The following is a 47467-nucleotide window of genomic DNA, read 5'->3' as shown; positions in this document are numbered from 1 at the left end:
TCTTCCACCGAGATCTCGTCGAACGGGTTCATCGACATCTTCACGTTGGCAAGCTCGACACCCGAGCCGTCAGCCTTCACCCGGATCTTGACGTTGTAGTCAACCACCCGCTTGACCGTCACAAGTATTTTCATGGATTCTTCCCTCCAAGAGCTTTCGCAGGAAAATGCGCCTTAACGGAGCCGCCTGATTGTCGGTTGGCGACATCGATACGCGTTTTTTCTCCAATTACAATCACTGTGCATGACGCTAAATCGATATAATCCCGAGAATTGGAATAACGTTTACGTACACGTAAGAAAGTGAGCTGACAAGACCTCTTCGCAGATGCGGCATGACGGTTCTTTCGCGATCATGCGGCGACGATCAAGCCTTTGAAATGGTGACGAAACCGGGGCGCTGGAAATGCCAAGCCGGCGGTTTCAAACGGTTGGTCGACCCCAGGGTGTCGGCGGCTTCCGCGTTTCCGGCGTGGGTTGCGGCGTGACGACGACGGACTCCACCTTATGCTCGACGGCGCGCGGCGTGACGATCGTCCGGTCGAAGAGCGGCACGCCGCGGCGTCGCAAAATGACCACGAGGACAAGCCCGGCAACGATGCCGCCGACATGGGCGCTCCACGAGACGCCGCTGCCCGGATCGACCACCAGCATGAAGAATTGCTGCCCGATCCAGAAGGCGAGCGGAATGGCCGCCGGCAGGGGCAGGGGGATGCGGAAAAACACCAGCACCCAGACGCGCACCTTCGGATGCAACAGGAAATAGGCGGCGACCACGCCGGAGATCGCACCCGATGCGCCGATCAGAGGCGCTTCCGATGCCGGGTCGAACAGGCCATGGGCCAAGGCCCCGGCAGCGGCACAGGCAAGGTAGAACAGCAGAAAGCGAAAGTGCCCGAGCGCATCTTCGACATTGTCGCCGAACACCCAGAGAAACAGCATGTTCATCGCCAGATGCATGAAGCCGCCATGCAGGAAGGAATAGGTGATGAAGGTGAAACCGTCGGGCACGATGATCAGCGACGGATCGAGCTGGGCATAATCGAAGATGAGCGCCGGGATATAGCCGAAGCCCAGAAGCGTCGCGTTGGCGAACTCTTCCGTGGCGATCGGCCCGGTTATCAGCCAAACAACGATGTTGATGACAATCAGGCTGATCGTCACATACTGAACCTTGATGTGCTTCAGGGTGTTCTTATCGTGAAGCGGTATGAACATGCGGTCTCCCGAAGCGTGATTCTACGGCGCCGCGCCTGTCCAGACGCGCAATGGTCGCCGTAACACTTTGTTTTACTGCACAGTCTCACCTTTTAATCGAGCCCGACTTAAGGGTGAGATTGTGCAGTGGGGAAACGTTATCTGTTTTTGCCGGGAATCCAAAGGACGTCGGCATGGCCCTTGTCGTTTGCCCAACGGGCGGCGACGAACAGGAAATCCGACAGCCGGTTGATATATGCGATCGCCTCGCGGCTGACGATTTCGGCTTCGAGCTGGGCAAGTGCCACCATCTGCCGTTCGGCACGCCGGGCGACGGTTCGCGCCACATGCAGTGCGGCCGATGCGGCGCTGCCGGCCGGCAGAACGAAGGAGCGCAGGGGTTCGAGATCGGCGTTCAGCCGATCGATTTCGGTTTCGAGCCAGGTGACTTGGCTTGCGACGATGCGAAGCGGCTCGTATTCCGGCTTCTCGCCGGTGTCGGGTGTCGCGAGATCGGCGCCGAGATCGAAGAGATCGTTCTGGATCCGCATCAAGGTGGCATCGAGATCGGCGACATCGGCGGTGTGTTGCCGGGCAAGCCCGACAAAGGCGTTGGTCTCGTCGACTGCGCCATAGGCATCGACCCTGAGATCGCTCTTCAGGCGGCGCGGACCGGAGACGAGCCCGGTGGTGCCGTTGTCGCCCGTCCGGGTGTAGATCTTGTTGAGCTTGACCATGGTGTCGTCACGTTCCTTAGGCGGGGCGGCCGCCGCCGGTGATCCATAGCGTCAGCATGATCAATACGATCGCGACTGCCTGCAGCAGTACACGGGCCTGCATCAGCTTGTTGGATTTGCTGCTGCTGCCACCCCTCATCATGTTCAAGAGGCCGCGGATCAGAACGATGACGACCAGCCCCATGACGAACAGGGTCAGGCCGGTGACGAAACTGGACATCGAATGCTCCCTTGCGTTTTCACTCAGCCGAGTCGGCCGATAATGCGGTAAAACAATGCTGCCGGCAGGAGCTTCTTCAGGAACGCGCCCTGCTTGGCGGGCCTTGTTACAATATAGTGCGGTTTCGGTCTCTTTGCCGCCAGCGCGTGCTTTAGGACTGCATATACGGCATCCGGTCCAAGCTTGCCCGCGACCGGTTTGCTCTCGCCTTTCAGGCGACGCATCTGCCGCTCGTACTCGGCGCGGTGGACCGAATTCTTCAGGTCGATGAAGCGCTCGATATAGGTCACGGCATTGGCGGTGAATTTCGAGGCGATCGGCCCCGGCTCGATCAGGCTGACCTTGATGCCACTTCCGGCGAGTTCCATTCTCAGGGTCAGCGACAGCGCCTCGATCGCAAACTTCGATGCGTTATAGGCGCCGCGCCAGCGGTAGGGCACAATGCCGAGGATGGAGGAGCATTGCACGATGCGGCCGCTTCCGCGCGCCCGCATGGCGGGGATCACCCGGCGCGTCAGGTCGTGCCAGCCGATGACATTGGTTTCGAGCTGCAGCCGGAGCGCCTCGGTCGGCAGGTCCTCGACCGCGCCGGCTTGGCCGTAGGCGCCGTTGTTGAACAGCGCATCGATGCGCCCGCCCGAGCGCGCCATCACCGCTTCGACCAGGGCGGCGATCGTTTCCGGCTTGGTATAGTCCATCAGGAAGGTCTCGATGCCTTGGCTTTCAAGGGCGCCTCGATCTTCGTCACGGCGCACGGTCGCAAACACCCGCCAGCCGTCCGCATGCAGCGCGTGGGCGCAATGGGCGCCGATCCCGGATGAACAACCGGTGACAATGATTGTGGGACGATCGGACATCCTGTCGATTCCTGTAGCAATCCTGCCCCCGTTTCCCATATTCATCGGCGGGATACAATTGAATTGCGCGAGCCGAAACCCGTGTACGCTGTCGCGGTCGGACGAGCGTCAATGCCATGGAACGGCGCCGCAGGATCCGCATGCGAAGGCACGCGACGGCGGCGCCACTGGGCCGGAGTGGAAATGCCAGCGTTTATTCGCATCACCTGGAAAGTCGTGTTCGATGCGCTATGGCACTTCAGTCTGGACGACGGCTGGGCCATGGCGAGCCATGTGGCGCTTTCGTCCCTGCTTGCTGTCTTCCCCTTCCTGATTTTCGGCACGGCGCTCGGCAGCTTCCTTGGTGCCGATCAGTTTGCCGAGACTGCGGTCCATCTCATTTTCGACGCCTGGCCGGAATCGATCGCTACCCCGATCGCCAACGAGATCGTCCAGGTGTTGACCATTCCGCGTGGCGGCCTGTTGACCGTTTCGGTGCTCGCGGCCGCCTATTTCGCCTCGAATGGGGTCGAGGCCTTGCGGGTCTCGCTCAACCGCGCCTACCGGGTGACGGAAAGCCGCTACTGGTATGTGACGCGCCTTGCCAGCCTCGGGTTTGTGATTGCCGGGGTGCTGATCCTGGCGGCGCTGAGCATCCTGCTCGTCGCCGTGCCGCTGGCGCTTCGTTATGCCGGCGAATGGCTGCCCTGGCTCGACGGCGTGCTGGCAACCGTCGACAACTGGAGTCTGCCACTGGCCCTGGTCGTGGTGACGGGCGGGCTCCTGGTGTCGCATCTCTGGCTACCGGACGGTCACCGCAAAGTGATTGACGTGCTGCCCGGTATTTTCTTGACGCTGCTCTGCTGGACGATCGGCGGCTACACCTTCGCCTATTATCTTTCGACCTTTGCGACCTATGTCTCGACCTATGCCGGTCTCGCTTCGATCATGATCGTACTGGTGTTCCTCTATATGGTCGCGGCGATCTTCATCATCGGCGCAGAGATCAATGCGGCGATCCTCAAATACCGGGTCAAGCGCATGGTGCGGCGCAGCTTCCAGAGCCCCCGCACTACCGAGGACTGAATTCCATCAGAGGACCAAAGCACGGATGTCGGCCGGCGAGCGGCCGGCCTCGCGGAAGGCCGAGATGCCAGTGTCACGATTGCTCTTGGAAAGCTTGCGGCCGTCGGCGCCGAGCAGCAGGCGGTGATGGTGGTAGACCGGCTCCGGCAGGTCCAGCAGCCGCTGCAGCAGGCGGTGCACCGCGGTTGCATGATAAAGGTCGCGGCCGCGCACCACGTGCGTTATGCCTTGCAGTGCATCGTCGACGATAACAGACAGATGGTAGCTCGACGGCGCATCGGAGCGCGACAGGATGATGTCGCCCCAGGCCGCCGGATCCGCCGTTATGAGGCCCGTCTCTCCATCTGGCCCGCTGCCGGTTTCCTGCCAGGTCAGCGGCGGTGCGCCCGCCGCAAGCACCGCCTTTTTCATGTCCAGCCGCCAGGCATGGGGCTTGTCGCCGGCAACGATGGCATTGCGCGCATCGGCCCCCAGATCGCGCTCGCGCTCTGGGTAGAGCGGCGCGCCGTCCGGATCGCGCGGCCAGGCATTGCCGCGGGCTTCGGCATCGGCAACCGCCGCCTTGATCTCGCCGCGTGACAGGACCGAGGGATAGACGAGGCCCATGTCGTTCAGCCGCTGGAGTGCGGACGCATATAGGTCGAGGTGGTCCGATTGCCGGCGCACCGGCTGTTCCCATTCAAGCCCGAGCCAGGCGAGATCGCTAGAGATCGCGGCCTCGAATTGCGGATGGCAGCGCGTCCGGTCGATATCCTCGATGCGCAACAGGAACCGTCCGCCCGACGCTTTTGCCATATCGTGGTTGAGGATTGCCGACAGCGCGTGGCCCAGATGCAAAAGGCCGTTCGGGCTCGGTGCGAAACGGAAAACGGGTTGCGTGGATGACGTGTCTGCCATCGTTTCCCTTTGGCATGGAAGCGGTATAAAAATCATCCGCTTTTTGGAGGCGCCATGCGGATCATCCGAACACATGAGGACATCGAGGCGGGGCTTGCCGGCCTGATGATGCTCGACGCCCGTCTCGAACATGTCGTGGCCAGGGCCGGGCCGGTGCCGCTCAGGCGAACCGACCCAGGCTATCGTGGTATCGCCAGCATCATCGTGTCGCAGATGGTATCGAAGGCAAGCGCTGCGGCGATCTGGAAACGCATGGAAGCCTCGCTCGGCGAGATTACCGCACCTGCCGCCCTGACGCTCAGCGACGAGGATTGCCGGGCGATCGGGCTTTCCCGCGCCAAGGCCGATGCGCTGAGGCGGGTTGCGCAGGTGGTCGTTGCCGGCGAAATCGACCTCGACGCGATCTGCAATGTCGAAGCCCCGGAGGCGATCCGCGAGCTGACGACCATCAAGGGCGTCGGCCGCTGGACGGCGGAGGTCTATCTCTTGTTTTGTGCCGGGCATCCGGATGTCTTTCCATCCGGCGATGTCGCGCTTCAGAACGCGATCGGCCACGGGCTCGGTCTCGAACTGCGCCCGACCGCCCGCGAGATTGATTCGCTGGCCGCGTCCTGGGCGCCTTGGCGCAGCGTCGCGGCACGTCTGTTCTGGGCCTATTACGCCCAAGAAATGCGGCGGGATGCTGTTCCTGTGACACCTTGAAGGAAAAAGCGAATCCGTTGTTCGCTTTTTTCTTTCCGGCTTCACAATCCTGTTGCAACGGGCCTAATATAGAAGGTGCAGATGCCGAATCGATCAGGAGAATACGCTTGACGATTGCAGTCTCACCGCAGGCCTTACCAGCGCTCGTCTTGAACGCTGACTATCGGCCGCTGAGTTATTACCCCTTGTCGCTCTGGTCCTGGCAGGACGCGATCAAGGCCGTCTTCCTTGACCGTGTGATTATCCTTGCGGAATACGAGCATTCGGTCTCCTCGCCCAGCTTCTCGATGCGGTTGCCGAGCGTGGTTTGCCTCAAGAGCTACGTGCAGCCGTCGCGTCATCCGGCGTTCACCCGGTTCAACGTCTTCCTGCGCGACAAGTTCGAATGCCAGTATTGCGGCACGCCCGACGACCTGACCTTCGACCACGTGGTGCCCCGCGCCCATGGTGGCCAGACGACCTGGGAAAACGTCGTTGCGGCCTGCTCGCCCTGCAATTTGCGCAAGGGCAGCAAGCTGCCGAAGCAGGCCGGCATGTTCCCGCACCAGAGGCCCTACCAGCCAACGGTGCAGGACCTGCACAACAATGGCCGGCTTTTCCCGCCGAACCACCTGCATGAAAGCTGGATGGACTATCTCTACTGGGATGTCGAACTGCAGCCCTGAGGCATTTGGACCATTGCTTTCTGGACGAAGTCCGGCCCTGAGCTGGGGCATGGAGCACGCCGCGTGATCCTTCATCATGCGGCGTTACTTTTGGGTCGGCCGTTCCGGCCTCGCAGATCAGGCCTTTGCGGCGCCGCGCAAGGCGATCGCTGCAAAGATCAGGCTGGCAATCACGTTCCAACCGGCAAAGGACAAGCCGAGCACCCGAAGCGCCGCCTCGGTGCAGGACGGGCCGTGCTTGGAATCGAGGTCGCCCAGGAGATCGCCGACATTGGACGATACGCCCTGCGCTGTCGTGGCGCAGGTCGACGGACCTTCCCAGAAGCCCCATTCGGCGCCCGAGTGATAGACGCCCATGCCGGCGCCGACGAGCATCAGGATGCCGATCGCCAGAAGCAGGGTGCGCGTCGTCCAGGTCGGCAGCTTCAAGGCGCTGGTGATAACAGCCAGAATGCCGAGCGGAATGCCGTAGTAGTAGGGATCGCGCTGCAGCAGGCAGAGCGCACAGGGGATATATCCGCCGATATGCTCGAAACCGAGCGCACCGCCGACGGTCGCCGCCATGCCGAGCGTCAGGAGAACGGCGATGAACAGGTGGTGGCGGGTAGCGGTGGAAGCGTCGATCATGCGTACCTCATGCTGGAAAGCATAACGGATCAGTATCCGGCATATGCTGCATTGCAACTGAATAAGGCCTTCTTAGGTGCGACGGCGCGTGCTGTAAATCGCGTCCTCTGCGTCATGTTTGCACGCTTTCGTGATTGTCGCTCCGCCAAGCCGTGTCGCGATCTCTTGGGATCGCTTGCCGCACGTTTGCGTTCCTGCTTTTGTGCATGCCGTAGTCGCAAAACCGGTGCACACTTTTGGGCGACGTGCTTTCGTTGAAATTGATGGTTGACCACGGCAAAAACCTTCGTGTAAATCCCAGCCGCTGATATCTTATATCCCTGAGCCCCATTGGCGGAATTGGTAGACGCGCTCGACTCAAAATCGAGTTCCGAAAGGAGTGCTGGTTCGACCCCGGCATGGGGCACCATCACTCAGTTTTTCCCGCACCGGTCGATCCCGCATCCCATCTTTGACGTCCGTGAGTGGCGAATCTGTCTACTGCCCGCTTGATGCGAGCCACTGCAACAGGGGCGCCATCGGCAACATCCTGCTGACCATCCTCGGGCCTGCAATCGTGGCGCTGACATAGACAGTGAGGTCGCCCTCGTCATGCCGGGTCATTGAACAGAGGCGGGCGAAGATGTTAGGTGCAGTGCAGCAGAAGTCTGTTGCGGCGGGGCCATGTTACCGACAATCGAGAATTACGACGAACTCTACGGCGCTTTCCAGTGGCAGATCCCCGAGAAGTTCAACATCGGCGTCGCGGTGAGCGATGCCTGGGCGGCAAAAGAGCCGGAGCGCATCTGCCTTCAGCATTTCAACCCGGATGGCGGCCATCGAACGCTGACTTACGGCGCCTTCTCCCAGCAATCCTCGGCCTTCGCGCGCGGGCTTGAACGCCAGGGGATCAGGCCGGGGGACCGGGTGGCGATATTGTTGCCACAAGGGTTCGAGGCTGCCATCGCGCACGCCGCCATCTACAAGCTCGGCGCGATCGCCCTGCCGCTGGCCCTGCTGTTTGGAGTAGAGGCGTTGGAGTACCGCCTGCTGGACGCAGGTGCTGCGGCAATCGTCACCAATGCTTTCGGTCATGAGCGGGTCGCGGCCATCCGTGACCGGCTGCCGGATCTACGGCTGGTCGTGCTGGCCGGCGCCGAACGCGTTCCCGGCACGCTCGACTTCACCGACCTTGCCTCAGGCGATGCCGATGGTTTTGTTGCCGCCGATACCACGCCCGACGATGCGGCATTGATGATCTACACCTCAGGGACGACAGGGCCGCCCAAGGGCGCGCTGCATGGCCACCGGGTGCTGCTCGGCCATCTGCCGGGGTTTCAGTTTCACCATCATTTCCTGCCGCAACCGGGTGATCGGATGTGGACGCCTGCGGACTGGGCCTGGGCGGGCGGATTGCTGAACGCGCTCTTGCCTTCGCTGCTGCTCGGCGTCCCCGTCGTCTCGTCACCGGCGCAGAAGTTCGATCCGGACACCGCCTTTCGCATTCTGGAAGAGATGGATGTCCGCAACGCCTTCATTCCGCCGACGGCGCTGCGGCTGATGAAGGCGATCGAAATGCCACGCGAGCGATATCGTCTCAACCTCAGAACCATCGGCTCGGCCGGCGAGGCGCTCGGGCGCGAAACCTTCGAATGGGCCAGGGCCGCGCTCGGCCTCGATGTCAGCGAGTTCTATGGCCAGACGGAGTGCAACATCGTCATTTCGTCCGCCGCTGATCTCGGTGTGGTAAAGCCTGGCTCGATGGGCAAGGCGGCGCCGGGGCATCGCGTGGCGATCATCGATGCCGACGGCCGGGAGTTGCCGGCGGGAGCCGTCGGCCAGGTGGCGATCCGACGGCCGGATCCGGTGATGTTTCTCGGCTACTGGAAGAACGACAAGGCCACCGAAGCAAAGTTCATCGGCGACTGGATGACAACCGGCGACCAGGGCGTGATGGACGGCGAAGGTTATTTCACCTTCTTCGGGCGCGATGACGACGTGATCACCTCTTCGGGCTATCGCATCGGTCCTGGAGAGATCGAGGACTGCCTTGCCGGCCATCCGGATGTGCAGCTGGCCGCGGCCGTCGGAAAGCCCGACGCGCTGCGCACGGAAATCGTCAAGGCCTATGTCGTTCTGAGACCGGGTGTGGCTGGCGACGAAAAGACGGCCCAGTCCGTCCGCGACTGGGTGAAGACGCGGCTGTCGATGCACGAATATCCGCGCGAGATCGCCTTCGTAGACAGCCTGCCGCTGACGACATCGGGCAAGGTCATTCGCCGGTTCCTGCGCGAGCGGGCAGCGGCGGAGCCGCCGCACTCACCCTCGGCCTGAACGAGGTCACCGCCCGGCGAGCGCCTTGATCTTTTCGCGCAGCATCCGCGCCATGTTGCGGGTGTTGCGGTAGAGGTGCAGCTGGGCAGCGACCTGGCGGACGTCGCGGTCGCGCGTCTGCTGCAGGCCGATGACGAGTGTTCCCATCTCTTCGCGTTCCTGCCAGAAGCGGCTCATGATCGGGTGGTCGGGAACGGCGCAGGAATCCGAGCGGGCGATGTTGGCGTCATCGAGGTGCCATTCGGTCAGCTCCGCCAGCAGCAGCTTGCCGGGCGAAAACTTCGCGTAACGTTCGTCGTAGGCCGTCTTCCATGTATAGGCCTCGCCCGACATCAGGAACACCACCATCGAGGCGATCGCCTTGCCGTCGAGATCGAGCGTGTGGATGCGGACGCTGTCTGCTTCGGCGAGGTTGGTGATTGCCTCGCGGGCAAAGGCTGCGCGGAACCGGTCCAGCACCATGGCGCTCCGCTCGCGACCCTTCCAGCCGGACGCTTCCAGCGCAAGGAACTCCTCCATGCGAATGCGGATCTCGCTCGGCTGGCGCGCGACCGAATAGGCAAGCTGCCCGCGTTTTTCCAGCTGATTCCATTGGCGTCGCAATTCGCGGAAATGTGCCGGGCTGATCGATTTCTTCAGATAAGTCGGACCGTCGAGCAGGCTTTCGAGCATCGGCCGGCTGAACGTGTCGGTTACCGTCAGCGGCAGGTTCCGGCCGATGGCGACGGCGCGCGCCAGCTGCGCGAACTTGCCCTTGAGGCGTAGATCCGGCAGCACGAGAACCGGGGGGAGGCTTGCCGACGGATTGGTCAGGGCCTCGAACAGGTTGTCGATGGTTTCGGCGGCGTCTTCGGCATCGAGCAGCGGCACGCCAAGCGGACCGAAGGGATTGGACCAGGCGCGGATGATCGAGGCGCCAATCGAAAAACCGGGCTTCTCGATCGAATACGGCATCAGGAAGCGCATGCGGCTGCGGCGCTCGTCATTGTCCCTTATGATGGCCAGCCGGATCACGCGTTCCTCGAGCCTGGGCATCGCCGGCGCCAGGAAATGGCCGGTGAAGAACACGTTCGGCTCAAGCGCCCGGTTCGACAGGAAGTCGAGCTCACGCTGCAATTCGTAGCCGGCCTTGGCCGGGTAGATCGAAAGATGCCGTCCGGGGCGCCCGACCTCGAGCATGTGCTCGGCCTGCGGATGGGAGTGGCCCATCGGTGCCAGCCCGCCAAGAATGCGAGCAGCCCTATCGTCTGCGTCAGCGGGAAGATTGGTATTGCCGATCATGGATGGATCGCCCCGTTGTTGTCATGGCTCGAACGCCCGCTTGCGAAAGCGAAGAGTGCGAAGCCAAAGGTGCGCCTTACGGCGAAATGAAGCAGCATAGCCTCGACGAACATAGCACCGGCGGTTGCAAATGCAGCACCGGTTAGTCCGAAAAGTGGAATGAGGCACAAGTTTAGCGTGATGTTGGCCACCAGTGCGCCGGCGTAAAGGATCACGCAGAGCATCTGCTGGCCGGCCATCGTCAGCAGGATTTCGGCAGGTCCGATGAAGGCCTTGGCCATGATGCCGGCAAAGAGGATGGCCATCAGCGGCAGCCCGCCGAGGAAAGCGGGACCGAAGAGCGAGAGCAGGAAGGGGCCGGCAAGCAGGACCGCTGCGCCGACCATGAGCGACGGCCAGAATGCCCAGCGCGCGCTTTCGACGGCGATGCCTGCCAATTGCCTGCGGTCGCGTGCGGCCATGGCGCCTGCAATCCGTGGGCCGGCGGCCGCCTTGACTGCGAACATGACGAAGTGCACCAGCGCCATCGTCTTGGCGGCGGCGAAATAGACCGCGACATCGTCGGGCTTGAGATAGACGCCGACGATGACGACGTCGGAATTGGTGAGCAGGAAGCCAAAGCCGTCGATCAGGAAGATCGGCACCGCGACCTTGAGCCATCGTCCCATTTCGATGCGAAGCGGGCCGCTGACATAGCGCGAACGCAGGCGCCAGGTGAGGGCGAGGAATTGGCTGACGGTCGTGACATAGGCGGCGGCCATGGCTGCCGCGATGGCGGTCGGCGCCGTATGCGGCTCGCCCATCGTTGTTGCCAGCACCATGAAACCGAGCACAAGCAGCGGGCGAATGATGAATGTCGGGCTCATTGCCGAAAGCGGCCAGCCATGGGCGCGGGCGGTGCCGTCCATCACATCGCCAAGCGCGATCATCGGCAATGTGAACAGGCCGAGATAGAGCGGAACGAGATAGTAGTCCTCGATCCGGTCGGCGAAGAGCCACAACCCCAGGAAGCCGACGATGGCCAGTGTGCTTGCCGACATCAGCGCAAAGATCCGGGCGGTGGTCGTCAGCCCGCGAATTTCAGCGAGCGCGGAGGTTGCCTGATACTCAGGCAGGAAGCGGATGACGGCGGAATGGAAGCCGACGCAGGACAGGTTGCCGAACAGGATCACCAACACCCAGACGAAGACGAAGATGCCGTATTCGAACTCGCCCATCAGGCGTGCAAGAATGATCTGGGAGAGGAATGCGATTGCGGCGCTGAGGATGCGGATGACGAAGGCGACAAGCGCCATACGTCGCGCCGTATTCTTCGGGTCCTGTTCGGTCAGGGCGGCGACCAGCACGCCGATGAGCGGAGACAGGCGGTGTCGCAGCGCCGACGGCAGCATTCGTCCGGCTGTTTGACATACCGCCATGAACACGAGAACACCCTGAGATTACGCAATACAGGGTTTGGTTGTGCCAGATCAGCGTTAACAAACGGTTCAGTCGGGGTCCTTGCCTCAGGGAAAGGGGCCGATCGGATGCTGCTGGATCGCCGGCCGTGAGCACGATGGTCGAACGGCAAAGCGGGCAACTCTGTGCCTGGCGACAGGGCGGTCTGCGCGCTTTGCGGCCCCACAAACAAAAATGCCGCCCGGAGGCGGCATCTTCAGATCAGGCTTCGTAAATTCCGTGGCAATGCTTGTACTTCTTGCCGGAACCGCACGGGCAGGCTTCGTTGCGCGAGACCTTGCCCCAGGTCGACGGATCGGCCGGGTTGCGGTTTGCCGGTGCGACCGCCAGCAGCGAGTCGGAGCCGCGACCGAAATCGTCTTCGCCGGTCAGAGGGTCGATATGGTGACCTTCCATCAGCGGCGGCGCCGGCTGCGGCGCCTCGGCCGCTTCGCGGACCAATTCGACGCGCATGAGCTGGGCCGTCACGGCCTGGCGCAGGTTGCCGAGCAGGGCCTGGAACAGTTCGAAGGCCTCGGACTTGTATTCCTGCAGCGGGTCGCGCTGGGCATAGCCGCGGAAACCGATGACCGAACGCAGATGGTCGAGATTGACGATGTGTTCGCGCCAGAGGTGGTCGAGTGTCTGCAGGATGACCGAGCGCTCGACATATTGCATGATCTCGGGACCGAAACGCTCGGCACGGTCGGCAACCGCCTTGTCGGTGGCCGCCGTCACACGCTCGAGGATGTCCGCCTCGTCGATGCCTTCTTCGGCTGCCCATTCGGCGATCGGCAGGTCGAGGTTGAGGTACTGCTGCACGTCGGCCTTGAGGCCTTCGACGTCCCACTGCTCGGCATAGGCCCGCTCGGGGATGCGCTTGGAAACGATGTCCTCAATGACTTCGGTGCGCATGTCGGTGACGGTTTCGGTGACGCTCTCGGCATCCATCAGCTCGATGCGCTGCTCGAAGATCACCTTGCGCTGGTCGTTGAGCACGTCGTCGTACTTCAGAAGGTTTTTGCGGATGTCGAAGTTGCGGGCTTCGACCTTCTTCTGCGCACGCTCGAGCGCCTTGTTGATCCAGGGGTGGACGATCGACTCGCCTTCCTTGAGGCCGAGCTTCTGTAGCATGCCGTCCATGCGGTCGGAGCCGAAGATGCGCATCAGGTCGTCCTGAAGCGACAGGTAGAACTTGGACCGGCCGGGGTCGCCCTGACGGCCGGAACGGCCGCGCAGCTGATTGTCGATACGGCGGCTTTCGTGGCGTTCGGTGGCGAGAACATAAAGTCCGCCGGCTGCCAGCGCCTTTTCCTTCAGCTGCTGCACCTCGGCGCGGATCGCCTGTTCGCGGTCGTTGCGCTCGGGGCCGGGCTCGACCTCTGCGAGTTCCTGCTGGATGCGCATGTCGACGTTGCCGCCGAGCTGGATGTCGGTACCGCGACCGGCCATGTTGGTGGCGATCGTCACCGCACCCGGTACACCGGCCTGGGCCACGATGAAGGCTTCCTGCTCGTGATAGCGCGCGTTCAGCACCTGGAAGTTGTCGAACCCGGACTTCTTGAGCAGATCGGCAAGCTGTTCGGACTTCTCGATCGACGTGGTGCCGACCAGCATCGGCTGGCCGCGCTCGTGCGCCGACTTGATCTCGTCGATGATCGCCTTGAGCTTCTCGCCCTGCGTACGATAGACTTCGTCGTCCTCGTCGATACGCTTGATCGGCAGGTTGGTCGGAACTTCAATGACTTCCAGGCCGTAGATGTTGCCGAATTCTTCTGCTTCGGTGGAGGCCGTACCGGTCATGCCGCCGAGCTTGGAATACATGCGGAAATAGTTCTGGAAGGTGATCGAGGCGAGCGTCTGGTTCTCGGGCTGGATCTGCACCTTTTCCTTGGCTTCGAGCGCCTGGTGCTGGCCTTCGGAATAGCGGCGGCCCGGCATCATGCGGCCGGTGAACTCGTCGATGATGACGATCTCGTCGTTGCGTACGATGTAGTCCTTGTCGCGCTGGAACAGCTTGTGGGCCTTGAGCGCGTTGTTGACGTGGTGGACGATCGCAACGTTTTCGATGTCGTAGAGCGATTCACCCTTGAGCAGGCCGGCCTGCTTCAAGAGGTTTTCAAGCTTCTCGGTGCCTTCTTCGGAGAAGTTGGCTGAGCGCTGCTTCTCGTCGATCTCGTAGTCTTCCGGCGAGAGCATCGGAATGAACTCGTTGATCGTGTTGTAGAGATCGGAGCGGTCGTCGAGCGGGCCGGAAATGATCAGCGGCGTGCGCGCTTCGTCGACGAGAATCGAGTCCACTTCGTCGACGATGGCGAAGAAGTGGCCGCGCTGGACCATCTGCGCGCGCTCATACTTCATGTTGTCGCGCAGATAGTCGAAGCCGAGCTCGTTATTGGTTGCGTAGGTGATGTCGCAGGCGTAGGCCGCGTGGCGCTGGTCGTCGGTGAGGCCGTGGACGATCACGCCGGTCGACAGGCCGAGGAAGCTGTAGACGCGGCCCATGGTGGCGGCGTCGCGCTGGGCCAGGTAGTCGTTGACGGTGACAACGTGCACGCCCTTGCTGGCAAGCGCGTTGAGATAGACGGGCAGGGTCGCGACGAGTGTCTTGCCTTCGCCGGTCTTCATTTCGGCAATGGCGCGCTCATGCAGGATCATGCCGCCGACCAGCTGCACATCGAAGGGGCGCAGGCCGAGGACGCGGCGGGCCGCCTCGCGGGCAACGGCAAAAGCCGGTACCAGCAGATCGTCGAGCGTCTTGCCGTCTGCGAACTCTTGGCGGAACTCCACGGTCTTGGCGGCGAGTGCCTCATCCGACAAAGCCTTCATATCGGCTTCAAGAGCGTTGATGGCATCCACTCTGGCCTTGTAGCCACGCACACGGCGTTCGTTGGAGGAGCCAAACAACTTGCGGGCTAGGCCGCCGAGACTGACCATATGAATGGTCCTTTCTTTTTTGTTGCCTTGGGTTCCACTGGCCGCACCGTCAAAACCGCGCAATGCCGTGAAACGCCCGGAAACTGTTCTGGACGCGAGGTTGCGTGACAGATAAGAGGGGGGTCGAATTATGTCAACGCACTTGCGTGGCTGGACGGCTACAGAACCGCCACATTCTGGTGGTGTTCAGCCGCTACGAGCCCAATGCAATCGCGTTGACGGCCAAAGGTGAAAGGTTACGAGCATGTCGAAGTTTAAGACCCTGGCCGCTGCGGCACTGGTTGCGGCGATCGCCGTTCATGGTGTCGCGCGCGCCGAAGATGCGGACCCTGTCATCGCCACGGTCGGTGGCGAAGAAGTGCGCCAGTCCGAGCTCAACCTCGCCCTTGGTGGTCTCGACCCGCAGCTGCAGCAGATGCCGGAAGAGCAGAAGCGCGCCGCAGCACTTTCGGCTGTCATCGACGTCAAGCTTCTGTCGAAGACGGCCGAGAAGGAAGGCCTTCAGGACGACGCGGCCTTCAAGCAGCGTCTGGCCTACCTGACCGAGCGCGAACTGCACAACGCCTTCTTCAAGAAGCACGTCGTCGACGCGATCACCAAGGAAGAGGTGAAGGCACGCTACGACAAGGAAATCGCCGCGGTTCCGGTGCAGGAAGAAATCAAGGCACGTCATATCCTCGTCAAGACCGAGGAAGAGGCCAAGGAAATCATCAAGGAACTCGACGCCGGCAAGAGCTTCGTCGAGCTGGCCAAGGCCAAGTCCTCCGATCCGAACAAGGATGACGGCGGTGACCTCGGCTACTTCACCAAGGGCCGCATGGTTCCTGAATTCGACGCCGTCGTGTTCACGCTCGATAAGGGCGCCTACACCAAGACGCCGGTGAAGACGCAATTCGGCTTCCATGTCATCCTGGTCGAGGACAAGCGTCCGCAGGCCCCGCCGGCGCTGGAGCAGGTCGAGCCGCAGGTTCGTCAGCTTGTCATGCGCGACAAATACGTTGAGCTTCTTACTGCTGCCAAGAAGGACGCCGGTGTCGAGATTTCCGATCCGGCTCTGAAGAAGGCCTACGACGAGGCCAACAAGGCGCAGGAAGCCAAGTAATTTCGACCGGCGGGTTGTGCTTTAGGCAAGGCTCGCCGATCTACGTTTCTTGTCGATGCCCGACGGCCCGAAAGCCGCTCGGGCATTTGTCGCAACGCCACCTTGACCCCACGTTCTTCACGCAGGTTTCCCATGTCCGGTTCCGTCTCTCCGCTCGCTCCGAAAACCTTTGCCGAAATGCCCGCCTTGCGCGGTGTTCGCATGGCAACTGCCGCCGCCGGCATCAAGTACAAGAACCGTACCGACGTGCTGATGATGGTTTTCGACAAGCCTGCGGCTGTTGCCGGCGTGTTCACCCGCTCCAAGTGCCCGTCAGCGCCTGTCGACTTCTGCCGCCAGAGCCTTGGCGGCGGCGTTGCGCGTGCGGTTGTCGTCAATTCCGGCAATGCCAATGCCTTCACCGGCAAGAAGGGCCGCGACGCGACGGAACTGACCGCGAAATCGGCGGCGAAGGCTGCCGGTTGCGCCGAGAGTGAGGTGTTTCTGGCCTCGACCGGCGTCATCGGCGAACCGCTGGACGCGACGAAGTTCGCAGGCGTGCTCGACGATCTCGCCGCTGCCGGCCGCGAAGACTTCTGGTTCGAGGCCGCCAAGGCGATCATGACCACGGACACCTATCCGAAGGTCGCCACCCGCAGCGCAGAGATCGACGGCGTGAAGGTGACGATCAATGGCATCGCCAAGGGTGCTGGCATGATTGCGCCTGACATGGCGACGATGCTCTCCTTCGTCGTTACCGACGCCGACATCGCGCCAGCGGCGCTGCAGGCGCTGCTTTCGGCCGGAGTCGGCCCGACGTTCAATTCGGTTACCGTTGATAGCGACACGTCGACGTCCGACACCCTGATGCTGTTTGCGACCGGTGCTGCTGCCGGCGATGGCCAGCGGAAAGTGACGGATGCTTCCGATGCGAAGCTCGACGCCTTCCGGGCGGCCCTCAACGATCTGTTGCGCGATCTGGCTCTCCAGGTCGTTCGCGACGGCGAAGGTGCGCGCAAGATGGTTGCCGTTACGGTGGAGGGTGCCGAGAACGACGCGGCCGCGAAGCGCATCGCGCTTTCGATCGCCAATTCGCCGCTGGTCAAGACCGCGGTTGCGGGTGAGGACGCCAATTGGGGACGCGTTGTCATGGCCGTCGGCAAGTCCGGCGAGATGGCCGAGCGCGACCGGCTGGCCATCTGGTTCGGCGATGTGCGGGTCGCCGTCGAGGGCGAGCGCGATCCTACCTATTCGGAAGCCGCCGCCACGGCGGTCATGAAGGCGCAGGATATCCCGATCCGCGTCGATATCGGGCTTGGTGCCGGACGTGCGACGGTCTTTACCTGCGACCTCACCAAGGAATATGTCGAGATCAACGGCGACTACAGAAGCTGACGTCTTCGCGCGCAGTCTTTTCCCCGGGGCTTGCAGCTCCCCCGGGGCTTGCAGCTCCCAAAGCTGCTCGCATTGTCGGTAATTGGTTTGGCCTGTTGGGGGTAAGCAGATGACATCGATCGAGACCCAGCCGTCCGCAGGCGATGCCGCGGCTGAAGGCAAGGACAAGCGGATGGTTGATCTTCCGAGCGTACGGCGGCTTGAGGCCGTCGGCTTTCGCGCCTGGCCGGCGGCGTCGGTCCATTATGACGGCAGCTGGCTGATCCGGCTGAATGCTGGCCACGATTCCAAGCGTCTCAATTCGGTCAACCCGCTCGATCCCTCCGATTACCGCGACATCCCTGTTCGATTGGAAAAGGCTGCCAGGCGCTTTGCCGACTACGACCGGCCTCTGACCGTGCGACAGACGCCGCTGACGCCGCCGCAACTGATCGCCCACATGGATGCCGAAGGCTGGACCGCCTTCTCCCATAGCACCGTGATGATGGCTGATATCGCCGAGCGCGACTTTGGTGATGGCATTGACCATCTGCCGATCAAGGACGTCGGCCGCTTCGTCAACGCACGCATCCGCATCGGCAAGGAAGACCCCAAGACCAAGGCGGCACTGGCCGAGATCATCAATTCGATCAAGCCGGAGAGCGGGCTGTTCCTGTTCGAGGACGTGGAAAGCGGGCCGACGGCGGTATCGCTCGTCGTTCAGGACAACGATCTCGCGGGCATCATGCTGTTTGCCGTTGATGAGCATTTCCGTCGACAGGGGCTGGGCAAAGCCATGCTCGACGTTTCGTTGCGCTGGGCGCGCCTGCGCGGCGCCAAGAAGGCATGGCTACAGGTCGAGGCAACCAGCGAGGCGGCGTTGGCGCTTTATCGCAGCGCCGGTTTCCGCGATGTCTACAGCTATCTCTACCGCACGCCGAAAGCTTGAATGATGGACGCTATCGGAAAGAAGATCGTTCTCGTCGCGGCTTGCGCCTTGGTGGATTCTGATGGCCGCATCCTGCTGGCGCAGCGTCCTGAGGGCAAATCGCTTGCCGGCCTCTGGGAATTTCCCGGCGGCAAGGTGGAGCCCGGCGAGACGCCGGAGGAAACGCTGATCCGCGAACTGGACGAAGAACTCGGCATCCAGACCAAGGTTGCCTGCCTGGCGCCGCTGACCTTTGCCAGCCATACCTACGACGATTTTCACCTGCTGATGCCGCTCTATGTCTGCCGTCGCTATGAAGGCGTGGCGATTGGGCGGGAGGGCCAGGCGATCAAATGGGTGCGCTCCAAGGCACTGCGCGACTACCCGATGCCTCCTGCCGATGAGCCGCTCATCCCATTTCTTATGGATTTGCTCTGAACCTACCCAAAAACCGACCGATTATTAATCGATCGTTTATCTCCCTCCCGCAAAGATAACTTCAATTCAGTTTCGGTGCGTAACGTTCAGCGAGCGGCGTATCGGTTTCGGACAATGTGGCAAACGAAGCTTGGGAAGGATGCTCCCGTTCGCCGCACCTTCTGCGTTTGTGAGGCTTGGATGGTAGACGACGATTTCTGGAGGACGGTTCAGGAGAAGGACATGGCGACGAGCCAGTCCCGCCGGACAGGCGTGCTCAATCTGTCGCTGCTGTTTGGAACAGCGGTGATTGCACTGACGTTGATCCTGACACCGATGCTGTCCTCGAAGACGGACAAGCGCATGCTGGCGAACACGCCGGTGGACTACGACAATATTTCGACCGGCTCTATCCCCTCGAACGGCACCACCAAGCGCTATACCGTGCGCCGCAGCGTGCTTCAGGAAATGCCGGGTGCGGTCTGCATCATCGATGCCGACGGCAGCAAGAGTGGCTGCTGATCCGGGCGGCGCGTCGGACTGGTTCCTTGCGTGTCTGCCGGTCGGGAAGTGAGTTCCAACCGGGCTGGGGACCTATGGACACGTTGAAGCGCCTTATTCGCGATAGAAGCGCGGCCACAGCGATCGAGTACGGTCTCATCGCAGCGATCATTTCTGTCAGCCTGCTTCTCGGAATGGAGCAGATACAGGCAGCGCTTACGGCCATCTTCGAGCTGTTGACAACGACATTCCAGAACGCAATGAGTTGACGTTGATCGGACCGGACGCTTAGCGCGTTTCCGCTTTGGACGAGGTCGCAGAGCGCGCCACCTCTTTGTTTTTACGCATTTCCTGGCGGAAAACCGCTGGCACTTTTCCTGGAAATGCTCCTAGACCGGTCTTTCCTTCGTCCCAAGAGCCTCCGACAGCCGCTGTTTGGCAGAGCCCGGCTTCAGCGGTTTCTGCTGGCTTTCGTGCGGTGCCCAGCCTGAGAGGTAGACGACGGAGAAGGTCGCGCGGATGCGGCCGTCCGGGTCGGAGAAGCGCTCGGCATAGATTTCCGCAGCCCTCAGGAAAAAGCGCCGGGACACGGGTGTCCGGCTGCGCGCTGTAAGCGGGCTGGTCATGCCCATCGCCCGCAAATCCCGGATCAGCGCGAAGAGCGAATCGTAGCGCACCGTATAGGTCTCTGCGTCCGCCACCGGCAGGGCAAAGCCCGCCCGCTGCAGCAATGCGCCCATGTCGCGAACGTCGGCGAAGGGAACGACGCGCGGGCTTGCGCCCCCGGTCAGCTCGGCCTCGGCGGCAAGCAACGCCTCGCGCAACTCGTTCAGCGTTCCATTGCCGGGAATAGCTGCCAGGAACAACCCGTCCGGCTTCAGCGATCGGCGCGCCTGGATGAAGGCGCCGGGCGTGTCGTTGGTGAGATGCAGCGACAGCGGGGAGACGAGAAGATTGAGTGTCTCGGGCTCGGCCGGGATGCGCTCGAGTGGCGCAATCGCGACCGGCATGGCGGTCGTGCCGAAGCCTGGATCCGTTTCCACCCGCTCGACCGTTCCGACCTTGCCGGTTTCCAGAAGCCGAAGGGCTGTTGCGCCAGTGTAGCCGTGCAATTCCATAGCCCTGTCGAACTGTCGCTCGACGACGCTGACACGGTCGGCCAGCTCCTGTGCGACGATATCGAGGAGGAAGGCTGCCTTGGGGTCGGCATTGCGCAGCGCCCGGCGACGGTGGGCCTCGACAAGGCTCTGGTCAAAGATGATTTCCACGGTACTCTGCTCCGGCAGCATGATTGCTTCCCCGGATCGAAACCGATTAAGGGAGTAAACATGCAGAATTTCAAAGTGCTACAGCGTCCTGCAAAGAAACCCACACGACGGCAAAGTCAACCTCATGAACTGGGAAGAGCGGCAATTTGGCCTGGCGGATTGCCTGGCCTTTCTGCGGCGGATCGGCGTTGATCTCATCGACGTCGTATACCCGCCCGTCTGCTGCGGTTGTGGACGCCTGATGGGTCGTCACCGGGCCGTCTGTGCGCCCTGCTGGTCGACGCTTCAACTGCTCGAGCGGCCCTACTGCGAAATCCTCGGCCTGCCGTTTGCCCATGATCACGGCGAGGGAACGGTGTCGCCCGAGGCGATCGCCGATCCGCCGGTGTTCGACCGCCTGCGCTCCGTTGCGATCCACGAAGGCATCGCGCGTGAACTCGTGCATGGGCTGAAATATCGGGACCGCACCGATCTTGCTCCGATGATGGCGGAATGGATGGTCCGGGCGAGCGATGGTGCCGTCGCCTCCGCGGATGCGATCATCCCGGTGCCGCTGCATGCCTTCAGGCTCTGGGGGCGCAAATACAACCAGGCGGCAGAGCTTGCCCGTTCCGTCGCCGCACTGTCCGGGCGGCCCTACCTGCCGACAACGCTTCGCCGGATCAGGCGCACGACCAAGCAGGTCGGGCTCGGCGCCAAGGCGCGTGAAGACAATGTTCGCGGCGCCTTTGCCGTCACCGAAAGCGGCAAGCAAGGTCTCGTCGGAAAACGCATCGTTCTCGTCGATGATGTCTATACCACCGGCGCCACCGTTTCGGCCGCGACCCGCGCGCTGAAGCGGGCGGGGGCCGGCCACGTCACGGTTTTAACCTTTGCAAGAGCCATGTCCGGTCTTATATGACAAATGGAAGTCCGGCATCGTTGCCGGTGAAGGAGCGGTTAGGAAACATGGCTTCGGTCGTTATTTATACGCGTCAGTTCTGCGGCTATTGCTCGGCTGCCAAAAAGCTTCTGGAAACCAAGGGCGTCTCGTTCCTCGAGCATGATGCAACCTACGATCCGCAGGTGCGCCAGAAGATGATCGAGAAATCGCATGGCGGAACCACATTTCCGCAGATCTTCATCAACGATATCCATGTCGGCGGCTGCGACGATCTGCACGCGCTCGAGCGCGCCGGAAAGCTCGACGAAATGCTCGTCGCCTAGACCGTTGCCGCTTTGGATGGAGTGGCGAAGCGCTCCATCTCATAAGCTTTGCGCATTTCCGACGGAGAGCTGCTTCGTGCCTTTCCGGGAAATGCCCTGAGGAGCCAGACTGCGATGACATTCAAGGCTGCCGCCATCCAGATGTGTTCTGGCGTCGATCCGGCACGAAACGCCGAGACGATGGCACGGCTGGTGCGCGAGGCGGCTGGTCACGGGGCGATCTATGTCCAGACGCCGGAGATGACGGGTGCGCTCCAGCGCGATCGTGCCGGCTTGCGGGCCGTACTCAAGGACGAGGCAAACGATATTATCGTTCGCGAAGCGGCAGCGCTTGCTGGCGAACTCGGCATTCATCTGCATGTGGGCTCGACCGCCATTGCCCTTGCCGACGGCAAGATCGCCAATCGCGGTTTCCTCTTCGGTCCGGATGGGGTGAAAATCTGTGACTACGACAAGATCCACATGTTCGACGTCGATCTCGACAATGGCGAAAGCTGGCGCGAGAGCGCTGCTTACACCCCGGGCAGCACGGCACGCCTTGCCGACCTCGATTTCGGCAAATTGGGCTTTGCCATCTGCTACGATGTTCGCTTCCCCGAGCTGTTCCGCCAGCAGGCGGTTGCAGGCGCAGAGGTGATGTCGGTACCGGCCGCCTTCACCCGGCAGACGGGCGAAGCGCATTGGGAAATCCTGCTGCGCGCCCGTGCCATCGAAAACGGCTTCTTCGTCATCGCCGCTGCACAGGGCGGCGTGCATGAGGACGGGCGTGAGACCTTTGGCCATTCGATGATCGTCGACCCCTGGGGCAAGGTGCTCGCCGCAGCGGGTGCTGCCGGCGAGGGGATCGTGCTGGCTGAAATAGACGTGGCCGCCGTGCATGTGGCCCGCGCCAAGATCCCGAACCTCAGGAATGCCCGCAGCTTTGGGCTGGATCATGTCCTGCCGACCGGAAAAGGAGGCGTTGCCGCTTGATTCGCTACACGCTTTCCTGCGATCAGGGCCACGCTTTCGAGGGCTGGTTCTCGTCGAGTGACGATTTCGACCGCCAGATGGAGCGCAAGCTCGTCTCCTGTCCCACCTGCAATTCCACGTCGGTTGCCAAGCAACTGATGGCACCGTCGGTCGCGACCGCCCGCAAGAAGGAAGCGACGCGGGCATTGGTCATGGACCAGGCGCAGAAGGAAACCGTCGCGAAAATCCGCGAACTCGTCAAGGCGGTGCGCGACAATGCCGAGGATGTCGGTGACCGCTTTCCCGAAGAGGCCCGCAAGATCCACTATGGCGAGACGGATGGACGCGGCCTGATCGGCAAGGCGACCGTGGAAGAGGCTGTCGCGCTTCTCGAAGAGGGCATCGCGATCGCGCCACTGCCGGTGTTGCCCGACGAGGTCAACTGACCTGCAGAGCGCAATGCCTGCTCGCGCCACCGACTTTCAGCGCTCTCAGGCGAAATCTAGCAAACACCCTTTAAAAACAGATCGTTGGTTCCCATTTCCGGATCTTTGTAATCCGGGATTTTGAGCGCTATGGATCTTTCCGACCTTCGCATTTCCACCGACCGCCTGACGATCAGGCATTTTGCGCCTGAGGATTTCGACGGGTTCCATGCCTATCACCGGCTGCCGGAGGTTTACCGCTATCTCTATGCCAATCCGCTTGACGAGGACGGCGCGCGCGCAAAATTCGCCAAGGCGAGCGACCCGCGTCTCGATGCGGATGGCGATGTCGCGGTTTTTGCGGTCGAACGGAGGCAGGATGGCGCGCTTGTCGGCGAGGTGCTGTTGAAGCTCGCCAGCAAGGCGGCGCGGCAGGCTGAAGCCGGCTACATCTTCAATCCGGCATTTTCGGGCAAGGGCTATGCCACCGAAGCGATGCGGGCAGTGCTCGACCTGGGTTTCTTCCAATTGAACTTCCACCGGATCTTTGCCCGTCTCGACCCGCTCAACGCCGGTTCCGTCGGGGTCGTCGAGCGGCTCGGCATGCGCCGTGAGGCGCATCTGATCCAGAACGACCTGTTCAACGGCCAATGGGGGGACGAGTTCATCTACGCGCTGCTTCAGCATGAGTGGCAGGCGCGGCCGAAGGTGGCTTGAGGCGCTACAGCGCCGTGCGTCAAATATGACGCACAAAGGACGCTGTAGCGTTTTAAACTTGCTGCATAATTTTGTCCTTAAAATCGGATCCGATTTAAGGAACTATGCAGTAGCGCTAAAAGCAAAGCCCCCCGGCGAACGGCGTCGGCGGAGGGCTTTGCATAGGATTTGATGCGGATGCGAAGGGCCGGCTGCGTTAGAGCGGGCGCTTGGCGACAATCATGTAATTGACGTCCATGTCCTTCGACAGGTTCCACTGGTTGGACAGCGGATTGAAGAATACGCCGGTGCGTTCGGTCAGTTCCAGGCCGCTTGCCACCAGCGGTTTTTCCAATTCCTCGGGGCGCACGAGCTTTTCATATTGATGCGTGCCGCGCGGCAGCCAGCGCAGAACGTTTTCGGCGGCGAAGATGGCCAATGCCGCCGCCTTCATCGTGCGGTTGATGGTGGCGACGAACATCAGGCCGCCGGGGCGAACCATATGGGCGCAGGTGGTCATGAAGAAATCGACATCGGCGACGTGCTCGACCACTTCCATGTTGAGAACGATGTCGAAGCTTTCGCCCGCTTCCGTGAGGGCTTCGGCCGTCACGGCCCGATAATCGACGTTAACGCCGCTGCCGGCCGCATGGGTCTTGGCAATGCCGATATTCTTTTCCGAAGCGTCCGCGCCGACGACGTCAGCGCCCATGCGGGCCATCGGCTCCGACAGCAGCCCGCCACCGCAACCGATATCGAGCAGGCGCAGGCCCTTCAGCGGCTGCGGGCTCTTCGGATCGCGGCCGAAATGCTCGGCAACCCTGTCGCGGATATAGGCAAGGCGCACCGGATTGAACTTGTGCAGCGGCCGGAACTTTCCCGTCGGATCCCACCACTCGGCGGCCATGGCCGAAAAGCGGTCTACTTCGCTCTGGTCGATCGTCGTGCGCGCTGTCTCGCTCATGCTGCCGTCTCCTTCATTCTGCCTGATGAAGTCGGACGATCGGGCAGGGATGTCAAGAGGCGGACCCTGGCCGCAACAGCGCATCGGGAGCGGCCGCGGGGCGAGCGCCCCGATCAGACATCCGGCTGCGGCTGGTAATGCAGGATGACGACGCCGGACTTGAGCGGTCGCGTGTGGGTGAGCTTGAGGGTGGTGCGCGTCGGCAACGATTTGAACAGAGGCACGCCGCCGCCGAGCAGTACCGGATTGATGCCAAGCCGGTATTCGTCGACAAGGCCCTTTTCCACCAGGCCTGCGGCAAAATCGGCGCTGCCGAAAATGAAGATGGTACCACCCCCAAGCGCCTTCAGGTGTTCGACTTCGGCGACCGCGTCGCCGGTAACGAGCGTGGTGTTGTGCCAGTCGGTGCTTTTGAGGGAGCGGGAGAAGACGTATTTCTCGACGCCGTTCATGAAGGTGGCGATATCGCCTTCGGCTTCGGGCCAGTAAGACGCCATCATCTCATAGGTCACCCGGCCGAAGAGCAGCGTATCGGCCTCAAGCTGGGTCTCGCCGATATAGGCTGCGAGTTCGTCCTCGAAGACGAACCAGCTGATGTCATGGCCTGGTGCTTCGAAGAAGCCGTCGACACTGACCATGTCCCACATGATGACCTTGCGCATAGTCGTTCCTCCCATTCTCCCTTGCCGCTATTTGCGGCACGGTTCGTTGATGAGCGGATCATCGCAAAACTGATTTTATATTGCAAGTGGTTTTATTTTGATATCGGAAAGTCCCGGACGACCATCAAGCCGATCATGGTATCGTCCCGCACTCGACGGCGGGCTTGCGTGAGGAGGGGACATGCACGCGGAAGGCAGAATCGGTTGGGCAGTAGAAATGATCGCACCGCAACCATCGGACTGGCTGCTTGAGATCGGCTGCGGTCACGGTGTCGCAGTTACGGGCGTTTGCGAGAAACTGGCCGATGGGCGGATCGTTGCGATCGATCGCTCTGCGAAGATGATCGCGGCGGCGAAACAACGAAACGCCAGCTATGTCGCGGTCGGCAGGGCAGACTTTGAGGCTATTGAGCTGGCGCGAGCGGATTTTGGCGACGCGCGTTTCGATGCTGCTTTCGCCATCCGTGTCTGTGTCTTTGCAAGGGGCGATCCATCGCGCGAACTGGCGGTACTTGCGCAGGTTCTCAAGCCGGACGGGCGGTTGCTGATCTTTGACGACGAGCCGTCGGGCAGTGCCGAAGACATTTCCAGCCGGATCGAAGCCCGCCTTGCCGATAGCCGATGGAGCGTGGCAAACGTCAGGACCCATCGGGTCGACCGCAGCGACGTCGTTTGCGTGATCGCACGACCGGGTCAATCCGAAAACGGTCGCCTCGGATGAAAGTACTGGACGGCATGGGCAAAGCCCGGGTGCGGTTCCGGCCCGGGCTTCTGTCTGCCCTACCGCTGGGCGTCGACGATCAAAATCATCGGCCGTTCCATCTCTTCGGCGAGATCCGGATTGGCGTCGATCTGCGCCGGCGTCGGGCGCCACTCCTCGACGTGACGGATGGCGAAACCGCCGCGCATCAAGGCGTTGAGCGTGGTGCCGATCGTGCGGTGGTACTTGACCACGCCCTTGGCCAGCCAATCCGTCGTGCGCTGGCCCTCGATGGAATAGTGATCGACCGGCCAGCGCTTCTGCCCGTTTTCCCCGACCTGCCAGCCAGGGTTCAGCGAGGCCATGTAGATCGGGTGCTCGATGGTGAACACCAGGTGCGCGCCCGGCACCAGCGCATCGTAGATTGCCTGGACCAGGCGGTCGAAATTCTCGACATAGTGAAACGCGAGCGAGCTGTAGGCGACGTCAAAGGTGCCGGTTTCGAGCGCAAGATGATCGAGATCGGCGATGCCGTATTCGATCGCCGGATCGGGCGTGTCGCGCCGGGCGCGGGCGATCATGTTTTCCGACAGGTCGAGCCCGAGCACGCGGGCCGCACCCTGCTCGCGCGCGAAACGCGAGAACCAGCCGAAGCCGCAGCCGAGATCGACCACGCGCTTGCCCTGCAAATCCGGCAAGGCGGCGCGGATTGCCGGCCATTCGGCGGCGCCGTCGAGGCCATGGACCGATCGTCCGAGCTGGCTGTAGCCTTCGAAAAATTCCGGTTTGTCGTAGATGTTCTGTGCCATTTCATTCTCCATCAAAAATGCCGATGGACGGCGCACCCGTCAAAAGAAGAACCCCGTCCGTTTCCGGCGAGGCTGCAGGTGCGCGAACGCTCTTTCGTTAGCGTGCTTTATCACCCTGCATCCCGCCTATTGGGATGCCGGCCGAACGCGCAACGATATGGACGTCATGTTCGCACATGGGTCCGATATCGCCCGATCGGGCCGCCTAGTCAAGGTTCTCAAGCAATGCAAAGACCTTAGCGCTGGAGACGGGTTATCAATCGAGATATTCCAACGGATATAACGCTGTGCCATAGTCGCGCCGAACCATCGTCCGCACCTCCATCCCGAGGCTTCACCATGATCAGATCTATCGCCGGTGCCTTCGGCGCCCTTCTTACCCTGATGCCGCTTGCGGTTCAGGCGAAACCCTTCACGGATGCGGCCGGTCGCACGGTCGAGCTTCCCGACCATATTGGCAAGGTGCTGGCGGCCGGTCCGCCGGCCTCGGTGCTGGTCTATGCCATCGCGCCGGAGAAGCTGGCCGGCTGGGTGCGCGAGCCGAAGGAAGACGAAAAGCCCTACCTAATGGAGGCCGTACGCGGTTTACCGACCTATGGCCGCCTGACCGGCAAGGGCGGGACGGCGAATATCGAGGCGGTGCTTGCGGCCAAGCCTGACGTCATCATCGATGTCGGCACGGTGGACGCGACCTATGCCTCGCTTGCCGACAAGGTGCAGAGCCAGACCGGCATTCCCTATGTGCTGATCGACGGTTCGTTCGGCAAAAGTGCCGAGACCTTGCGCAGCCTCGGCGCGATGCTCGGAGCCGAAGAGCGTGCCGGCAAACTTGCCGACTATGCCGACGAAACGCTGAAGGAACTCGGCGAGACGATAGCGGCAGTACCGGCCGACGAGCGGCCCAGGGTCTATTACGGACGTGGCCCCGATGGTCTGGAGACGGGCCTGGCAGGCTCGATCAATCTTGAGATCCTCGAAGCCGCAGGTGCAGTCAATGTCGCGGCCGTTGCCGGCAAGAGCAGTCTCACTCAGGTTTCGCCGGAGCAGCTGCTCGCCTGGAACCCGGAGATGATCATCGCCGCGAGCCCGAAGTTCGCCTCAGCGGTCGCGACAGATCCGGCGTGGAGCAGGGTGCAGGCGGTCGAGAAGGGACAGGTGTTCATCGCGCCGTCGATGCCATTCGGCTGGTTCGATTCGCCGCCCGGCATCAACCGCCTGATCGGGGTCCGCTGGCTTGAGGCACTGCTTTATGGCGGCTTCTACGAGGGTGACCTGAAAGCCGAGACGCGGGAATTCTACAAACTCTTCTACCAAGTGGATCTTGATGACGCGCAGCTCACGAGGCTTGTCAAAGGTGCCCTGCCGGAAACGCAATGACAAAGCAGATCGTTCTGAGGCGAGGGTGGGTCGGTGCACGGTCGCTGGTTGCGATCGCAGGCCTCCTGTCGCTTTCCGCCCTGTCGATGACTGTCGGCAAATTCGACGCGGGCCTGTCCGATCTGATCGGTCAAATCTGGGCAATGGTCGGCGGTACCCCCAGTGATGAGACGGTGGCCACGGTCTTCTGGAACATCCGCTTGCCGCGTGTGCTGGCCGGTCTTGCCGTCGGCGCGGCGCTTGCGGCAGCCGGCGCCACCTACCAAGGCCTGTTCCGCAACCCGCTGGTTTCGCCCGATATTCTCGGGGTTTCCGCCGGCGCCAGCTTCGGCGCCGTTGTCGGCATCTTCCTGTCGTTGCCGGTCGGCGTCATCCAGCTGATGAGTTTTGTCGGCGGGCTGATCGCCGTGCTGTCTGTCTATGCGGTTGCAACAGTGATCCGCAACCGGGATCCGGTGCTCGTTCTCGTTCTGGCAGGCATCGCGGTCGGTGCGCACGTGGGTGCCGGCATCTCGCTGATCAAGATCCTTGCCGATCCCTATGATCAGTTGCCGGCGATCACCTATTGGCTGCTCGGCAGCCTAGCCTCGGTGACATCAGGCGACGTCGTCTCCATTCTTCCCGCGCTTGTCGTCGGCATCATCCCGCTCTTTCTCCTGCGCTGGCGCATGAACGTCATGACGCTTGGCGAGGAAGAAGCGCGTGCGCTCGGCATCGACACCGGCCGGCTGCGCGTCGTGCTGGTGCTGGCGGCAACGCTGATCACCTCGGCTTCCGTCTCGGTCACCGGCATCATCGGCTGGATTGGGCTTGTCATCCCGCATGTGGCGCGCCTCCTCGTCGGACCGGATTTCGTCCGGTTGCTGCCGGTGTCGATGGCGCTCGGCGCCGCCTATCTGCTCGTCGCCGATATGCTGGCGCGCAGCATTGCGATGATCGAGGTACCGCTCGGCATCCTGACGGCGACCGTCGGCGCGCCGTTCTTTCTCTGGCTGCTCGCATCAGGGCGAAAGGGCTGGCAATGAGGCTCGAGGTCGACCAGATCGCCTTTGGCTACGGCAGCCGCCTTGTCGGCCAGGACATCAGCTTCACGCTTGATGAAAACGAGGTACTCGTGCTGTTCGGGCCGAATGGCGCCGGCAAGACGACGCTGTTCAAGACGTTGCTCGGGCTCGTTCCGCTGAGGGCAGGCACGATCCGGCTGGATGGCCAGCCGATCGGCTCCTGGTCCGGCCGCGACCGTGCCTCGCGCATCGCTTATGTGCCGCAGGCGCATGCCGCGCTCTTCCCATTCACGGTCGAGGAACTGGTGCTGATGGGCCGTGCGCCGCATGTGGGCCTGTTTGCAACGCCCGGCCGCCATGACCGCGAGGTGGCCGCCGCCACGCTGGAGCGGCTCGGCATCGACCATCTGGCGAACCGTGCCTATACCGAGATCAGCGGCGGTGAGCGCCAGATCGCCCTGATCGCGCGCGCGCTCGCGCAGGAGCCTTCGATCCTGGTGATGGACGAACCGACGGCAAGCCTCGACTACGGTCATCAGATGCGGGTGCTCGATCGGGTGCGGGAGCTTGCCGGCGAAGGCGTTTCGATCGTTCTGTCTACCCACAATCCCGACCACGCGTTTCGGGTGGCTGACCGCGTGGCGTTGGTGTTCCAATCGCGGATCGTCGCGCTTGGAACACCCGATGCGGTGCTGACCGTGACCGCGCTCAAGCAGCTCTACGACATCGATGTGGTGATCGGCACGCTTGCGGGCAGCGACGCCCGCCTCTGCGCACCACGAAACAACGCCTGAGGAAGGAATACGAGATGGTTCGCGAAAACGAAATCCGGGAAAACGAAGTCTCGATCACGCCGCCGGAGGCAACCGATGCAGGGCTGACCTTCATCGGGCGCATTTCGACGCCCTGGGCGTCAAGGCTCGGCTGCCCGCGACAGGGGCGCCATGACGGGCCGATCTGCCGGATCGAGATCTTTTCGCCCTGGGTCGAGGCGCTGAAGGGCATCGAGCGGTTCGAGCGACTGGAGATCCTCTATTGGCTCGATCGATCGCGCCGCGACCTCGTGTTGCAGAGCCCCGCCAACAATGGCGAGACGCATGGCACCTTCGCCTTGCGCTCGCCAGTGCGGCCGAACCCGATCGGCACATCGATCGTGGCGCTCGAGGCGGTCGAAGACAATGTGCTTCTGGTGCGCGGCCTCGATTGCCTCGACGGCACGCCGCTCATCGACCTGAAGCCCGATCGCACGCTGTTCAAGCCGATTGCACCGCCGCAGCCTGGTGATTTTGAAACCGGCGATGCCGGCACGACCCATTACTGCAAGAAGGCGTGATTGCTCAGTCGATCGCAACCATCACGTCGGAAGCCTTGATGACCCCGTAGGCGTCGCCGCCGACCTTGAGGCCGAGTTCGTCGACGGCTTCGTTGGTGATCGATGCCGTCAGATGGCTCCGCCGCCGAGATCGATGCGCACATGCGCGGTCGTCGCCCCTTTGACGACATCGACGATCTTGCCCTTGAAGCGGTTGCGTGCGCTGATTTTCATGGGTGGCTCCTCCGGTTCGACACGGAGATTAAGGGGGTAAGCACGCCCGTCAAACGGCGACGCGCCACAGCAGTCGCGCGTCGCCTGTCGATCAGGCCACATCGCCTTGTGCGGCCGCGGCGAAGAACGCCTCGGGATCTTCCACTTCGACGAGCCGCCGCTTCTCGATCAACCAGAAACGATTGCCGATGTTGCGCACGAAGCTGCGGTCGTGGGACACCAGCAGGCAGCTGACCTCGTTTTTCATCAACTCGTCTTCCAGCGCTTCCTGGCCCTCGATATCGAGATGGTTCGTCGGCTCGTCGAGCAGGTAGAAGTTGGGCTCGCGCAGGCGGAGCAGCAGCATCGCCAGACGCGCCTTCTGGCCGCCGGAGAGCCGGCCGACCGGTTTGTCCTGCATGTCGATGCCGACACCGGCGCCCGCCAGCAGCGAACGCACCTTCTGATCGCCGAGCGAGAACCGGCGGGAGAGGGCGACAAGCGGCGTTTCCTTGTCCGAAAGACCCGCGAGCGCCTGATCGCTGTAGCCGAGCACCAGGGAAGGCGTGGCTTTCAGCGTTTCGGGTCCGCGCTCCGGCTCCTCGATCGCAGTGCGGATGAGGTTGACCAGCCTTGTCTTGCCGGCGCCGTTTTCGCCGAGCAGGACAATACGGTCGCCCTGGCAGATCCAGCGTTTTCCCGTGCGAAACAGCGGAGTGCCATCGGGCGTTTCCACCTGGATATCATCGAGCGTCACCAGGATTTTTGCGTGGGTGCCGCGATTGGCGAGCCGGATTACACCGGCCGAACGCTCCTGGTGGGCGGGCTTGGCCGCATCCTCCAGCCGGTCGGCGCGCTGACGCAGCTGTTTGGTCTTTATCGTCAGCAGGTCGCTACCGGAGTTGATGCCGATGTTGTTGAGCTTGGCCGCCTGGCGACGCAATTGCTGCGCCACCTTCATGTCGCGCTGGTAGCGCCGCTCTTCCGAGGCGTCGAATTCATCGACGGCCGCACGCGCCTGCGAATAGGGGAGTGTAAAGACGGGCGATTGGTCTGGACGCAGAAACAGCGTGCGGTTGGTGGTAGCGTCGAGAAAGGCGCGGTCGTGGCCGGCGATCAGCACCGGCACGTCGCGCGGAAGCGCGTTCAACCAGGATTCGAGCCGGGCGATCTTGGCAAGGTCGAGATGGTTGGTCGGCTCGTCGAGGAGCAGCGCGTCGGGATCCGTGACCCAGACGCGGGCAAGGAGGGCCAGCCGCTGCCAGCCGCCGCTCAAGTCCGCGACGGCGCGCTCACGAAGGGCTTCGGGCACCTCGAGCGAATCGAGCACGATATCGACGCGCCAGCTTTCGCTGTCCGCCTGCTCGCTCGACAATGCCGAAAGAACCGCCGCATGGAACGACAACGGCAGCAGCTGCGCCGGCACGTTCTGCTCGACATGGCCGATGGTCAGGCCGCGTGAGCGGGTGATCTCGCCAGCCGTCGGCTCGAAGCTGCCGCCGATCGATCGGAGCAGAGTGGACTTGCCGCGCCCGTTGGCGGCGACGATGCCGAGGCGATCGCCGGCCGCGATCGAAAGGTTGAGATTGGAAAACAGCGACGTGCTGAGGGTGACGGCGAGGTTGCGGATATTGATCAAGGCCATGTTCGTTCGTTCTCTGGACTGCGCGAGCGACGGCAAACATCCGCGGGCGGCAATACATCTGCCGGGTTGGGCGGAGTGTCGGACCCGATGCACGATCGTGCAGTGTTCGGGCCGCTTCGGCTCGGTATGGAAAACGGCGCGGGCGTTCAAACCGAAACGGTTTTCAGCCGCACCACACTGGGGCAGACCAGGAGTAAGATTCGCGAGGACGCGAAGCGATTGTACCGGTCAGCCCTGCAAACGCATCTGCAGGGCGTTGACGGGGCCACGCTGGCGGTGGTGCCGGAAAAAAGTCATCACAACGCAGCCCTCCTTTCACAATCGAGTTGCGCGGAGTGTTTACCATCGACGCGAGCAGTTTTCAACGGGGTGACGGCGGCGGAGTGCGATCCAACACGGCTGTCCGCCCTAGATGCAAAGCTGCAACGCTTTTGGTGGGGCCTTCGTTGCGCCAGGCGACGTCGTTCAGCAATATTGTTGCCAGGCGTGCGGTCAGCTCGCTGGAACGGAGGCCTTATTCCTACCTTCTTGCCATTGCGCCTCGCCCCCCGATCCGCTAAGAGACGCCGCGACTTTCCGCTCCCCGAAGCGGTGATTGGCCGATGTCCGAGAAGTCTCCCAAGCTTTTTGATCGTCGGGCGCCGACGGGAGCGCTTTCCTGTCACGCGCGCTCGCGCGCAAACATCGGTACCGGTAGAGGCGAAATGGCACGCATCGTGATGAAATTCGGCGGAACTTCCGTCGCTGATTTGGACCGCATTCACAACGTTGCCCGCCATGTGAAACGTGAAGTCGACGCCGGCCACGAGGTCGCGGTCGTCGTTTCCGCCATGTCCGGCAAGACCAACGAACTGGTCGGCTGGGTACAGAACATGCCCAAGGTCGCCGGCAGCAATGCGCCGTTCTACGACGCGCGCGAATATGACGCCATCGTAGCGTCCGGCGAGCAGGTGACCTCGGGCCTGTTGGCGATCGCGCTGCAGTCGATGGGCATCAATGCGCGCTCCTGGCAGGGCTGGCAGATCCCGATCCGCACCGACAACGCCCATGGCGCCGCCCGCATCCTCGACATCGAGGGCGCCGACATCATCCGCCGCATGGGTGAGGGGCAGGTGGCCGTGGTCGCCGGTTTCCAGGGCCTTGGCCCGGACAACCGCCTGGCGACACTCGGTCGCGGCGGCTCCGACACGTCGGCCGTTGCGATTGCCGCCGCCGTCAAGGCCGACCGTTGCGATATCTATACCGACGTCGATGGCGTCTACACCACCGACCCGCGCATCGAGCCGAAGGCGCGGCGTCTGAAAAAGATCGCGTTCGAGGAAATGCTGGAAATGGCATCGCTCGGCGCCAAGGTGCTGCAGGTGCGCTCCGTCGAGCTCGCCATGGTGCACAAGGTCCGTACCTTCGTGCGCTCGTCTTTCGAGGATCCCGATGCGCCGGGCATGGGTGACCTTCTCAATCCGCCCGGCACGCTGATTTGTGATGAGGAAGAAATCGTGGAACAGGAAGTCGTAACCGGCATTGCCTATGCCAAGGATGAAGCCCAGATTTCGCTGCGCCGTCTTGCCGACCGGCCGGGCGTTTCCGCCGCGATCTTCGGGCCATTGGCCGAAGCCCATATCAATGTCGACATGATCGTCCAGAACATCTCGGAAGATGGTTCGAAGACCGACATGACCTTCACCGTTCCGTCCGGCGATGTCGACAAGGCGCTGAGGGTGCTCGGCGACAACAAGGAAAAGATCGGCTACGACGTGATCCAGTCGGAAGCTGGCCTGGTCAAGGTCTCTGTCATCGGCATCGGCATGCGCAGCCACGCCGGCGTTGCCGCATCGGCATTCCGTGCGCTCGCCGACAAGGGCATCAACATCAAGGCGATCACCACCTCCGAAATCAAGATCTCGATCCTGATCGACGGACCCTATGCCGAATTGGCAGTTCGCACTTTGCATTCCGCCTACGGTCTCGATAAGAGTTAACCCACAGGTGACTGATTTGGGATTCGCGGCCGTTTCGGCTGCGAATTCGTCCGCCGCCGTCGTCTACTCTTTTTCGGGGGACCCCACGCGATGAGAGACCTTTCCGCAGGTCCGCGCGTTCTCCTCAAGCGGTTGCGCGAACTGATGGCGGAACCGCTCGAGCCACAGGAGCGCCTTGACCGGATCGTGCGCCAGATCGCACAGAACATGGTCGCGGAAGTGTGTTCGGTCTATGTGCTGCGTTCCGACGGCGTGCTCGAACTCTACGCGACCGAAGGTCTGAACAAGACCGCCGTCCACCTGGCGCAGTTGAAGATGGGGCAGGGCCTCGTCGGCACGATTGCCGCGTCCGCACGTCCGCTCAACCTGTCCGACGCCCAGGCGCATCCGGCCTTTACCTACCTGCCGGAAACCGGCGAAGAGATCTATCACTCGTTCCTCGGCGTGCCGATCCTGCGCACGGGTCGGGCGCTCGGCGTTCTCGTCGTGCAGAACAAGGCGATGCGCAACTACCGCGAAGACGAGGTCGAGGCGCTGGAAACCACCGCCATGGTTCTCGCCGAGATGGTGGCGACCGGCGAGTTGAAGAAAATCACCAAGCCCGGCCTCGAACTCGATCTGTCCCGGCCGGTCTCGATCGACGGCAACAGCTATGGCGAAGGCATCGGCCTCGGTTATGTCGTGCTGCACGAGCCGAGGATCGTCGTCACCAATCTTCTGAACGAGGATACTGACCAGGAATTGCAGCGGCTTGCCGAGGCTCTGGGGTCATTGCGTATCTCGATCGACGACATGCTATCGCGTCGCGAAGTGTCGATGGAGGGCGAGCACCGAGCGGTGCTTGAGACCTATCGCATGTTTGCCCATGACCGCGGCTGGGTGCGGAAGCTGGAAGAGGCGATCCGCAACGGCCTGACGGCGGAAGCTGCCGTCGAACGGGTGCAGAGCGAGACCAAGGCGCGGATGATCCGGCTGACCGATCCCTATTTGCGCGAGCGCATGCATGATTTCGACGATCTCGCCAACCGGCTGCTGCGCCAGCTTTCGGGCTATGGCGCCAAGCTTTCGGCGAGCGACTTCCCGACCGATGCGGTGATCGTTGCCCGGGCCATGGGTGCCGCCGAACTTCTCGACTATCCGCGCGAAAACGTCCGCGGCCTGGTCCTTGAGGAAGGGGCCGTCACCAGCCACGTGGTCATCGTCGCCCGCGCCATGGGCATTCCGGTCGTCGGACAGGCGGCGGGTGCTGTCGCGCTTGCGGAAAACCGCGATGCCGTCATCATCGATGGCGACGATGCCAAGGTGCATCTGCGGCCGTTGGCCGACCTGCAGCGCGCCTACGAGGAAAAGGTACGGTTCCGCGCCCGCCGGCAGGCTCAGTTCCGCGCGCTCAAGGATGTCGAACCGCTGACCAAGGACGGCAAGCGCATCACCTTGCAGATGAACGCTGGCCTTTTGGTCGACCTGCCGCATCTGAACGAAGCGGGTGCCGAGGGCATCGGCCTTTTCCGCACCGAACTGCAGTTCATGATCGCCTCGACGATGCCGAAGGCGGAAGAGCAGGAAGCCTTCTACCGCAGCGTTCTGAAGCAGACCGGCGGCAAGCCGGTGACTTTCCGCACGCTCGATATTGGCGGCGACAAGGTGGTTCCCTATTTCCGCGCGGCGGAAGAGGAAAATCCGGCACTCGGATGGCGGGCGATCCGCCTTTCGCTGGATCGGCCCGGCCTGCTGCGCACTCAGCTGCGCGCCATGCTGCGTGCGGCTGCCGGTCTCGAGCTGAAATTGATGCTGCCGATGGTGACCGAGGTCTCGGAGCTGAAGGAAGCGCGCGAGCTTTTGCAAAAGGAAATCGAGCGTCAGTCGAAGCTCGGCGAACAGCTGCCGCGCAAGCTGCAGTTCGGCGCCATGCTGGAAGTGCCGGCGCTGCTGTGGCAGCTGGACGAACTGATGAGCGAGGTGGACTTCGTCTCGGTCGGCTCGAACGATCTGTTCCAGTTCGCCATGGCAGTCGATCGCGGCAACGCCCGCGTTTCCGATCGCTTCGACGTGCTTGGCCGGCCCTTCCTCAGGATCCTGCGCGATATCGTGCGCGGCGGCGAGCGACATCAGACGCCGGTGACGCTGTGCGGTGAGATGGCGAGCAAGCCACTGTCCGCCATGGCGCTGCTCGGTCTCGGCTACCGCTCGGTGTCGATGTCGCCGACGGCGGTCGGTCCGATCAAGGCGATGCTCCTGGCCCTCGATGCCGACAAGCTCGGCGAGGTACTGAACGCGGCGCTCGACGACACCCGCGACCCGACGCCTGTTCGCCAGATCCTCATCGACTTCGCCGCGGCAAACGGCATCCCGGTTTAGATAGATTTGAAGCGCTTTTGTCCTCGTCCGGGCTATGATCCGGGCGAGGCGTAGCGCATTTGGAGTGACACTTGGCAAAGCTTCCCATTGAGAAAATGCGCGAACTGGAACGGCGGTTCGGCGAGATCGAGGCCCGCATGTCGGCGGGGCCAGCGGCCGACGTCTATGTGAAGCTGGCGTCGGAATATTCCGAACTGCAGCCGGTGGTGACCAAGATCCGCGCCTATGAGAAGGCGACGGCCGAGCTTGCCGATATCAATGCCATGTTGGCCGACAGGACGACTGACAAGGACATGCGCGACCTGGCCGAGATGGAAAAGCCTGAGGTCGTCGAGGCAATCGAGCAGCTGGAGCAGGAAATCCAGATCCTGCTCTTGCCGAAGGATGCAGCCGACGAAAAGAGCGCTATCCTCGAAATCCGCGCCGGAACCGGCGGTTCGGAGGCAGCGCTGTTTGCCGGCGATCTTTTCCGGATGTACGAGCGTTACGCTGCGGCCAAGGGCTGGCGGGTCGAAGTGCTTTCGGCGAGCGAGGGTGAAGCCGGCGGATTCAAGGAAATCATCGCCACCGTCTCCGGCCGCGGCGTGTTTGCGCGGCTGAAGTTCGAGTCGGGTGTGCACCGCGTTCAGCGCGTGCCGGATACCGAGGCGAGCGGACGCATCCACACCTCGGCGGCAACCGTCGCCGTACTGCCGGAAGCCGAGGAAATCGACATCGAGGTTCGGCCCGAGGACATCCGCATCGACACCATGCGCTCGTCAGGTGCTGGCGGACAGCACGTCAACACGACGGACTCCGCCGTGCGCATCACCCACCTTCCGACCGGCCTCGTCGTCACAAGTTCGGAAAAGTCGCAGCACCAGAACCGCGCCAAGGCGATGCAGGTGCTGCGTTCGCGGCTCTATGACATGGAACGCCAGCGCGCCGACAGCGAGCGTTCGGCCGATCGCAAGAGCCAGGTCGGCTCCGGCGACCGCTCTGAGCGCATTCGCACCTACAATTTTCCGCAGGGGCGCATTACGGATCACCGCATCAACCTGACGCTCTATAAGCTCGACCGGATGATGATGGGCGAAATCGACGAAGTGGTCGATGCGCTGCTGGCCGATTACCAGGCGAGCCAGTTGGCTCTTCTGGGCGAGCAGCGGGGCTGATGGCGATGACGGCCACGCTCGCGCGCCTCGTGGTGGAAAGCCGGGATCGCCTGACGGCCGCCGGCATCGAACACGCTGCGCTCGACGCGCGTCATCTGGTTTCGGGCGTGCTCGGGCTTTCGTTGACCGATGTCGTGACGCGCGGCAGGGACCTGGTCACGGAGGCCGACGTTGCCAGGGTGAGGGCTGCCGTCGAGCGGCGGAGCGCGCGCGAACCCGTCTACCGCATTCTCGGCGAGCGGGAGTTCTTTGGCCTGCCGCTCAAGCTGTCGCGTGAAACGCTGGAGCCGAGGCCGGATACGGAAACGCTCGTCGATCGCATGATCCCGTATCTGCGCCGCACCGTTGCAACGAAGGGCAGCTGCCGGCTCGTCGATCTCGGCACGGGCACCGGGGCGATCTGCCTGGCGTTGCTTGCCACGGTTCTTGAAGCGCGCGGAACGGCTACCGATATATCTGAGGACGCGTTGGCGACGGCGAGCGCAAATGCCGAGGCGCTTGGCCTTTCGGGTCGTTTCGAGGCTGTGCGCAGCAACTGGTTCGACAAGGTGGAGGGTCGCTTCGACGCCATCGTCTCAAATCCGCCTTATATACCGTCCAATGTCGTCGCAGAGCTTGAGCCGGAGGTGCGATTGCACGATCCTGCCGCAGCGCTCGATGGCGGAGACGACGGCCTTGATGCCTATCGTGCCATCGCCCTTCAGGCCGGTCATCATCTTGAGACAAACGGCGTGATAGGCTTGGAAATCGGTTTCGATCAGAAAGAGGCGGTTGCGGCATTGTTTAGTGCCGAGAACTTCCGTTTGCGCGAAGAAGCCAAGGATTTGGGCGGCAACGACCGGGTTCTGATCTTTGAGCGTAGCTTCGACCGTTGAAAAAATGCTGCACTGGCGCATCTTCTTTCTTGCTGACGCAAAGAAAGGGCTTGGAATCCCAGAGGAAGCGGGCTAGTTTGCCCGCGCACTGGGCAGATGGTCATGGACCTAAGATTCGTTCCGGTATGACCTGGCCACGGGGATTGCTCTCAAGAAAGAGTTGCTAGGGTTCAACAGTGCCTTGTGCAGGTACCTGTTAATTTGACGCCAGTCGGCGCCGAAGCCGCCAATGTGCGGGCTCACCGGCGCACGCTCTGTCGGGCGCGGACAGATCCGGCCGGAAGACGAAACCACATGATCATCATTATCAAGAGAATTCGGGTGAATGTACTATGAGGCCAGGACAGCAAAACAAGCGCGGCCGCGGGCGGAATAACAACAATAACAACAACAATAACAACAGTGGAAATAACAACAATCATAACCGCAAGGGATCAAATCCCCTGACGCGGACCTATGATAGTTCTGGTCCGGACGTGAAGATTCGCGGTACCGCGCAGCATATCGCCGAGAAATACTCGGCACTTGCTCGTGATGCGCAGAGCTCCGGCGACCGTGTCATCGCTGAAAACTACCTTCAGCATGCCGAGCATTACAACCGCATCATTGCAGCCGCACAGGCGCAGATGCAGGATCGCTTCCAGCGCGAAGAACGCCAGGATTTCCGCGGGCAGGACGCCAACGACCAGGATCAGGATCAGGATCAGGACGATCTGGATCAGGGCTACGCCGACGAAGCGCCGGTCCACGTTGTAGCCGCTCCCGCTCCTGTCGTTATCGAGCAGCAGCCGGTGATCGACGGTTCGGGCCCGCAGCCCGTCATCGAAGGCACGCCGGCCGAAGTGGCTATGGAAGAAGAAACGCCAGCGGCTTCCGGCCGTGCGGCCTCGCGTCGCCGCAGCGCGCCGCGCCCGCGCCGTCCGCGCCGCACTGCAGCCGATGAAGGCGAAGCGTCAGGCGACGCGCCTCCGGAAGCGCCGGCACTGGCTGAGTCCGAGTAAGTCTTCCTACAGCGCCGCGCGTCTTATTGGATGCGCAAAGGTCGCTGTAGCACTTTGAATGGCTGCATGTTTTGATCGTTAAATCGAATAGGATTTAAGGAAACATGCAGTTGGGCGGCGTATGCGGCGCGGCAGAAGCGAACATCAAAAGCCCGGTCCGCTCTGCGGCCGGGTTGCCGGAATTTTGCTCGGAAGACTGCGGACGCTGAAGCGCACCATAATCGCTAGGGCTGGCGATCGTCCCGTGCCGCACGCTCCATTGATCGCCGGCTTCTGGCGTTGTCCATCAGCCGACAGCTTTGACAATCAAGGCTGCGAGATTGGTGGCCGCATCGTCCTCGGTCGTTCGCCCCCGGACGAACTCCCGGGCAATCGCCTCCGCAGCACCGGCAATGCCCGCGCAACGCAGGCGCAGATCATCTTCGGTGAGGGTGGAGAAAGGTGCGATGGCTGCGCCGATGAGCGCGACATAGTCATCGGCGAGTTCCTGCTGCACGCGGTCCATCTCGGCATTGCCACGCAGGGCGCCTGACATCGCCTGCCATTCCGAACCGCTTTCGACGGCACATCCGATGTAGACGGCGCTGATGATGCCGGCGACGGATGCAAGATCGGCCGGGGCGTCCAGCAGCGCTTTCTTCAGCTTATCGGTATGGCGCTCCTCGATCTCGCGCGAAAGCGCGATCAGCAGCCCCTCGCGGGTTCCGAAGTGCTCATAGGCGATCGGCTTGCTGACGCCGGCGCGCTCGGCCAGGTGGCCGAGGGTGAGGGCGTCCGCGCCGCATTCCCGCAAAATTTCCTTGGAGGTTTCGATGAGCTGGGCACGCCGTTCGGGCTTGGCTAGTTTCCTGATCGCCGTTTTCTCCATCGGCTGCTCTCCTCGGGTCGTCCACACTGCCGCATGTTTCCTTAAATCCTATTCGATTTAAGGATCAAAGCATGCAGCCATTCAAAGTGCTACAGCGACCTTTGCGCGTCTAATAAGACGCGCGGCGCTCTAGGCGATAAAATATCCCAATCCCTTGACGGGGCGCGTTTGCTACTTATCTACCGATGGTAACTTACTAATCGTAGGTTGGCAAAATGCCACCTTCTTTCCGTCTAGGAGATATGAACATGTCGAGCAAGTTCTCACCCGTGCTGATCATCGGCGGCTCGGGCGTCGTCGGGTCGCAGGCGGCGAAGGCGATCCGCAGGCTGCATCCCGATCTGCCGCTGGCAATCGGCGGTCGTGATCTTTCCCGGGCGCAGGCCGTCGCGAGCGAGGTCGGTGGAGCGACCGGTGTGCGTGTTGATCTCGACCGCGCCGATCTCGGTCTTGACGACAAGGACGCCTTCAGCGCCGTGGTGATCTTCGTCAAGGACGAAAGGCTGACCTCAATGCGATATGCGCAGGGCAGGGGAATACCGTATATCAGCCTCTCCAGCGGAACGTTCGAGATCGGGCCCGAGGTTGCCCAGTATATCCATGCACCGGACAAGGCGCCGATCCTGCTCGCCAGCCATTGGCTTGCCGGGGCTGCGATCTTCCCGGTGCTCGAAGCGCTTTCGTCCTACGAGACCGTTGACGCGATCCGTATCGGCGTCCTGCTCGATGAGGAGGACATGGGCGGGCCAGCGGCACTTGCCGATTACAACCGCATCACCGGCAACGCGCCGGCATCGCTGACGGTCAAGGACGGCAAGCTGCATTGGGCGAGCGGGCAGGAAGCAAGCGCGCGCTACAAAAGTGTCGATGGTGTCGAGCTTGATGCTGCCGCCTATTCGCCCTTCGACGTCATGGCGCTGGCCACACGTACCGGCGCCAGGGAGATCCGGCTGGATCTTGCCTACAGCGTCTCTGCCAGTCGGCGGCGCGGCGAGCCATTTTCGACGGAGATCACGCTCGAGATCGAGGGGCAGTCGAAAGACGGAGAGTGGGTCTCGCGCCGGCATGAGATCGTGCATCCGCAGGGCCAGGCCCCGCTGACAGCGCTCGGCGTCGCGCTTGCGGTCGAGCGCATGCTCGGTCTGTCCGGGGGCGAAGCGCCAAAGGCCGGTCTCTACCTGCCGGAAGTTTTGATCGAGCCCGCTTACTACGTCTCCCGCATGAAGGAGTTCGGCACGTCGTTTGCCGATCGCTGATCTCAGGGCCGCAGCCGCAGCGCGTTCGCCCGACGCGGCACGGCAATGCCCTGCATCCAAAAGCCGACGGCCGCGCATCGTAAAGACGCGTGGCCGTTTTCGTCCTTCGCAAGATTTCCTAATTGCGACATGCAATCAGCCCTTTAATTTCGAAATTCGCTGCCCCATATTCGCTTCGGACGTGTTGATCCCGCGCAAGGTGTGGATCGACGCCCGATGACAGGTTCGCCGAATGCGGGAACCTGATCCTGAAACACCAGCGGGTGCCGCGTGACGGGCCTGGTGGGCTATGGAGGTAAAGTATGAATATCGAGAAATATTCCGAACGCGTGCGCGGTTTCCTGCAATCGGCGCAGACCTATGCGCTGGCGCAGGGACATCAGCAGTTCACGCCCGAGCATGTGCTGAAAGTGCTGCTCGACGACGACCAGGGCATGGCCGCTTCGCTGATCGAGCGGGCTGGCGGCGACGCGCGCGAAGCGCGCGCCGGCAATGATGCTGCACTCGCCAAACTGCCGAAGGTTTCCGGCGGCAACGGTTCCGTCTATCTGTCGCAGCCGCTCGCTCGCGTCTTTTCGAGTGCGGAAGAAGCGGCCAAGAAAGCCGGCGACAGCTTCGTCACCGTTGAACGCCTGCTGGTGGCCTTGGCGATCGAAAGCTCTGCTGCCACGGCCGACGTCCTGAAGAAGGCCGGCGTGACGCCGACCAAGCTCAACCAAGTCATCAACGATATTCGCAAGGGCCGCACCGCCGACAGTTCCAATGCCGAGCAGGGGTTCGACAGCCTGAAGAAATATGCCCGTGACCTGACGGCCGATGCGCGCGAAGGCAAGCTCGACCCGGTGATCGGCCGTGACGACGAAATCCGTCGCACGATTCAGGTGCTGTCGCGCCGGACCAAGAACAATCCGGTCCTGATCGGTGAGCCCGGCGTCGGCAAGACGGCGATTGCCGAGGGCCTCGCCCTGCGCATCGTCAATGGCGACGTCCCGGAGAGCCTGAAGGACAAGCGGCTGATGGCGCTCGACATGGGCGCGTTGATCGCAGGCGCGAAGTTCCGCGGCGAGTTCGAAGAGCGGCTGAAGGCCGTGCTCAACGAAGTGCAGGCGGAAAACGGCGAGATCATCCTGTTCATCGACGAAATGCACACGCTGGTCGGTGCCGGCAAGGCGGAAGGGGCGATGGATGCCTCCAACTTGCTGAAGCCTGCGCTTGCGCGCGGCGAGCTGCATTGCGTCGGCGCGACCACGCTCGACGAATACCGCAAGCACGTCGAGAAGGACGCAGCCCTTGCCCGCCGCTTCCAGCCAGTGATGGTCGAGGAGCCGACAGTCGAGGACACGATCTCGATCCTGCGTGGCCTGAAGGAAAAATACGAGCAGCACCACAAGGTGCGGATTTCCGATTCCGCGCTGGTTGCCGCCGCTACGCTGTCCAACCGCTACATCACCGACCGGTTTCTGCCGGACAAGGCGATCGACCTGATGGACGAGGCGGCCTCGCGTCTGCGCATGCAGGTGGATTCCAAGCCTGAAGAGCTCGACGAACTCGATCGCCGCATCATGCAGCTGAAGATCGAGCGCGAAGCGCTGAAGAAGGAAACCGACACCTCGTCGAAGGACCGGCTGGAAAAGCTCGAGCTCGATCTGGTCTCGCTCGAAGAGCAGGCATCGGCGCTGACGGCCCGTTGGCAGGCGGAAAAGCAGAAGCTTGGCCGCGCCGCCGACCTTAAGAAGCAGCTCGATGAAGCCCGTAACGAACTGGCGATCGTCCAGCGCAAGGGTGAGTTCCAGCGCGCCGGAGAGCTGACCTATGGCGTCATCCCCAAGCTCGAGAAAGAGCTTTCCGACGCCGAAAGCCAGGAGAACGCCAACGCCAATCCGATGGTGCAGGAGGTCGTCACCCCCGACAACATCGCCCATGTGGTTTCGCGTTGGACCGGTATCCCGGTTGACAAGATGCTGGAAGGCGAACGCGACAAGCTGCTGCGGATGGAAGACGAACTGGCGAAATGGGTCGTCGGCCAGGGCGATGCCGTCCAGGCGGTATCGCGTGCCGTTCGCCGTGCCCGTGCCGGCCTGCAGGATCCGAACCGGCCGATCGGCTCGTTCATCTTCCTCGGCCCGACCGGGGTGGGCAAGACCGAGCTGACCAAGGCGCTCGCCCGCTTTCTGTTCGACGACGAGAGCGCGCTGCTGCGTGTCGACATGTCGGAATACATGGAGAAGCACTCCGTTGCCCGGCTGATCGGCGCACCTCCCGGCTATGTCGGTTACGAGGAAGGCGGAGCGCTGACCGAATCCGTCCGCCGCCGGCCCTATCAGGTCGTGCTGTTCGACGAAATTGAGAAGGCGCATCCGGATGTCTTCAACGTGCTGCTGCAGGTGCTCGACGACGGCCGCCTGACCGATGGTCAGGGTCGCACCGTCGACTTCCGCAACACGATGATCATCATGACCTCGAACCTGGGTGCGGAATATCTGACCGGCCTTGGCGAAGACGAGGACAGCGATGTCGTTCGCGACCAGGTGATGGACGTCGTCAAGTCGGCCTTCCGGCCGGAGTTCCTGAACCGCGTCGACGAGATCATCCTGTTCCACAGGCTGCGTCGCTCGGAAATGGGCGCGATCGTCGATATCCAGCTCGCACGGCTGCTCAAGCTGCTTGCCGAGCGCAAGATCACGCTGGAACTGGAAGATGACGCCCGGACGTTCCTGGCCGAAAAGGGCTACGATCCCGCCTATGGCGCTCGGCCCCTGAAGCGGACGATCCAGAGGTATCTTCAGGATCCGCTGGCCGAGAAGATCCTTCAGGGCGAGTTCCCGGATGGATCCACTATCAAGGTTCTTGCCGGCTCCGACCGCCTGAACTTCAAGCGTGGCGCCGGCTCGGAAAGAGAAGCCGCCTAAACCGCAGAAACTTGAAAAGGCCGCCCTTCGGGGCGGCCTTTTTCGTTCATGCCTAGGAATTCTGTTGCTGTGGGGATCGCGGTGACCGCCTCTCGAAGCGTTAGCCGTCGACGAAGGGGGGATCTCACTGGCTACTTGCTGGCCACTTCGCTGCCGTTGCCGTCCTTGTTCAGCAACTCGTCGATGCGGTCGCGTTCCTTCTCGAACTTCGCAAGCGCGTCACCACCCAGTGATTTGCCGCCCGGCAGGCGGATGCGCAGCGGATCGACCTTGTTGCCGTTGACGATCAGCTCGTAGTGCAGATGCGGACCGGTCGAAAGACCTGTCGTGCCGACCCAGCCGATCACCTGGCCCTGAACCACTTTCGCCCCGGCCTTGACGGTCTTGGCGATCGCGCTCTGGTGATTGTAGGAGGAGACGTAACCGTTGGCGTGGCGGATCAGCGTTTGGTTGCCGTATCCGCCGGAATCCCAGCCAGCCTTCTCCACCGTGCCGTTGCCGGCGGCGATGATCGGCGTGCCGCGGGGGGCCGCCCAATCGACGCCGGTGTGCATACGCGAGAAGCCGAGGATCGGGTGGCGGCGCATGCCGAAGCCGGAGCGGAAGTGGCCGTTCGGCACGGGGTTGCGCAGCAGGAACTGGCGGATGCTCTTGCCTTCGCCGTTGAAGTAGTCGATCGAATTGTCGTCCGGATCCTGGAAACGGTAGAAGGTCGTCTCGGCATCGCCGAACTTCGCCTTGACGTAAAGCAGTTCGGAATCCGCCGTCGCCAAGCCGCGATCGTCGGTGACCGAGAAGAAGGCTTCGAGCGAATCCGTCGGCTTCAGCTGCGCCTGGAAGTCGACATTGCTGGCGAGCAGCTTGACGACGAGCCCGACCATGTCGGCGTTCATGCCGTAGGAGAGCGCGGCGCGATAGATACCGTCATAGACGCGCGGCAAATCGTGGGTGCTGGTGATCGTCGGCGTGCCGTTGTCGTCGAAGGCGGTCGCGACCGCGTCGAGCTTGGGCGGTTCGGCGCCGGGAACGAAGCGGCCGTTGTCGTCGACGGCCATCGTCAGCACATGGCGGTTGCGCGAATAGATGGTGGCGCGGACGATGCGGGCTTCTTCGCCCTTCTGGATGATGCCGATGCGCAGGACGTCGCCGTCGTTGAGTTCCTTGGCGCCGAGCGCTTCGCCGATATAGCCGGCAGCATCTTCGGCCTGCGCCTTGGCGTAGCCGGCATTGACCATGGCGGTCGCGATGTCGGTCTTGCGGCGCACCGGAATGATGTCGTCGGCATACTCAGTGCTTTGTTCGTTGATGCTCTCGTAAGCCGCATCGCTCTTGTTTTGCTCGACGATGCGTGCGGTCAGGCCCTGGAGAAGATCGAGACCGTCGCTATCGGAGGCGAAACGCTGCGGGTCAACATAGAAGAGCGAAGCGACCTGGGTGCTGCCCTCGGTCAGGACCGAACCGTTGGTGCGAACATTCTCCTCGACCTCGTCGAGAGACATCGAGTTGTCGAAGGTCAGGCTGGAGCCTTTGATCGGAAAATCGACCGTTTTCAGCGCCACTTCGGAATCGACGTTGGAGCCGTAGAGCGTGCCGGTACGCGCGACCTGCGGTTCGGCATCGGCGTCGTCGGTGGAGAAGATCGCCAGCGGATCGAAGTCCGGATAGCTGTCGGAAACCTGGTGGTTGGCGGCAAGCGCCATCTTGACGTGAACGAAGGGCTGTTTGCGCACCACTTCCTTCTCGCCGTCATGGATCATCGTCGAGACTTCCATGACGGTCTTGTCAGCCGGCTTGGCAACGATGTTGGGCGAAAGGATGCGGCTGCCGCGCTTGGCATTGACTGGGGCGTTGCCGCCGTTCGATGCGTCGAGTGCTGCGTAGGCTTCGGCCGGGATTGCCAGCTGCTGGCGACCGTCAAGCGCTGCAAAAAGCGCGACGCCCATAAGAAGGCTGGAGGTGATGCCGGTCAGGAAGGTGCCGGAAAGCCAGCGCAACGAAATCTCGCGTCTGTCCGGTGCGCGCCGGCCGTCCGCAAGGATCGGCGGTTGGTCGCCGAGCGACCGGACCATTTTCTTGTCGGTGATCATTCCGAGCTGGGGGCCCCTGATTTGTCTTGCCGTATTCTTGCAGGCGATACGTTGCGCGAAGATGTGCATCTTTCGCACACGGGAGTCAAATCCATGAGGGGAGGACAGGTGAGGGGGTGCACACCCTATAATATGTGCATCCGCGTTCCCCAGGCGCCCCCGCGTGACGCACCGATAATTTCGCTTAGATCGGTGGATTGTGAAGAAGTAAGGGCCAAAATGTGTCTCCACAGGCCGTTCGGAGGCGTCCGAAAGTTTTTTCGGAGTGAAAAGCCCGCATTTCCGGGCTTTGTCAGAAAACTGTCATTTATTTTGAAATTGCCTGTTGACGTGTTCGATGTGTGGGGTCTATAAGCCCGATCACTGAACGAGGGCGGCGGCGCTGCTGGCGACGATGTCCTTCGTTTTAAGGTTTCCTTGATTGGCGGATGCTGATTGGTCGGGACGCGAGTTTCGGCGGGAAGTTTTGACGGTTTGATGTCGCGACGCAGGTGGTGACGAGGGCGCTTTAGG

At 62.2% G+C, this 47467-nt stretch carries 43 protein-coding genes, 1 tRNA gene and 1 pseudogene; 28 read left to right on the top strand and 17 right to left on the bottom strand.

The annotated features are described in order from the left end of the window. Positions 1–422: 422 nt before the first annotated feature. From ASD52_RS23255 to ASD52_RS23240, 4 genes are all read right to left on the bottom strand, one after another. The gene (locus ASD52_RS23255) at positions 423–1217 is read right to left on the bottom strand and encodes a rhomboid family intramembrane serine protease (RefSeq protein WP_025424628.1); all 795 of its coding nucleotides are present in this window, start codon (positions 1215–1217) and stop codon (positions 423–425) included. A gap of 137 nt (positions 1218–1354) precedes the next feature. Further along, a complete protein-coding gene (locus ASD52_RS23250) occupies positions 1355–1933 on the bottom strand; it encodes a cob(I)yrinic acid a,c-diamide adenosyltransferase (protein ID WP_025424627.1) in 579 nt (192 codons plus the stop codon). Positions 1934–1949: 16 nt separating this feature from the next. After that, positions 1950–2153, bottom strand: a complete 204-nt coding sequence (locus tag ASD52_RS23245) for a twin transmembrane helix small protein (RefSeq protein WP_025424626.1) — start codon at positions 2151–2153, stop codon at positions 1950–1952. Positions 2154–2176: 23 nt separating this feature from the next. Continuing rightward, on the bottom strand, positions 2177–3010 hold the full coding sequence (locus ASD52_RS23240) for an SDR family oxidoreductase (protein WP_025424625.1): 834 nt from the start codon (positions 3008–3010) through the stop codon (positions 2177–2179). Positions 3011–3193: 183 nt separating this feature from the next. Here ASD52_RS23240 and ASD52_RS23235 point away from each other — a divergent pair, with 183 nt between their 5' ends. Next, complete coding sequence (locus tag ASD52_RS23235) at positions 3194–4075, top strand: YihY/virulence factor BrkB family protein (protein WP_025424624.1); 882 nt, start codon at positions 3194–3196, stop codon at positions 4073–4075. 6 nt (positions 4076–4081) lie between these two features. Here ASD52_RS23235 and gluQRS read toward each other — a convergent pair whose 3' ends face one another. After that, positions 4082–4972: a tRNA glutamyl-Q(34) synthetase GluQRS gene (gene gluQRS, locus ASD52_RS23230; RefSeq protein WP_025424623.1), complete on the bottom strand. Its 891-nt coding sequence runs from the start codon at positions 4970–4972 to the stop codon at positions 4082–4084. A gap of 54 nt (positions 4973–5026) precedes the next feature. On the opposite strand from gluQRS, the gene ASD52_RS23225 reads away from it, so the two are divergent. Then, positions 5027–5674 (top strand): DNA-3-methyladenine glycosylase, encoded by a 648-nt coding sequence (locus ASD52_RS23225; protein ID WP_025424622.1) that lies wholly within the window; start codon positions 5027–5029, stop codon positions 5672–5674. Positions 5675–5781: 107 nt separating this feature from the next. Further along, positions 5782–6339: an HNH endonuclease gene (locus tag ASD52_RS23220; protein WP_025424621.1), complete on the top strand. Its 558-nt coding sequence runs from the start codon at positions 5782–5784 to the stop codon at positions 6337–6339. Between the two features lie 117 nt (positions 6340–6456). Here the strand turns inward: ASD52_RS23220 and ASD52_RS23215 are convergent, their stop codons facing one another. Continuing rightward, entirely contained in the window at positions 6457–6966 is a 510-nt protein-coding gene (locus ASD52_RS23215) for a disulfide bond formation protein B (RefSeq protein ID WP_025424620.1), read from the bottom strand. A gap of 324 nt (positions 6967–7290) precedes the next feature. Between ASD52_RS23215 and ASD52_RS23210 the strand changes: the two genes are divergently transcribed. Together ASD52_RS23210 and ASD52_RS23205 are read left to right on the top strand one after the other, a co-directional pair. After that, positions 7291–7375, top strand: a tRNA-Leu gene (locus ASD52_RS23210). Positions 7376–7629: 254 nt separating this feature from the next. Further along, a complete protein-coding gene (locus ASD52_RS23205) occupies positions 7630–9279 on the top strand; it encodes an AMP-binding protein (RefSeq protein WP_057210239.1) in 1650 nt (549 codons plus the stop codon). A gap of 6 nt (positions 9280–9285) precedes the next feature. Here the strand turns inward: ASD52_RS23205 and ASD52_RS23200 are convergent, their stop codons facing one another. From ASD52_RS23200 to secA, 3 genes are all read right to left on the bottom strand, one after another. After that, positions 9286–10560, bottom strand: coding sequence for a GNAT family N-acetyltransferase (locus tag ASD52_RS23200; protein ID WP_025424563.1), 1275 nt, complete (start codon positions 10558–10560; stop codon positions 9286–9288). Continuing rightward, positions 10557–11978, bottom strand: coding sequence for a lipopolysaccharide biosynthesis protein (locus tag ASD52_RS23195; RefSeq protein ID WP_038575631.1), 1422 nt, complete (start codon positions 11976–11978; stop codon positions 10557–10559). The genes ASD52_RS23200 and ASD52_RS23195 overlap by 4 nt, the downstream gene beginning before the upstream one ends. Before the next feature lie 241 nt (positions 11979–12219). Next, positions 12220–14934: a preprotein translocase subunit SecA gene (gene secA / locus ASD52_RS23190; RefSeq protein ID WP_025424561.1), complete on the bottom strand. Its 2715-nt coding sequence runs from the start codon at positions 14932–14934 to the stop codon at positions 12220–12222. Between the two features lie 244 nt (positions 14935–15178). On the opposite strand from secA, the gene ASD52_RS23185 reads away from it, so the two are divergent. The 6 genes from ASD52_RS23185 to ASD52_RS36640 all read left to right on the top strand — a co-directional run bounded on the left by ASD52_RS23185 (position 15179) and on the right by ASD52_RS36640 (position 19504). Further along, the gene (locus tag ASD52_RS23185; RefSeq protein ID WP_025424560.1) at positions 15179–16036 is read left to right on the top strand and encodes a peptidylprolyl isomerase; all 858 of its coding nucleotides are present in this window, start codon (positions 15179–15181) and stop codon (positions 16034–16036) included. A 132-nt stretch (positions 16037–16168) separates the two neighbouring features. Further along, positions 16169–17410, top strand: a complete 1242-nt coding sequence (argJ, locus tag ASD52_RS23180; protein WP_025424559.1) for a bifunctional glutamate N-acetyltransferase/amino-acid acetyltransferase ArgJ — start codon at positions 16169–16171, stop codon at positions 17408–17410. 172 nt (positions 17411–17582) lie between these two features. Next, a complete protein-coding gene (locus tag ASD52_RS23175; protein WP_156613015.1) occupies positions 17583–18338 on the top strand; it encodes a GNAT family N-acetyltransferase in 756 nt (251 codons plus the stop codon). 3 nt (positions 18339–18341) lie between these two features. Next, positions 18342–18755, top strand: coding sequence for an 8-oxo-dGTP diphosphatase MutT (gene mutT / locus ASD52_RS23170; protein ID WP_025424557.1), 414 nt, complete (start codon positions 18342–18344; stop codon positions 18753–18755). 180 nt (positions 18756–18935) lie between these two features. Further along, positions 18936–19256 carry a hypothetical protein gene (locus ASD52_RS23165; protein WP_057210232.1) on the top strand — a complete coding sequence of 107 codons (321 nt, stop codon included), beginning with the start codon at positions 18936–18938 and terminating at the stop codon, positions 19254–19256. A gap of 74 nt (positions 19257–19330) precedes the next feature. After that, positions 19331–19504 carry a Flp family type IVb pilin gene (locus ASD52_RS36640; RefSeq protein ID WP_063963353.1) on the top strand — a complete coding sequence of 58 codons (174 nt, stop codon included), beginning with the start codon at positions 19331–19333 and terminating at the stop codon, positions 19502–19504. 120 nt (positions 19505–19624) lie between these two features. Here ASD52_RS36640 and ASD52_RS23160 read toward each other — a convergent pair whose 3' ends face one another. Continuing rightward, a complete protein-coding gene (locus tag ASD52_RS23160) occupies positions 19625–20503 on the bottom strand; it encodes an SAM-dependent methyltransferase (protein WP_025424555.1) in 879 nt (292 codons plus the stop codon). A gap of 124 nt (positions 20504–20627) precedes the next feature. On the opposite strand from ASD52_RS23160, the gene ASD52_RS23155 reads away from it, so the two are divergent. From ASD52_RS23155 to ASD52_RS23135, 5 genes are all read left to right on the top strand, one after another. Continuing rightward, positions 20628–21404: a ComF family protein gene (locus ASD52_RS23155; protein ID WP_025424554.1), complete on the top strand. Its 777-nt coding sequence runs from the start codon at positions 20628–20630 to the stop codon at positions 21402–21404. 47 nt (positions 21405–21451) lie between these two features. After that, positions 21452–21709: a glutaredoxin 3 gene (gene grxC, locus ASD52_RS23150; RefSeq protein ID WP_038575627.1), complete on the top strand. Its 258-nt coding sequence runs from the start codon at positions 21452–21454 to the stop codon at positions 21707–21709. A 114-nt stretch (positions 21710–21823) separates the two neighbouring features. Beyond that, positions 21824–22681: a carbon-nitrogen hydrolase family protein gene (locus ASD52_RS23145; RefSeq protein WP_025424552.1), complete on the top strand. Its 858-nt coding sequence runs from the start codon at positions 21824–21826 to the stop codon at positions 22679–22681. Continuing rightward, positions 22678–23106 carry a DUF1178 family protein gene (locus tag ASD52_RS23140; RefSeq protein ID WP_057217349.1) on the top strand — a complete coding sequence of 143 codons (429 nt, stop codon included), beginning with the start codon at positions 22678–22680 and terminating at the stop codon, positions 23104–23106. Before ASD52_RS23145 ends, ASD52_RS23140 begins: the two co-directional genes overlap by 4 nt. A gap of 129 nt (positions 23107–23235) precedes the next feature. After that, on the top strand, positions 23236–23802 hold the full coding sequence (locus tag ASD52_RS23135) for a GNAT family N-acetyltransferase (RefSeq protein ID WP_025424550.1): 567 nt from the start codon (positions 23236–23238) through the stop codon (positions 23800–23802). Positions 23803–23998: 196 nt separating this feature from the next. Here ASD52_RS23135 and ubiG read toward each other — a convergent pair whose 3' ends face one another. Next, positions 23999–24745 (bottom strand): bifunctional 2-polyprenyl-6-hydroxyphenol methylase/3-demethylubiquinol 3-O-methyltransferase UbiG, encoded by a 747-nt coding sequence (ubiG, locus tag ASD52_RS23130; protein WP_025424549.1) that lies wholly within the window; start codon positions 24743–24745, stop codon positions 23999–24001. Between the two features lie 113 nt (positions 24746–24858). Further along, complete coding sequence (locus ASD52_RS23125) at positions 24859–25407, bottom strand: dihydrofolate reductase family protein (RefSeq protein ID WP_025424548.1); 549 nt, start codon at positions 25405–25407, stop codon at positions 24859–24861. A 217-nt stretch (positions 25408–25624) separates the two neighbouring features. Between ASD52_RS23125 and ASD52_RS23120 the strand changes: the two genes are divergently transcribed. Continuing rightward, the gene (locus tag ASD52_RS23120; protein WP_158268966.1) at positions 25625–26128 is read left to right on the top strand and encodes a methyltransferase; all 504 of its coding nucleotides are present in this window, start codon (positions 25625–25627) and stop codon (positions 26126–26128) included. A 59-nt stretch (positions 26129–26187) separates the two neighbouring features. On the opposite strand, the gene ASD52_RS23115 is transcribed toward ASD52_RS23120, so the two are convergent. Continuing rightward, positions 26188–26916 carry a class I SAM-dependent methyltransferase gene (locus ASD52_RS23115; RefSeq protein WP_025424546.1) on the bottom strand — a complete coding sequence of 243 codons (729 nt, stop codon included), beginning with the start codon at positions 26914–26916 and terminating at the stop codon, positions 26188–26190. A gap of 339 nt (positions 26917–27255) precedes the next feature. On the opposite strand from ASD52_RS23115, the gene ASD52_RS23110 reads away from it, so the two are divergent. From ASD52_RS23110 to tsaA, 4 genes are read left to right on the top strand one after another with little or no spacing between them, the layout of a single operon-like run. Next, positions 27256–28293: an iron ABC transporter substrate-binding protein gene (locus ASD52_RS23110; protein WP_025424545.1), complete on the top strand. Its 1038-nt coding sequence runs from the start codon at positions 27256–27258 to the stop codon at positions 28291–28293. Then, positions 28290–29318 (top strand): iron ABC transporter permease, encoded by a 1029-nt coding sequence (locus ASD52_RS23105; RefSeq protein WP_025424544.1) that lies wholly within the window; start codon positions 28290–28292, stop codon positions 29316–29318. The genes ASD52_RS23110 and ASD52_RS23105 overlap by 4 nt, the downstream gene beginning before the upstream one ends. Continuing rightward, positions 29315–30091, top strand: a complete 777-nt coding sequence (locus tag ASD52_RS23100; protein WP_057210226.1) for an ABC transporter ATP-binding protein — start codon at positions 29315–29317, stop codon at positions 30089–30091. The genes ASD52_RS23105 and ASD52_RS23100 overlap by 4 nt, the downstream gene beginning before the upstream one ends. Positions 30092–30105: 14 nt before the next feature. Next, entirely contained in the window at positions 30106–30630 is a 525-nt protein-coding gene (gene tsaA / locus ASD52_RS23095) for a tRNA (N6-threonylcarbamoyladenosine(37)-N6)-methyltransferase TrmO (protein WP_025424542.1), read from the top strand. 4 nt (positions 30631–30634) lie between these two features. Here the strand turns inward: tsaA and ASD52_RS23090 are convergent. Continuing rightward, positions 30635–30843: pseudogene (locus ASD52_RS23090) on the bottom strand (molybdopterin-binding protein). A gap of 91 nt (positions 30844–30934) precedes the next feature. Then, entirely contained in the window at positions 30935–32467 is a 1533-nt protein-coding gene (locus ASD52_RS23085) for an ABC-F family ATP-binding cassette domain-containing protein (protein ID WP_057225524.1), read from the bottom strand. A 704-nt stretch (positions 32468–33171) separates the two neighbouring features. On the opposite strand from ASD52_RS23085, the gene ASD52_RS23080 reads away from it, so the two are divergent. The 5 genes from ASD52_RS23080 to ASD52_RS23060 all read left to right on the top strand — a co-directional run bounded on the left by ASD52_RS23080 (position 33172) and on the right by ASD52_RS23060 (position 39834). Further along, complete coding sequence (locus tag ASD52_RS23080; RefSeq protein ID WP_025424540.1) at positions 33172–34446, top strand: aspartate kinase; 1275 nt, start codon at positions 33172–33174, stop codon at positions 34444–34446. Positions 34447–34536: 90 nt separating this feature from the next. Further along, positions 34537–36804, top strand: a complete 2268-nt coding sequence (gene ptsP / locus ASD52_RS23075; protein ID WP_025424539.1) for a phosphoenolpyruvate--protein phosphotransferase — start codon at positions 34537–34539, stop codon at positions 36802–36804. 71 nt (positions 36805–36875) lie between these two features. Further along, a complete protein-coding gene (prfA, locus tag ASD52_RS23070) occupies positions 36876–37958 on the top strand; it encodes a peptide chain release factor 1 (protein WP_025424538.1) in 1083 nt (360 codons plus the stop codon). A 5-nt stretch (positions 37959–37963) separates the two neighbouring features. Beyond that, on the top strand, positions 37964–38833 hold the full coding sequence (gene prmC / locus ASD52_RS23065) for a peptide chain release factor N(5)-glutamine methyltransferase (protein ID WP_025424537.1): 870 nt from the start codon (positions 37964–37966) through the stop codon (positions 38831–38833). Positions 38834–39165: 332 nt separating this feature from the next. Next, positions 39166–39834: a DUF4167 domain-containing protein gene (locus tag ASD52_RS23060; RefSeq protein ID WP_025424536.1), complete on the top strand. Its 669-nt coding sequence runs from the start codon at positions 39166–39168 to the stop codon at positions 39832–39834. A gap of 286 nt (positions 39835–40120) precedes the next feature. Here the strand turns inward: ASD52_RS23060 and ASD52_RS23055 are convergent, their stop codons facing one another. After that, the gene (locus tag ASD52_RS23055) at positions 40121–40702 is read right to left on the bottom strand and encodes a TetR/AcrR family transcriptional regulator (protein WP_057210220.1); all 582 of its coding nucleotides are present in this window, start codon (positions 40700–40702) and stop codon (positions 40121–40123) included. Positions 40703–40950: 248 nt separating this feature from the next. Here ASD52_RS23055 and ASD52_RS23050 point away from each other — a divergent pair, with 248 nt between their 5' ends. Both ASD52_RS23050 and clpB read left to right on the top strand, forming a co-directional pair. After that, positions 40951–41958, top strand: a complete 1008-nt coding sequence (locus ASD52_RS23050) for a saccharopine dehydrogenase (RefSeq protein ID WP_025428212.1) — start codon at positions 40951–40953, stop codon at positions 41956–41958. 302 nt (positions 41959–42260) lie between these two features. Further along, a complete protein-coding gene (gene clpB, locus ASD52_RS23045; protein WP_025428211.1) occupies positions 42261–44867 on the top strand; it encodes an ATP-dependent chaperone ClpB in 2607 nt (868 codons plus the stop codon). A 131-nt stretch (positions 44868–44998) separates the two neighbouring features. Here clpB and ASD52_RS23040 read toward each other — a convergent pair whose 3' ends face one another. Further along, a complete protein-coding gene (locus ASD52_RS23040; RefSeq protein ID WP_025428210.1) occupies positions 44999–46954 on the bottom strand; it encodes a M23 family metallopeptidase in 1956 nt (651 codons plus the stop codon). Positions 46955–47467 lie beyond the last annotated feature (513 nt).

The organism is Ensifer sp. Root142 (assembly GCF_001426785.1).
In the GTDB taxonomy this organism is placed as follows: domain Bacteria; phylum Pseudomonadota; class Alphaproteobacteria; order Rhizobiales; family Rhizobiaceae; genus Ensifer; species Ensifer canadensis.
Note: the sequence above shows the minus strand (reverse complement) of the source record. Positions and strands in the feature narration are given on the sequence as shown.

What these genes read in the sequence shown, in the direction of transcription:
- ASD52_RS23105 (WP_025424544.1), top strand. Translation starts at nt 28,290, where the DNA reads ATGACAAAGCAGATCGTTCTGAGGCGAGGGTGGGTCGGTGCACGGTCG.
- ASD52_RS23145 (WP_025424552.1), top strand. Translation starts at nt 21,824, where the DNA reads ATGACATTCAAGGCTGCCGCCATCCAGATGTGTTCTGGCGTCGATCCG.
- argJ (WP_025424559.1), top strand. Translation starts at nt 16,169, where the DNA reads ATGTCCGGTTCCGTCTCTCCGCTCGCTCCGAAAACCTTTGCCGAAATG.
- ASD52_RS23100 (WP_057210226.1), top strand. Translation starts at nt 29,315, where the DNA reads ATGAGGCTCGAGGTCGACCAGATCGCCTTTGGCTACGGCAGCCGCCTT.
- ASD52_RS23055 (WP_057210220.1), bottom strand. Translation starts at nt 40,702, where the DNA reads ATGGAGAAAACGGCGATCAGGAAACTAGCCAAGCCCGAACGGCGTGCC.
- ASD52_RS23155 (WP_025424554.1), top strand. Translation starts at nt 20,628, where the DNA reads ATGAACTGGGAAGAGCGGCAATTTGGCCTGGCGGATTGCCTGGCCTTT.
- clpB (WP_025428211.1), top strand. Translation starts at nt 42,261, where the DNA reads ATGAATATCGAGAAATATTCCGAACGCGTGCGCGGTTTCCTGCAATCG.
- ASD52_RS23245 (WP_025424626.1), bottom strand. Translation starts at nt 2,153, where the DNA reads ATGTCCAGTTTCGTCACCGGCCTGACCCTGTTCGTCATGGGGCTGGTC.
- grxC (WP_038575627.1), top strand. Translation starts at nt 21,452, where the DNA reads ATGGCTTCGGTCGTTATTTATACGCGTCAGTTCTGCGGCTATTGCTCG.
- ptsP (WP_025424539.1), top strand. Translation starts at nt 34,537, where the DNA reads ATGAGAGACCTTTCCGCAGGTCCGCGCGTTCTCCTCAAGCGGTTGCGC.
- ASD52_RS23110 (WP_025424545.1), top strand. Translation starts at nt 27,256, where the DNA reads ATGATCAGATCTATCGCCGGTGCCTTCGGCGCCCTTCTTACCCTGATG.
- ASD52_RS23135 (WP_025424550.1), top strand. Translation starts at nt 23,236, where the DNA reads ATGGATCTTTCCGACCTTCGCATTTCCACCGACCGCCTGACGATCAGG.
- ASD52_RS23235 (WP_025424624.1), top strand. Translation starts at nt 3,194, where the DNA reads ATGCCAGCGTTTATTCGCATCACCTGGAAAGTCGTGTTCGATGCGCTA.
- ASD52_RS23050 (WP_025428212.1), top strand. Translation starts at nt 40,951, where the DNA reads ATGTCGAGCAAGTTCTCACCCGTGCTGATCATCGGCGGCTCGGGCGTC.
- ASD52_RS23185 (WP_025424560.1), top strand. Translation starts at nt 15,179, where the DNA reads ATGTCGAAGTTTAAGACCCTGGCCGCTGCGGCACTGGTTGCGGCGATC.
- ASD52_RS23215 (WP_025424620.1), bottom strand. Translation starts at nt 6,966, where the DNA reads ATGATCGACGCTTCCACCGCTACCCGCCACCACCTGTTCATCGCCGTT.
- ASD52_RS23060 (WP_025424536.1), top strand. Translation starts at nt 39,166, where the DNA reads ATGAGGCCAGGACAGCAAAACAAGCGCGGCCGCGGGCGGAATAACAAC.
- ASD52_RS23250 (WP_025424627.1), bottom strand. Translation starts at nt 1,933, where the DNA reads ATGGTCAAGCTCAACAAGATCTACACCCGGACGGGCGACAACGGCACC.
- prmC (WP_025424537.1), top strand. Translation starts at nt 37,964, where the DNA reads ATGACGGCCACGCTCGCGCGCCTCGTGGTGGAAAGCCGGGATCGCCTG.
- ASD52_RS23165 (WP_057210232.1), top strand. Translation starts at nt 18,936, where the DNA reads ATGGTAGACGACGATTTCTGGAGGACGGTTCAGGAGAAGGACATGGCG.
- ASD52_RS23255 (WP_025424628.1), bottom strand. Translation starts at nt 1,217, where the DNA reads ATGTTCATACCGCTTCACGATAAGAACACCCTGAAGCACATCAAGGTT.
- ASD52_RS23040 (WP_025428210.1), bottom strand. Translation starts at nt 46,954, where the DNA reads ATGATCACCGACAAGAAAATGGTCCGGTCGCTCGGCGACCAACCGCCG.
- ASD52_RS23120 (WP_158268966.1), top strand. Translation starts at nt 25,625, where the DNA reads ATGATCGCACCGCAACCATCGGACTGGCTGCTTGAGATCGGCTGCGGT.
- ASD52_RS23240 (WP_025424625.1), bottom strand. Translation starts at nt 3,010, where the DNA reads ATGTCCGATCGTCCCACAATCATTGTCACCGGTTGTTCATCCGGGATC.
- ASD52_RS23225 (WP_025424622.1), top strand. Translation starts at nt 5,027, where the DNA reads ATGCGGATCATCCGAACACATGAGGACATCGAGGCGGGGCTTGCCGGC.
- ASD52_RS23175 (WP_156613015.1), top strand. Translation starts at nt 17,583, where the DNA reads ATGGTTGATCTTCCGAGCGTACGGCGGCTTGAGGCCGTCGGCTTTCGC.
- ASD52_RS23085 (WP_057225524.1), bottom strand. Translation starts at nt 32,467, where the DNA reads ATGGCCTTGATCAATATCCGCAACCTCGCCGTCACCCTCAGCACGTCG.
- ASD52_RS23200 (WP_025424563.1), bottom strand. Translation starts at nt 10,560, where the DNA reads ATGATCGGCAATACCAATCTTCCCGCTGACGCAGACGATAGGGCTGCT.
- gluQRS (WP_025424623.1), bottom strand. Translation starts at nt 4,972, where the DNA reads ATGGCAGACACGTCATCCACGCAACCCGTTTTCCGTTTCGCACCGAGC.
- secA (WP_025424561.1), bottom strand. Translation starts at nt 14,934, where the DNA reads ATGGTCAGTCTCGGCGGCCTAGCCCGCAAGTTGTTTGGCTCCTCCAAC.
- ASD52_RS23195 (WP_038575631.1), bottom strand. Translation starts at nt 11,978, where the DNA reads ATGGCGGTATGTCAAACAGCCGGACGAATGCTGCCGTCGGCGCTGCGA.
- ASD52_RS36640 (WP_063963353.1), top strand. Translation starts at nt 19,331, where the DNA reads ATGGACACGTTGAAGCGCCTTATTCGCGATAGAAGCGCGGCCACAGCG.
- tsaA (WP_025424542.1), top strand. Translation starts at nt 30,106, where the DNA reads ATGGTTCGCGAAAACGAAATCCGGGAAAACGAAGTCTCGATCACGCCG.
- ASD52_RS23205 (WP_057210239.1), top strand. Translation starts at nt 7,630, where the DNA reads ATGTTACCGACAATCGAGAATTACGACGAACTCTACGGCGCTTTCCAG.
- ubiG (WP_025424549.1), bottom strand. Translation starts at nt 24,745, where the DNA reads ATGAGCGAGACAGCGCGCACGACGATCGACCAGAGCGAAGTAGACCGC.
- ASD52_RS23080 (WP_025424540.1), top strand. Translation starts at nt 33,172, where the DNA reads ATGGCACGCATCGTGATGAAATTCGGCGGAACTTCCGTCGCTGATTTG.
- mutT (WP_025424557.1), top strand. Translation starts at nt 18,342, where the DNA reads ATGGACGCTATCGGAAAGAAGATCGTTCTCGTCGCGGCTTGCGCCTTG.
- ASD52_RS23115 (WP_025424546.1), bottom strand. Translation starts at nt 26,916, where the DNA reads ATGGCACAGAACATCTACGACAAACCGGAATTTTTCGAAGGCTACAGC.
- ASD52_RS23125 (WP_025424548.1), bottom strand. Translation starts at nt 25,407, where the DNA reads ATGCGCAAGGTCATCATGTGGGACATGGTCAGTGTCGACGGCTTCTTC.